The 53,028-nt window shown below is 68.5% G+C and carries 58 protein-coding genes (1 of these 58 only partly in view); 27 read left to right on the top strand and 31 right to left on the bottom strand.

What is annotated here, in order from left to right; all coding sequences use genetic code 11:
* The 3 genes from A9O63_RS15190 to hslO all read right to left on the bottom strand — a co-directional run.
* On the bottom strand, positions 1-645 hold a 645-nt coding region (locus tag A9O63_RS15190; RefSeq protein WP_141703101.1), incomplete at its 3' end, for a CCA tRNA nucleotidyltransferase.
* Positions 642-1,229, bottom strand: coding sequence for a CoA pyrophosphatase (locus A9O63_RS15195; RefSeq protein WP_069332698.1), 588 nt, complete (start codon positions 1,227-1,229; stop codon positions 642-644). The genes A9O63_RS15195 and A9O63_RS15190, both read right to left, overlap by 4 nt.
* A complete protein-coding gene (gene hslO / locus A9O63_RS15200) occupies positions 1,222-2,211 on the bottom strand; it encodes an Hsp33 family molecular chaperone HslO (RefSeq protein WP_069332699.1) in 990 nt (329 codons plus the stop codon). Before hslO ends, A9O63_RS15195 begins: the two co-directional genes overlap by 8 nt.
* Before the next feature lie 72 nt (positions 2,212-2,283).
* Here hslO and A9O63_RS15205 point away from each other — a divergent pair, with 72 nt between their 5' ends.
* The gene (locus tag A9O63_RS15205) at positions 2,284-2,721 is read left to right on the top strand and encodes an NUDIX hydrolase (RefSeq protein WP_069332700.1); all 438 of its coding nucleotides are present in this window, start codon (positions 2,284-2,286) and stop codon (positions 2,719-2,721) included.
* A gap of 28 nt (positions 2,722-2,749) precedes the next feature.
* Here the strand turns inward: A9O63_RS15205 and A9O63_RS15210 are convergent, their stop codons facing one another.
* The gene (locus A9O63_RS15210; protein ID WP_069332701.1) at positions 2,750-4,006 is read right to left on the bottom strand and encodes a PP2C family protein-serine/threonine phosphatase; all 1,257 of its coding nucleotides are present in this window, start codon (positions 4,004-4,006) and stop codon (positions 2,750-2,752) included.
* 186 nt (positions 4,007-4,192) lie between these two features.
* Here A9O63_RS15210 and A9O63_RS15215 point away from each other — a divergent pair, with 186 nt between their 5' ends.
* Entirely contained in the window at positions 4,193-4,522 is a 330-nt protein-coding gene (locus A9O63_RS15215) for an Hpt domain-containing protein (RefSeq protein ID WP_069332702.1), read from the top strand.
* On the opposite strand, the gene ilvA is transcribed toward A9O63_RS15215, so the two are convergent.
* Complete coding sequence (ilvA, locus tag A9O63_RS15220; protein WP_069332703.1) at positions 4,519-5,766, bottom strand: threonine ammonia-lyase IlvA; 1,248 nt, start codon at positions 5,764-5,766, stop codon at positions 4,519-4,521. The genes A9O63_RS15215 and ilvA overlap by 4 nt on opposite strands.
* Positions 5,767-5,887: 121 nt before the next feature.
* On the opposite strand from ilvA, the gene A9O63_RS15225 reads away from it, so the two are divergent.
* Both A9O63_RS15225 and A9O63_RS15230 read left to right on the top strand, forming a co-directional pair.
* A complete protein-coding gene (locus tag A9O63_RS15225; RefSeq protein WP_069332704.1) occupies positions 5,888-7,114 on the top strand; it encodes an argininosuccinate synthase in 1,227 nt (408 codons plus the stop codon).
* 63 nt (positions 7,115-7,177) lie between these two features.
* Complete coding sequence (locus tag A9O63_RS15230; protein ID WP_069332705.1) at positions 7,178-7,855, top strand: tellurite resistance TerB family protein; 678 nt, start codon at positions 7,178-7,180, stop codon at positions 7,853-7,855.
* On the opposite strand, the gene A9O63_RS15235 is transcribed toward A9O63_RS15230, so the two are convergent.
* The 4 genes from A9O63_RS15235 to A9O63_RS15250 form a co-directional block, all read right to left on the bottom strand.
* Positions 7,845-8,567 (bottom strand): sulfotransferase-like domain-containing protein, encoded by a 723-nt coding sequence (locus A9O63_RS15235; protein ID WP_069332706.1) that lies wholly within the window; start codon positions 8,565-8,567, stop codon positions 7,845-7,847. The two genes, A9O63_RS15230 and A9O63_RS15235, sit on opposite strands and share 11 nt — an antisense overlap.
* Positions 8,564-9,463: a D-amino acid aminotransferase gene (locus A9O63_RS15240; RefSeq protein ID WP_069332707.1), complete on the bottom strand. Its 900-nt coding sequence runs from the start codon at positions 9,461-9,463 to the stop codon at positions 8,564-8,566. The genes A9O63_RS15235 and A9O63_RS15240 overlap by 4 nt, the downstream gene beginning before the upstream one ends.
* Before the next feature lie 66 nt (positions 9,464-9,529).
* Positions 9,530-10,384 carry a PfkB family carbohydrate kinase gene (locus A9O63_RS15245; protein WP_084295963.1) on the bottom strand — a complete coding sequence of 285 codons (855 nt, stop codon included), beginning with the start codon at positions 10,382-10,384 and terminating at the stop codon, positions 9,530-9,532.
* The gene (locus A9O63_RS15250) at positions 10,384-12,639 is read right to left on the bottom strand and encodes an NADP-dependent malic enzyme (protein WP_069332709.1); all 2,256 of its coding nucleotides are present in this window, start codon (positions 12,637-12,639) and stop codon (positions 10,384-10,386) included. The genes A9O63_RS15245 and A9O63_RS15250 overlap by 1 nt, the downstream gene beginning before the upstream one ends.
* Before the next feature lie 131 nt (positions 12,640-12,770).
* On the opposite strand from A9O63_RS15250, the gene mutS reads away from it, so the two are divergent.
* Complete coding sequence (gene mutS, locus A9O63_RS15255; RefSeq protein WP_084295968.1) at positions 12,771-15,398, top strand: DNA mismatch repair protein MutS; 2,628 nt, start codon at positions 12,771-12,773, stop codon at positions 15,396-15,398.
* Positions 15,399-15,509: 111 nt separating this feature from the next.
* Here mutS and A9O63_RS15260 read toward each other — a convergent pair whose 3' ends face one another.
* Positions 15,510-16,070 carry a nucleotide exchange factor GrpE gene (locus tag A9O63_RS15260; protein ID WP_069332711.1) on the bottom strand — a complete coding sequence of 187 codons (561 nt, stop codon included), beginning with the start codon at positions 16,068-16,070 and terminating at the stop codon, positions 15,510-15,512.
* 5 nt (positions 16,071-16,075) lie between these two features.
* Entirely contained in the window at positions 16,076-17,146 is a 1,071-nt protein-coding gene (gene hrcA / locus A9O63_RS15265) for a heat-inducible transcriptional repressor HrcA (RefSeq protein WP_069332712.1), read from the bottom strand.
* A 132-nt stretch (positions 17,147-17,278) separates the two neighbouring features.
* Here hrcA and rph point away from each other — a divergent pair, with 132 nt between their 5' ends.
* Genes rph through A9O63_RS15290 form a run of 5 tightly spaced genes read left to right on the top strand, consistent with a single transcriptional unit; the run spans position 17,279 to position 20,486 of the window.
* Entirely contained in the window at positions 17,279-17,992 is a 714-nt protein-coding gene (rph, locus tag A9O63_RS15270) for a ribonuclease PH (RefSeq protein WP_069332713.1), read from the top strand.
* Entirely contained in the window at positions 17,989-18,600 is a 612-nt protein-coding gene (gene rdgB, locus A9O63_RS15275) for an RdgB/HAM1 family non-canonical purine NTP pyrophosphatase (RefSeq protein WP_069332714.1), read from the top strand. Before rph ends, rdgB begins: the two co-directional genes overlap by 4 nt.
* Complete coding sequence (locus A9O63_RS15280; protein ID WP_002721714.1) at positions 18,597-18,971, top strand: RidA family protein; 375 nt, start codon at positions 18,597-18,599, stop codon at positions 18,969-18,971. The genes rdgB and A9O63_RS15280 overlap by 4 nt, the downstream gene beginning before the upstream one ends.
* Before the next feature lie 2 nt (positions 18,972-18,973).
* The gene (hemW, locus tag A9O63_RS15285; RefSeq protein WP_069332715.1) at positions 18,974-20,131 is read left to right on the top strand and encodes a radical SAM family heme chaperone HemW; all 1,158 of its coding nucleotides are present in this window, start codon (positions 18,974-18,976) and stop codon (positions 20,129-20,131) included.
* A gap of 1 nt (position 20,132) precedes the next feature.
* A complete protein-coding gene (locus A9O63_RS15290; RefSeq protein ID WP_069332716.1) occupies positions 20,133-20,486 on the top strand; it encodes a YbaN family protein in 354 nt (117 codons plus the stop codon).
* On the opposite strand, the gene A9O63_RS15295 is transcribed toward A9O63_RS15290, so the two are convergent.
* The 7 genes from A9O63_RS15295 to hemJ form a co-directional block, all read right to left on the bottom strand.
* Positions 20,461-21,363 (bottom strand): ParB/RepB/Spo0J family partition protein, encoded by a 903-nt coding sequence (locus tag A9O63_RS15295; protein ID WP_069332717.1) that lies wholly within the window; start codon positions 21,361-21,363, stop codon positions 20,461-20,463. The two genes, A9O63_RS15290 and A9O63_RS15295, sit on opposite strands and share 26 nt — an antisense overlap.
* On the bottom strand, positions 21,363-22,187 hold the full coding sequence (locus A9O63_RS15300; protein ID WP_069332718.1) for a ParA family protein: 825 nt from the start codon (positions 22,185-22,187) through the stop codon (positions 21,363-21,365). The genes A9O63_RS15295 and A9O63_RS15300 overlap by 1 nt, the downstream gene beginning before the upstream one ends.
* On the bottom strand, positions 22,180-22,800 hold the full coding sequence (gene rsmG, locus A9O63_RS15305; RefSeq protein ID WP_069332719.1) for a 16S rRNA (guanine(527)-N(7))-methyltransferase RsmG: 621 nt from the start codon (positions 22,798-22,800) through the stop codon (positions 22,180-22,182). The genes A9O63_RS15300 and rsmG overlap by 8 nt, the downstream gene beginning before the upstream one ends.
* Positions 22,797-24,662 (bottom strand): tRNA uridine-5-carboxymethylaminomethyl(34) synthesis enzyme MnmG, encoded by a 1,866-nt coding sequence (gene mnmG / locus A9O63_RS15310; RefSeq protein WP_069332781.1) that lies wholly within the window; start codon positions 24,660-24,662, stop codon positions 22,797-22,799. Before mnmG ends, rsmG begins: the two co-directional genes overlap by 4 nt.
* 11 nt (positions 24,663-24,673) lie before the next feature.
* Positions 24,674-25,960 carry a tRNA uridine-5-carboxymethylaminomethyl(34) synthesis GTPase MnmE gene (gene mnmE / locus A9O63_RS15315; RefSeq protein WP_069332720.1) on the bottom strand — a complete coding sequence of 429 codons (1,287 nt, stop codon included), beginning with the start codon at positions 25,958-25,960 and terminating at the stop codon, positions 24,674-24,676.
* 25 nt (positions 25,961-25,985) lie between these two features.
* Positions 25,986-27,254 (bottom strand): transcription termination factor Rho, encoded by a 1,269-nt coding sequence (gene rho, locus A9O63_RS15320; protein WP_002721730.1) that lies wholly within the window; start codon positions 27,252-27,254, stop codon positions 25,986-25,988.
* A gap of 140 nt (positions 27,255-27,394) precedes the next feature.
* Complete coding sequence (gene hemJ / locus A9O63_RS15325) at positions 27,395-27,892, bottom strand: protoporphyrinogen oxidase HemJ (protein ID WP_191993821.1); 498 nt, start codon at positions 27,890-27,892, stop codon at positions 27,395-27,397.
* Between the two features lie 383 nt (positions 27,893-28,275).
* Between hemJ and A9O63_RS15330 the strand changes: the two genes are divergently transcribed.
* From A9O63_RS15330 to dnaQ, 4 genes are read left to right on the top strand one after another with little or no spacing between them, the layout of a single operon-like run.
* A complete protein-coding gene (locus A9O63_RS15330; protein ID WP_069332722.1) occupies positions 28,276-28,869 on the top strand; it encodes a Maf family protein in 594 nt (197 codons plus the stop codon).
* Positions 28,866-29,705, top strand: a complete 840-nt coding sequence (locus tag A9O63_RS15335) for a shikimate dehydrogenase (protein ID WP_069332723.1) — start codon at positions 28,866-28,868, stop codon at positions 29,703-29,705. The genes A9O63_RS15330 and A9O63_RS15335 overlap by 4 nt, the downstream gene beginning before the upstream one ends.
* Positions 29,702-30,295 carry a dephospho-CoA kinase gene (gene coaE, locus A9O63_RS15340; RefSeq protein WP_069332724.1) on the top strand — a complete coding sequence of 198 codons (594 nt, stop codon included), beginning with the start codon at positions 29,702-29,704 and terminating at the stop codon, positions 30,293-30,295. The genes A9O63_RS15335 and coaE overlap by 4 nt, the downstream gene beginning before the upstream one ends.
* Positions 30,288-30,977, top strand: coding sequence for a DNA polymerase III subunit epsilon (dnaQ, locus tag A9O63_RS15345; RefSeq protein WP_069332725.1), 690 nt, complete (start codon positions 30,288-30,290; stop codon positions 30,975-30,977). Before coaE ends, dnaQ begins: the two co-directional genes overlap by 8 nt.
* Before the next feature lie 3 nt (positions 30,978-30,980).
* Here dnaQ and secB read toward each other — a convergent pair whose 3' ends face one another.
* Complete coding sequence (gene secB, locus A9O63_RS15350) at positions 30,981-31,481, bottom strand: protein-export chaperone SecB (protein ID WP_069332726.1); 501 nt, start codon at positions 31,479-31,481, stop codon at positions 30,981-30,983.
* Positions 31,482-31,541: 60 nt separating this feature from the next.
* Positions 31,542-32,018, bottom strand: coding sequence for an FxsA family protein (locus tag A9O63_RS15355; protein WP_069332727.1), 477 nt, complete (start codon positions 32,016-32,018; stop codon positions 31,542-31,544).
* Between the two features lie 143 nt (positions 32,019-32,161).
* Between A9O63_RS15355 and A9O63_RS15360 the strand changes: the two genes are divergently transcribed.
* The 3 genes from A9O63_RS15360 to A9O63_RS15370 are packed head-to-tail and all read left to right on the top strand — an operon-like array spanning position 32,162 to position 34,442.
* On the top strand, positions 32,162-32,821 hold the full coding sequence (locus tag A9O63_RS15360) for a Tim44/TimA family putative adaptor protein (RefSeq protein ID WP_069332728.1): 660 nt from the start codon (positions 32,162-32,164) through the stop codon (positions 32,819-32,821).
* Positions 32,821-33,846: a murein transglycosylase A gene (gene mltA / locus A9O63_RS15365; RefSeq protein WP_069332729.1), complete on the top strand. Its 1,026-nt coding sequence runs from the start codon at positions 32,821-32,823 to the stop codon at positions 33,844-33,846. The genes A9O63_RS15360 and mltA overlap by 1 nt, the downstream gene beginning before the upstream one ends.
* The gene (locus tag A9O63_RS15370; protein ID WP_069332730.1) at positions 33,846-34,442 is read left to right on the top strand and encodes a Smr/MutS family protein; all 597 of its coding nucleotides are present in this window, start codon (positions 33,846-33,848) and stop codon (positions 34,440-34,442) included. Before mltA ends, A9O63_RS15370 begins: the two co-directional genes overlap by 1 nt.
* Positions 34,443-34,469: 27 nt before the next feature.
* Here A9O63_RS15370 and A9O63_RS15375 read toward each other — a convergent pair whose 3' ends face one another.
* Positions 34,470-34,883 (bottom strand): VOC family protein, encoded by a 414-nt coding sequence (locus A9O63_RS15375; RefSeq protein WP_069332731.1) that lies wholly within the window; start codon positions 34,881-34,883, stop codon positions 34,470-34,472.
* On the bottom strand, positions 34,880-35,899 hold the full coding sequence (locus tag A9O63_RS15380; RefSeq protein WP_069332732.1) for a LacI family DNA-binding transcriptional regulator: 1,020 nt from the start codon (positions 35,897-35,899) through the stop codon (positions 34,880-34,882). The genes A9O63_RS15375 and A9O63_RS15380 overlap by 4 nt, the downstream gene beginning before the upstream one ends.
* A 150-nt stretch (positions 35,900-36,049) precedes the next feature.
* On the opposite strand from A9O63_RS15380, the gene A9O63_RS15385 reads away from it, so the two are divergent.
* The 5 genes from A9O63_RS15385 to A9O63_RS15405 are packed head-to-tail and all read left to right on the top strand — an operon-like array spanning position 36,050 to position 41,716.
* A complete protein-coding gene (locus tag A9O63_RS15385) occupies positions 36,050-37,108 on the top strand; it encodes a sugar phosphate isomerase/epimerase family protein (RefSeq protein WP_069332733.1) in 1,059 nt (352 codons plus the stop codon).
* Entirely contained in the window at positions 37,105-38,250 is a 1,146-nt protein-coding gene (locus tag A9O63_RS15390; protein ID WP_069332734.1) for a Gfo/Idh/MocA family protein, read from the top strand. The genes A9O63_RS15385 and A9O63_RS15390 overlap by 4 nt, the downstream gene beginning before the upstream one ends.
* Positions 38,247-39,746, top strand: coding sequence for a sugar ABC transporter ATP-binding protein (locus A9O63_RS15395; RefSeq protein WP_069332735.1), 1,500 nt, complete (start codon positions 38,247-38,249; stop codon positions 39,744-39,746). The genes A9O63_RS15390 and A9O63_RS15395 overlap by 4 nt, the downstream gene beginning before the upstream one ends.
* Positions 39,743-40,735, top strand: a complete 993-nt coding sequence (locus A9O63_RS15400; RefSeq protein WP_069332736.1) for an ABC transporter permease — start codon at positions 39,743-39,745, stop codon at positions 40,733-40,735. The genes A9O63_RS15395 and A9O63_RS15400 overlap by 4 nt, the downstream gene beginning before the upstream one ends.
* Positions 40,736-40,753: 18 nt before the next feature.
* Positions 40,754-41,716 carry an ABC transporter substrate-binding protein gene (locus A9O63_RS15405; protein WP_069332737.1) on the top strand — a complete coding sequence of 321 codons (963 nt, stop codon included), beginning with the start codon at positions 40,754-40,756 and terminating at the stop codon, positions 41,714-41,716.
* A 50-nt stretch (positions 41,717-41,766) separates the two neighbouring features.
* Here A9O63_RS15405 and A9O63_RS15410 read toward each other — a convergent pair whose 3' ends face one another.
* Entirely contained in the window at positions 41,767-42,201 is a 435-nt protein-coding gene (locus A9O63_RS15410; protein ID WP_069332738.1) for a pseudoazurin, read from the bottom strand.
* A gap of 278 nt (positions 42,202-42,479) precedes the next feature.
* Here A9O63_RS15410 and A9O63_RS15415 point away from each other — a divergent pair, with 278 nt between their 5' ends.
* Complete coding sequence (locus A9O63_RS15415; RefSeq protein ID WP_069332739.1) at positions 42,480-42,881, top strand: hypothetical protein; 402 nt, start codon at positions 42,480-42,482, stop codon at positions 42,879-42,881.
* Between the two features lie 270 nt (positions 42,882-43,151).
* Entirely contained in the window at positions 43,152-43,430 is a 279-nt protein-coding gene (locus A9O63_RS15420; RefSeq protein ID WP_069332740.1) for an H-NS family nucleoid-associated regulatory protein, read from the top strand.
* A gap of 54 nt (positions 43,431-43,484) precedes the next feature.
* Here A9O63_RS15420 and A9O63_RS15425 read toward each other — a convergent pair whose 3' ends face one another.
* The 6 genes from A9O63_RS15425 to A9O63_RS15450 all read right to left on the bottom strand — a co-directional run bounded on the left by A9O63_RS15425 (position 43,485) and on the right by A9O63_RS15450 (position 50,150).
* Positions 43,485-44,426, bottom strand: coding sequence for an NAD(P)H-dependent flavin oxidoreductase (locus A9O63_RS15425; protein WP_069332741.1), 942 nt, complete (start codon positions 44,424-44,426; stop codon positions 43,485-43,487).
* A 317-nt stretch (positions 44,427-44,743) separates the two neighbouring features.
* Positions 44,744-44,929, bottom strand: a complete 186-nt coding sequence (locus tag A9O63_RS23120; RefSeq protein ID WP_015921571.1) for a hypothetical protein — start codon at positions 44,927-44,929, stop codon at positions 44,744-44,746.
* A 132-nt stretch (positions 44,930-45,061) separates the two neighbouring features.
* Positions 45,062-46,252 carry an acetate/propionate family kinase gene (locus A9O63_RS15435; RefSeq protein WP_069332742.1) on the bottom strand — a complete coding sequence of 397 codons (1,191 nt, stop codon included), beginning with the start codon at positions 46,250-46,252 and terminating at the stop codon, positions 45,062-45,064.
* Entirely contained in the window at positions 46,249-47,670 is a 1,422-nt protein-coding gene (locus A9O63_RS15440; RefSeq protein ID WP_069332743.1) for a bifunctional enoyl-CoA hydratase/phosphate acetyltransferase, read from the bottom strand. Before A9O63_RS15440 ends, A9O63_RS15435 begins: the two co-directional genes overlap by 4 nt.
* On the bottom strand, positions 47,657-48,415 hold the full coding sequence (gene fabI, locus A9O63_RS15445; protein WP_069332744.1) for an enoyl-ACP reductase FabI: 759 nt from the start codon (positions 48,413-48,415) through the stop codon (positions 47,657-47,659). Before fabI ends, A9O63_RS15440 begins: the two co-directional genes overlap by 14 nt.
* A gap of 13 nt (positions 48,416-48,428) precedes the next feature.
* Positions 48,429-50,150: a PHA/PHB synthase family protein gene (locus tag A9O63_RS15450; RefSeq protein ID WP_069332745.1), complete on the bottom strand. Its 1,722-nt coding sequence runs from the start codon at positions 50,148-50,150 to the stop codon at positions 48,429-48,431.
* 306 nt (positions 50,151-50,456) lie between these two features.
* On the opposite strand from A9O63_RS15450, the gene A9O63_RS15455 reads away from it, so the two are divergent.
* From A9O63_RS15455 to A9O63_RS15465, 3 genes are all read left to right on the top strand, one after another.
* The gene (locus A9O63_RS15455; protein WP_069332746.1) at positions 50,457-51,395 is read left to right on the top strand and encodes an alpha/beta fold hydrolase; all 939 of its coding nucleotides are present in this window, start codon (positions 50,457-50,459) and stop codon (positions 51,393-51,395) included.
* A gap of 81 nt (positions 51,396-51,476) precedes the next feature.
* Positions 51,477-51,680, top strand: a complete 204-nt coding sequence (locus A9O63_RS15460; RefSeq protein ID WP_002721784.1) for a PLD nuclease N-terminal domain-containing protein — start codon at positions 51,477-51,479, stop codon at positions 51,678-51,680.
* Positions 51,681-51,735: 55 nt separating this feature from the next.
* Positions 51,736-52,197 carry a ferritin-like domain-containing protein gene (locus A9O63_RS15465; RefSeq protein ID WP_069332747.1) on the top strand — a complete coding sequence of 154 codons (462 nt, stop codon included), beginning with the start codon at positions 51,736-51,738 and terminating at the stop codon, positions 52,195-52,197.
* A gap of 42 nt (positions 52,198-52,239) precedes the next feature.
* Here the strand turns inward: A9O63_RS15465 and A9O63_RS15470 are convergent, their stop codons facing one another.
* Both A9O63_RS15470 and A9O63_RS15475 read right to left on the bottom strand, forming a co-directional pair.
* Positions 52,240-52,662 (bottom strand): BLUF domain-containing protein, encoded by a 423-nt coding sequence (locus A9O63_RS15470; protein ID WP_069332748.1) that lies wholly within the window; start codon positions 52,660-52,662, stop codon positions 52,240-52,242.
* A gap of 69 nt (positions 52,663-52,731) precedes the next feature.
* A protein-coding gene (locus A9O63_RS15475) for a response regulator (RefSeq protein WP_069332749.1) crosses the window boundary here: on the bottom strand, positions 52,732-53,028 show its 3' portion. The gene runs 291 nt beyond the window's last position; 297 of the gene's 588 nt are visible here — the last part of the coding sequence; its start codon lies beyond the right edge, outside the window; the stop codon is at positions 52,732-52,734.

The following is a 53,028-nucleotide window of genomic DNA, read 5'->3' on the forward strand; positions in this document are numbered from 1 at the left end:
GGCCGCCAGCAGCTTGCGCATCTCGGCGCCCACCCGCTCGCGCGAGAGCTGCGCCACGCCCTCGGCCCGCGCGGCACAGGCGGCCAGCCCCTCCGCGTCGAGCCCCTCGTCCGGCGCGCCGTAGATCGCATGAAAGCGGAAGAAGCGCAGGATGCGCAGGTAGTCCTCCTCGATCCGCCGGATGGGGTCGCCCACGAAGCGCACCCGTCGCGCGATCAGGTCAGGCAGCCCGCCCAGCGGGTCGATGACCGCACCCGAGGCCTCGGCATAGAGCGCGTTCATGGTGAAGTCGCGCCGGGCCGCATCCTCGGCCACATCGGTCGAGAAGGCCACCACGGCGTGGCGCCCGAAGGTCTCGACATCGCGTCGGAAGGTCGTGACCTCGTGCGGCACGCCGCCCGCGATCACCGTGACGGTGCCATGGTCGATGCCGGTCGGCACCACCTTGAAGCCCGCCGCCGAGGCCAGAGCCGAGACCGCCGCGGGCACCGCATCGGTGGCCAGATCGATATCCGACACCGGCCGGCCCAGCAGCGCATTGCGCACGCAGCCGCCCACGAAGAGCGCGCGATGCCCCGCCTCGGCCAGCGCCGCGCAGAGCCGCTGCGTTGCGGGACGCGCCAGCCAGTCGCCCGAGATCCTCATCCCTGCATCCTCCGCGCAAGGCCGTGCAGGATGCGCGCCGTAGCCCCCCAGATGTAGTAGGGCCCGTAAGGCACGACATAGTAGCGCCGCCAGCCGCCGCGCCAGAGCCGCTGCTCCACCCGGTAGCGGGACAGATCGAGGAGGTGGGTGAGCGGCACGGTGAAGGCTTCCTCCACCTCGTCCTCCTGCGTCACCGGCACGAAGGGTCCGCGCACCTCGGCGAGGACGGGGACGACCGTGAAACCCGTCACCGTCTCATGCGCGGGCAGGCGGCCGACGACCTCGACCATCTCGGCCGGAAGCCCGATCTCCTCGCGCGCCTCGCGCAGCGCGGCATCCTCGGGGCTGGCATCCGTCGGGTCGATCTTGCCGCCCGGAAAGGCGATCTGGCCGGGATGATGCGCGAGATGCGAGGCCCGCTTGGTCAGGATGACCCGCGCCCCGCCCTCGCGCTGCCAGACCGGCACCAGCACCGCCGCCGCGCGCAGGCGGCGGTCGGGCGGCAGCACGATCTCGGGGTTCAGGTCATGGTCCGAAGAGGCGGCGCCGCCGCTCTCCAGCGCGCGGCGCAGCGCCTCAGGCATCGTCGCTCCGGGCGCCGGTGCCGAGAGTCGTCGGGTCGAACTCGTAATGCGCGCCGCAGAACTGGCAGTCGGCCGTGACGATGCCCTCGTCGGTCGTCATCTCGGCGATTTCCTCGGGCGCATAGATCGCGAGCGACTCGCGCACCCGGTCGGGCGAGCAGGAACAGCCGAAGCGCAGCGTCTGCGCCTCGAACACCCGCGGCGCCTCCTCGTGGAACAGCCGCACGAGCAGGTCCGGCGGCTGGACCGAGGGGCCCACCAGCTCCAGATCCTCGACCGTGTCGAGAAGCAGATTGGCCCGCGTCCAGTTCTCGCCCTCGTCGCCGTCGAGGAGGTCGCCATGCTGCAGGAGCCCGCCTTCGCCCGAGCCGCCCTCGCCCGCCACGCCCGGCGAGGCCTTGGGCATGTGCTGGAGCATCACGCCGCCGCCCCGCCAGTGGGTCGCGCCCTTGGCGGTGGACTGGCCGAAGGAGAGGGCAAAGCGGGTGGGCAACTGCTCGGACTGCGCGAAATAGGTCTCGGCGCAGGCGGTGAGCGAGCCTCCGGCAATCGGCGTGATGCCCTGATAGGGCACCATCCCCTGCCCCTGATCGATCAGGATGGCGAAATATCCCTCGCCGATCTGATCGAAGGCCCGGGCCCCCGGCTGCAGATCCTCCGCCACGAAGCTCGCATAGGCGCGGATCCGGGCGGGTTGCCCATCCTCGGAGGGGCCGTAATAGTCCGTGGCGATCATCCGCACCGCGCCGTTGCCGCGGATCTGCAGCGACAGCTTCCAGCGCAGCTTGATCGCCTGGCCGATCAGGGCGGTCAGAAGCGACGCCTCGGCCACCAGCGCCTCGATCTGCGGCGGGTAATCGTGCTTCGACAGCACCTCCTCGAGGACCCCGTCCAGCCGCACGACGCGGCCGCGGATGTCCGAGCGGTCAAGCTGGAAGGGCAGGACGGTATCGTCCCAGGCGATCTGTGAACCGATGGTCATGGGGTTTCCTTGAGGCATGAGCCTTGGCATACCGCCCCAATATAGGCGCGACAACCGGGGGACCAAGAGCAGATGATCAGGCGATACGGCGACCCCGTGCGGGCGGATCGGCACTATCGGCGCAGGCCGGGGGTCTATGCGGTGCTCCTGAGCGGCGGCGACATCCTCACCACCTTTCAGGAGACTCCGCTGCCCGAGTTCCAGCTTCCGGGTGGCGGGATCGATCCGGGCGAGCATCCGATGGCGGCCCTGCACCGCGAGGTGCGGGAAGAGACCGGCTGGCGCATCGGCGGCCTCCGCCGGATCGGCGCCTTCCGCCGCTTCACCTACATGCCGGAATACGATCTCTGGGCCGAGAAGCTCTGCGCGGTGTATCTCGCGCGTCCGATCCGGCGCCTCGGCGCGCCCACCGAGCCCGGGCATCACGCCGTCTGGCTGCCGGTCGAGGAGGCGCTGGTGCGGCTCGGCAATGCGGGCGACCGGGCGCTTCTGGCGGCGGCCCTGCGCTGACGGACCCCGGCTCTCGGGCCCGCGCCCCTCACGGCCGGTAGTCGAAGAGCACGCCCGAGACATCGTCCCGGAAGTCTCCGCCGCCCATCCGCTCGTGGAGCGCCCAGACGAGAGCCTCCATCAGCTCCTCGGAGCCGAGGGCCGCGTGCTCGGCAAGCAGGCGCACCAGCCCCGCCTCTCCCAGCTCGTGCCCCGAGGGATCCGGGCATTCCGTCACCCCGTCCGACAGCAGAAAGAGCCTGTCGCCCGGCAGAAGCCGCGTCTCCGACCGCTCGAAGGTGGCGTCGGGCAGAAGGCCCACGGGCAGCCCGCCCTGCCCCAGAAGCTCCCCCCGCCCATCGGCGCGCAGCACCACCGGATGCGGATGGCCCGCCTGCACCAGCGCGAGCGCCCCCGACCGCAGGTCGATCTCGGCATAGGCCATGGTGAAATACTGCTCTACCCCCAGATCCGCGATCATCATGCGGTTGAGGCGCGCGGCCAGAATCTCGGGCGGCCAGCTGTCATGCCCGGCGCAGTGCGGGCAGGCGCCGTCCGACCGGGCCACCCCGCCCTCGGGCGAGAGGCCCGACAGGAGCCCCGCCAGCCGCGCCGTCATCAGCGCCGAGGCGACGCCGTGACCCGAGACGTCGATCGAATAGAGGGCGATCCGCCCCGCCCCGAGCTCGAGAGAGCCCGCGAGGTCGCCGCCGACATGGCCCGAGGGCCGCAGGAGCAGCGTGACGGTCGAGCGGCCGAACCGCCGGGACCTGTCCCGGGCGAACGACTGCTGCAACCGCCGCGCCTCGTCGAGATCGCGGTCGAGCGACTCGTAGATGGTGCGCAGTTCCGAGAAGGCGCGCTCCAGAAGCTGGTTCTTGTCGACGAGTTCGGCCTGCATCGACAGCACCCGCTCGCCGGCCCGCAGCCGGGCCCGCAGTTCGTCGGGCGCCGCGGGCTTCACCAGATAGTCGTCGGCGCCGCAATCGAGGCCGTCGACCACCTCGCCGGTGCCGGACCGGGAGGTGAGAAGGATGAAGTAGCAATAGGCCGCGCCCGGCAGCGCCCGGATCCGGCGGCAGAGCTCCAGCCCCGACATGCCGGGCATCATCCAGTCGCTGAGCACGATGTCGACCTCGGCGCCCGTGCAGAGGGCCAGTGCCTCCGAGGCGGTTGCGGCCTCGCTCACCCGGTAGCCCCACCGCTCGAGCGAGAGCGCGACGAGCCGCCGCTGCGCCCGGCTGTCGTCCACGATCAGAACATGCCGGACGGGCGCGGAAGCGCCGTGCGCACCGGCTTCGGCCAACGGAAGGGATCGCGCATTCACTGGGGCATCTTCGGGATCGGCCTCGCGGCAGCATGGCGCCACGCTGACCCGGCACCGCTTAAGGGAGCGTGAAGGCTCAAATCATCCGGAACTGCCGGGACCATCCTCATCGACCGTTAAGGCGCGCGTGCCAGTCTGGACCGGCACAATCAGCGAGCGGGCAGCATGATCGACTGGGGACGGGTTGCGGCACTGCGCGAGGAGGTCGGCCGCGAGGCGTTCGAGGAGGTCGTTCTCATGTTCCTCGAGGAGACGGACGAGACGATCCGCCGGCTTTCCGCCGCTCCGGTCGCGCCGCTCGAGGAGATGCTGCATTTCCTGAAGGGATCGGCGCTGAACCTCGGCTTCAGATCGGTCTCGCGCCTCTGTCAGGAGGGCGAGCAGCTCGCCGCCTGCGGGCGCGGCGCCGAGGTCGAGCTGGGCGTGCTGGTGACGAGCTACCGGCTGGCCCGGATGGAGTTTCTCAAGGGACTCGAACGGATGGAGGCCGGCTAGACCAGGAACTCGGCCAGAGCATCGTCGCCGGTGATGTCGCGGTAGTTAAGCCCCGCCTCCTCCATCACCGCCGTCAGCCGCGCGAAATTCCCGGCCTCCCTGGTCTCGATCCCGATCAGGACCGAGCCGAAGTTGCGGGCCGACTTCTTGAGATATTCGAAGCGCGCGATATCATCGTCGGGGCCGAGCATCATCAGGAACTCGCGCAGCGCGCCGGGGCGCTGCGGCATCCGCAGGATGAAGTATTTCTTGAGGCCCGAGTAGCGCTGCGCCCTCTCCTTCACCTCAGGCAGGCGCTCGAAGTCGAAATTGCCGCCCGAGGTCACGCAGACGACCGTGCGGCCGCGGATCTCTTCGGCCAGCTCCGGCAGGACGTCCACCGACAGCGCCCCCGCAGGCTCGAGCACGATGCCCTCGACGTTCAGCATCTCGAGCATGGTGATGCAGATCCGGTCCTCGGGCGCCAGATGCACCTGATCGGGGCGCACCCAGTCGAGCATCGAGAAGGGCAGCTGTCCCAGACGAGCCACGGCGGCCCCGTCGACGAAGCTGTTCACGCGCGGCAACGGCGTGGGGCCTCCCGCTTCCAGCGCGGCCAGAAGGCTGGCGCCGCCCGCAGGCTCGACGAACCGGAAGTCCGTCTCCGGCGCCTCGCCCCGCAGGAAGGCCGTCACGCCCGAGGCAAGCCCGCCGCCGCCCACCGGCAGCACCACCAGATCCGGCGCCCGGCCCAGCTGTTCGAGCAGCTCGACCCCCACGCTTGCCTGCCCCTCGATCACGTCGGGATCGTCGAACGGCGCGAGGAAATGGGCCTTCTGCTCGGCACACCAGGCCTGGGCCGCGGCGAGTGTCTGGTCGAAGTAGTCGCCCGTCAGCACGATCTCGACGGCCTCGCCGCCGAAGGTCCGCGTCTTGGCGATCTTCTGCTGCGGCGTCGTCACCGGCATGAAGATCGTGCCCTTCACGCCGAAATGCCGGCAGGCGTAAGCCACGCCCTGCGCATGATTTCCCGCCGAGGCGCAGACGAAGGAGCGCTGGTCGGGGCGCGCATCGCGCACCTTCCGCATCGCCGTGAAGGCGCCGCGCAGCTTGTAGCTGCGCACCGGCGTCAGATCCTCGCGCTTGAGCCAGATCTCGGCGCCATAGCGGGCCGAGAGATGATCGTTGCGCTGGAGCGGCGTCTCGGGGAAGAGATCGCGCAGGGCGCGGGTGGCGGCACGGGCGTTGCGGGCGAACTGGGTCATGCGCGCACCCTACCCGCTTCGTCGCGGCTCCGCCACGGTCCAGGTGCGGCCCGCGCCCCTTGTTCACAACGGCAAACTTCACTAGACCGGCGTGCAAACTTTCCCGCGATGGAGCCCTCCCATGTCCGCCCCGAAGAAAGTCGTCCTTGCCTATTCCGGCGGGCTCGACACCTCGATCATCCTGAAGTGGCTGCAGACCGAATATGGCTGCGAGGTCGTGACCTTCACCGCCGACCTCGGCCAGGGCGAGGAACTGGAGCCCGCCCGCGAGAAGGCCGTGATGCTGGGCATCAAGCCGGAAAACATTTTCATTGAAGATGTGCGCGAAGAGTTCGTGCGCGACTTCGTCTTCCCGATGTTCCGGGCAAACGCGCTTTACGAAGGGCTCTACCTGCTCGGCACCTCGATCGCGCGGCCTCTGATCGCCAAGCGGCTGGTCGAGATCGCGGCCCAGACCGGCGCCGACGCGGTGGCCCACGGCGCCACCGGCAAGGGCAACGATCAGGTGCGGTTCGAGCTGACGGCCTATGCGCTCGATCCGGCGATCAAGGTGATCGCGCCCTGGCGCGAGTGGGACCTGACCTCACGCACGAAGCTCCTCGAATTCGCCGAGCAGAACCAGATCCCGATCGCCAAGAACAAGCGCGGCGAAGCGCCCTTCTCGGTCGATGCGAACCTGCTGCACACCTCGTCCGAGGGCCGCGTGCTGGAGAACCCGGGCGAGGAAGCCCCGGACTACGTCTACCAGCGCACCGTCGACCCCGAGAAGGCGCCCGACGCGCCCGAGTTCGTGGAGATCACTTTCGAGAAGGGCGATGCGGTCGCCATCAACGGCGAGGCCATGTCGCCCGCGACCATCCTCACGAAGCTCAACGAGCTTGGCGGCAAGCACGGCGTGGGCCGTCTCGATCTGGTGGAAAACCGTTTCGTGGGCATGAAGTCGCGCGGGATCTACGAAACGCCCGGCGGCACCATCCTGCTGGAGGCCCACCGCGGGATCGAGCAGATCACGCTCGACTCGGGCGCAGGCCACCTCAAGGATTCGATCATGCCGCGCTATGCCGAGCTGATCTACAACGGCTTCTGGTACAGCCCCGAGCGCGAGATGCTTCAGGCGCTGATCGACAAGTCGCAGGAACATGTCACCGGCACCGTCCGCGTGAAGCTTTACAAGGGCTTCGCCCGCACCGTCGCCCGCTGGTCCGAACATTCGCTCTATTCCGAGAAGCACGTCACCTTCGAGGAGGATGCGGGCGCCTACGACCAGAAGGACGCGGCCGGCTTCATCCGGCTGAACGCCCTGCGGCTGAAGCTGATCGCGACGCGCAACGCGCGTGTGAAGGGCTGAGGCTGGAACCGGCGCCCTGCGGCGCCGGTTGACCTCCTTTCCCAAGGGAGAGGAGACCCTTCGATGAGCCTCAAGAAAGTCCTCGGGCTGATGCTGGCCTCGCGCATGGCCGGCCGCGGCGGCCGAACGGGAGGGCTCGGCTCTGCCGCCGTCCTCGGCTCGAGCGTGAGCAAGAAGGCCGGGATGGCCGCGCTGGCCTACATGGCCTACCGCGCCTATCAGGATCATCAGGCGCGTAGTCCGGGCGGCACGGCCCGGACTGCGGGCGGTGCGGGCGGCATCGGGGGCATGATCGGCGGCATCGTCGACAGCCTGACCGGCCCGCAGGACGATGCCGGCCGGTCCTCGGCCGCTCCTGCCGGCGCAGCGATGGGTCAGTCGCCCGAGGAGGCGATTTCGGACGCCAAGGCGCTCCTGCTGCTGCAGGCGATGGTGGCCGCGGCCTGGGCCGATGGCGCGATCTCGACGGACGAGCGGCAGCGGATCCTCGACCAGCTCGACGCCGCGGGTGCGGACGAGAGCGACCGGCGGCTCGTCGAGCGCGAGATCGCCCATCCGCAGCCGCTCGACCGGCTGCTGGAGCAGGTCCGCGATCAGGAGACCGCCGAGCAGTTCTATCTCGCTTCACGCGCCGCGGTGGATCCGGCCACCAACGCCAACAAATCCTACCTCTGCACCCTGCGGGGGCGGCTGAACCTCTCGGAGGCGGAAGTGCGCGAGGTGGAAGCCTTCACGTCCTGATGCGGAAGGCGGCAAGGCGCTCGTAATGCGGCAGCGCCTGCCGGGCCAGCTCGGCATAGTGCGGGGCGAGATCCGGCAGCGGGCCCTCGGGATCCTCGAAACCCGAAGACAGATGCACGGCGCCGTACCAGTGCGGCGCCCAGACACCGTCGGCCTTGTGTCCGCCTGCAGGCCAGCGCAGCATCGCATCGGTGAAAGGGAGGCCGAGGGCCGCACAGAGGGCCGTCAGCGTCCCTTTCGGGTCCTGCCGGACGTCCGCGCTGTCCACCACGAGGGGCGGGCGCCCCAGCCATTGCGCCACCTCGTCGAAAAGCTCGGCCTGCTGCACGAAGCCGATGTCGGCGAGGCCGGGCCCCTCGCGCTTCTTGGCGTAGCTCGCCACGACCCGCGCCGGATGGCGGATCAGAAAAACATTTTCGCAGTCGCGCATGAAGCTCCGGTCGAAGGAGGGGATCATGTGCAGCGTCATGTGCTTCTGGTAGAAGATCGGCTCGCCGAGCGGCGCCTCTCCGCGGCACCTGTCGGCGATGACGGAGGCGTCGGTTTCGTGTGCGGCGAGGATCTCGGCGCGCATCGGATGGTCGAGCCCCGTGGCCTTGAGATAGGCGGCGTAGAAGGGTTCGTCCCAGATGCCGCAGTCACCCCGCGCCGCGAAGGAATACATCAGGGCCGTCGAGAGGTTCCGCGGCCCGGACCACATGGCGATCCTCATGCCGCCACCAGAGCCTTGTAGAGGCCACGGATGCGCTCCGTCATGGGGCCCATCTCGCCCGTGCCGATCCGCCGGCCGTCGATCGATCCCACAGGCGTCTGCGCGCCGAAGGTGCCGGTCAGGAAGGCCTCGTCGGCGGAGTAGGTCTCGACCAGCGAGAAATTCTTCTCGAAGACAGGAATGCCGGCCTCGCGGCAGATCCGGATGACCTTGCCGCGGGTGATGCCGTTCATGCAGTAGTCGCCCGTCGAGGTCCAGACCTCGCCCTTTCTCACGATGAAGAAGTTGCAGGCGTTGGTCGTGTTCACGAACCCATGCACGTCCAGCATCAGCGCCTCGTCCGCGCCCGCCTTCTCGGCCGCGATGCAGGCCAGGATGCAGTTCAGCTTGGAATGCGAGTTCAGCTTCGGATCCTGACTCATCGGCAGGCCGCGGATATGGGGCACGGTGGCAAGCCGGATCGGCCGCGGGATCTTCGGCTTCGAATGTTCCATGATGATCGCGACGGTGGGCCCCTGCCGCGAAAGCGACGGATGCTGGAAGGGCCGCGTCTTGATCCCGCGCGTCACCATCAGCCGGGCGTGTGCGTCCGTCGTCATGCCGTTCGCCGCGGCCGTGTCGAGGATCGCCTGCCGGAGCGCGGCTCGATCCATCCCGATGTCGAGGTCGATGGCCAGCGCCGCCTCGAACAGCCGGTCGAGGTGCTCGTCGAGAAAGGCCCAGCGCCCGTCATAGAGGCGGATGCCCTCCCAGACGCCGTCGCCGAGCATGAAGCCTGCGTCATAGACCGACACCAGTGCCTCGGCCTTGGGCAGGATCCGCCCGTTCAGCCAGAGGCGGATGGTCTCGTTCCGGGCATCTTCCTCGGCCTGGTGGGTGGTGACGTGATCGGTCATCGGCGGCTCCCTGTTCCCGCCGACGCTAGACCGGAGAGGGGCCGCCCGCCAAGGGGGGCAGAGGCGTCAGCCGAGGAAGGCGTCCACCTCGTCGGCCGTGGGCATGGCTTGGGCTGCGCCCGGACGTGTCACCTGAAGAGCGGCGGCCGCGGATGCGCGGCGCATCGCCGCCGCCGGAGCGAGCCCGGCATCGAGCGCCGCGGCAAGGTTTCCCGTGAAACAGTCTCCCGCACCCACCGTGTCGACGGCCGTCACGGGAAAGGCCGGAACGGACAGCCGGTCCTCGCCCGGAACGAGCCATTCGGCACCCCGCGCGCCGAGGGTCACGACCATCGCCACCTCGGGCAGCGCCCCGAGCGCGGCTCTCAGGGCCGCCGCTTCGCCCTCGTTCATCACGAGGAGGCTGACATAGGGCAGGACGGCCTGCACGGCGCCGATCTCGAACGGGGCGGCGCAATAGATCACCCTCAGGCCGCGCTCCGAGGCCAGACGCGCCGCCTCGACCTGCGCCGAGGTCTCATTCTGCAGAAGGAGCGTGTCCCCCGGGCCCGCCCCGGCGAGGGCCGCCGTCACCGCCGCTGCATCGAGCGTCCGGTTCGCGCCCGAAAAGATCACGATGGTATTCTCGGCCTCGGCATCCACATTGATGATGGCATGGCCGGTGGCGACCTCGCCCACCGCCACATGGGTCACATCGACGCCGGCCTCCGCCATCCGCTCGCGCGCCCAGCGCCCCTCGGGCCCGACCGCCCCGACATGACGGATCCGCGCCCCGGCCCGTGCCGCGGCGACGGACTGGTTTGCGCCCTTGCCGCCGAGGCCCAGACTGTAGCTCGCGGCCTCGAGCGTCTCGCCGGGCGCCGGCAGGTGCGGCATCCGGTAGACATGGTCGATGTTGATCGAGCCCAGATTGAGCAGCATCACCCCACCTTGCACGCGGCCATCACGGCCATGTTGAGAATGTCATTGACCGTCGAGTTCACGCCGCAGATCTGGATCGGCTTCGACACGCCGGTGAGAATGGGACCGATCACGGTCGCCCCCGCCATCTCCTGCATGAGCTTGATCGAGATCGACGACGAGTGCCGCGCCGGAACCACGAGGATATTGGCAGGCCCCGTGAGCCGGCAGAAGGGATATTGCGCCATGGCCGTCTTGTTCAGCGCCACGTCGACGGTCATCTCGCCCTCATATTCGAAATCGACCTTCATTCCGTCGAGCACGCGCGAGGCCTCGCCCATCTTGGCCGCCCGCTCCGAGACCGGATAGCCGAAGGTCGAGAAGGAGACGAAGGCCACCCGCGGCTCGAGCCCGAGGTTGCGCGCCACTCGCGCCGACTTGATCGCGATATCGGCCAGATCCTCGGCCTCGGGCCATTCATGGACCAGCGTGTCGGCAATGAGCACGATGCGGCCCTTGTGCAGCAGCGCCGTCACACCCACCGCGCCGTCCGAGGCCTTGGCATCGAACACATGATTGATGAGCTGCATCACATAGGCCGATTTGCGCGTGGCCCCCGTCACCAGCCCGTCGCCGTGCCCATGCGCCAGCATCAGCGCCGAGAAGACATGCCGGTCGCGCGTGGCGAGGCGCTGGATGTCGTAGCTGTCGAAACCGCCGCGCTGGAGACGGTTGTAGAGGAAGCTCTTGTAGGCCTCCATGTGGCGCGAGTTGGCGGCGTTCACCACCTCGAGCTCGCGCACCGCATCGCCGAGGCCCGTCGCCTCGAGCTTCTCGCGCACGTCCTGCTCGCGGCCCACGACCAGCGCCTTGCCCATGCCGGCCCGCTGATAGGCCACGGCCGCGCGCAGCACGCGTGGATCGTCGCCCTCGGCGAAGATCATCCGGGCCTGCGCCGCCTTGGCGCGGGCATGGATGCCCTGCAGGATCGAGGCGGTCGGGTCCATCCGCGACTTCAGCGCCAGCTCGTAGCCCTGCAGGTCGATGATGGGCCGCCGCGCAACGCCCGTATCCATGCCGGCCTTCGCCACCGCGGGCGGGATCGTGTAGATCAGCCGCGGATCGAAGGGCGTGGGAATGATGTAGTCGCGCCCGAACGAGAGCTTGCGCCCGTAGGCCATCGCCACCTCGTCCGGCACGTCCTCGCGCGCGAGCTGCGCCAGCGCCCGGGCGCAGGCGATCTTCATCTCGTCGTTGATCGCGCGGGCGTGGATGTCGAGCGCGCCCCGGAAGAGATAGGGGAAGCCCAGCACGTTGTTGACCTGGTTCGGATAGTCCGACCGGCCCGTGGCCACGATGGCATCGGCGCGGACAGCCTGCGCCTCCTCGGGCGTGATCTCGGGATCGGGGTTGGCCATGGCGAAGATGACCGGATTGTCGGCCATGCTCCTCACCATCTCGGGCGTGACCGCGCCCTTGGCCGAGACGCCGAGAAACACGTCCGCCCCCGCCATCGCCTCTTCCAGCGTGCGCAGCTCGGTGCGCGCGGCATGGGCCGATTTCCACTGGTTCATGCCCTCGGTGCGGCCCTGATAGATCACGCCCTTGGTGTCGCACATGATGCAGTTGTCGTGGCGCGCACCCATGGTCTTGAGGAGCTCCAGACAGGCGATCCCCGCCGCCCCCGCGCCGTTCAGCACGATGCGGACATCCTCGATCTTCTTGCCCGACAGCTCCAGCGCGTTGATGAGGCCCGCGGCACAGATCACCGCCGTGCCGTGCTGGTCGTCATGGAACACCGGAATGTCCATGAGCTCCTTCAGCCGCTGCTCGATGATGAAGCACTCGGGCGCCTTGATGTCCTCGAGGTTGATGCCGCCGAAGGTCGGCCCCATCAGCTTCACCGCCTGGATGATCTCGTCGGGGTCCTCGGTGTCCAGCTCGATGTCGATGGCGTTCACGTCGGCGAAGCGCTTGAAGAGCACCGCCTTGCCCTCCATCACCGGCTTCGAGGCCATGGCCCCGAGATTGCCCATGCCGAGGATCGCGGTCCCGTTCGAGATCACCGCCACCATGTTGCCCTTGACCGTATAGTCGTAGACCGTCTCGGGCGCGTCGGCGATCGCCTGCACCGGGACGGCCACCCCCGGCGAATAGGCGAGGCTCAGGTCGCGCTGCGTGGCCATCGGCGTCGAGGCGGTGATCTCGTATTTGCCGGGCCGCGGTTCCAGATGGTAGAGAAGCGCCTCTTCGGGCGTGATCTTGGTCTTGGTCATGAGGGGGCCATCCTGTGCAAGCACGGCCCTTCTAGCGCCGCCCCGCCCCCGCAACAATGACCAAGGATTTGCGGCTTTTCCCCGCAGAGGCGCTTTTGTAGGGTCGCCCGACCGAAGTGGAAGGGGGCAGCGTGAGCGACGACACCGTCACGCCGATGATGGCGCAATATCTCGAGATCAAGGCGCAGAACCCCGGCGCCATCCTGTTCTACCGGATGGGCGACTTCTACGAGATGTTCTTCGACGACGCGGCTCTGGCCGCCGAGGCGCTCGACATCGCGCTCACCAAGCGCGGCAAGCACCGCGGCGAGGACATCGCCATGTGCGGCGTGCCGATCCATGCAGCCGAGGGCTATCTTCTCACCCTGATCCGCAAGGGCTTCCGCGTGGCCATCGCCGAGCAGATGGAGGATCCGGCCGAGGCGAAGAAGCGCGGCTCCAAGTCCGTGGTCCGGCGCGAGGTCGTGCGCCTCGTCACGCCCGGCACGCTGACCGAGGACACGCTGCTCGAGGCGCGGCGGCACAACTACCTCTGCGCCTTCGCCGAGATCCGCGACGAGGCGGCGCTCGCCTGGGCCGACATCTCGACGGGCGAGCTCAGCGTCACCGCCTGCCCGCTGCCGCGCCTCATGCCCGAACTGGCCCGCCTCGCCCCGCGCGAGCTGCTGGTGGCCGACGAGTGGGAGCTCGACTGGATCGAGGAGGTGGGCTGCGCGCTGACGCCGCTCTCGCGGGCGAGCTTCGACAGCGCCTCGGCCGAGAAGCGGCTCTGCGCGCTCTTCGGCGTGGGCACGCTCGAAAGCTTCGGCAATTTCACCCGGGCCGAGCTTTCGGCCATGGGGGCGCTGGTCGACTATCTCGACCTCACCCAGCGCGGCAAGCTGCCGCTCCTGCGCCCGCCCGTGCGCGAGATGGCGGGCGGCACGGTCCAGATCGACGCCGCCACCCGCCGCAATCTCGAGATCACGCAGGCCCTTGCCGGAGGCCGCGAGGGCTCGCTCCTCTCCGCCGTGGATCGCACCGTCACCGCCCCGGGCGCCCGCCTGCTCGAACGGCGGCTCTCGAGCCCCACCCGCGACGTCGGCCTGATCCACGAGAGGCTCGGCGCGGTGCGCTGGCTCACCGAGGAGCCGCGCCTGCGCGAAGAGATGCGCGCGAGCCTCCGCCGCGTGCCCGACATGGACCGAGCCCTCTCGCGGCTGGCGCTCGACCGCGCCGGTCCCCGCGACATGGCGGCGATCCGGGCGGGCCTCACCCAGGCCCACGAGATCGCGCACCGGATGCCCGCCGAGGCGCCCGCCCTCGTCACCCGCGCGCTCGAGGCGCTCGGCGGCCACGAGGCGCTGGGGGATCTCCTCGATCAGGCTCTGGTGGCCGAGCCGCCGCTTCTCGCCCGCGACGGCGGCTTCATCGCACAGGGGTTCGATGCGGATCTCGACGAGACGCGGCGCCTGCGCGACGAGGGCCGCGGCGTCATCGCCTCGATGCAGGCGGGCTTCATCGAGCTGACCGGCATCCAGAGCCTGAAGATCAAGCACAACAATGTGCTCGGCTATTTCATCGAGGTCACCTCGACCCATGCCGAGAAGATGCTCTCGGCCCCGCTCTCCGAGCGCTTCATCCATCGCCAGACCACCGCCGGGCAGGTGCGCTTCACGACGGTGGAGCTGTCGGAACTCGAGACGCGGATCCTGAACGCGGGCAACCGCGCGCTCGATCTCGAGAAGATGCATTTCGCAGCGCTGCGGACGGCAATCCTCGATCTCTCGGGCCAGATCGGACGCGCCGCCCGGGCGCTGGCCGAGCTGGACCTGATCGCGGCCTTCGCCGACCTCGCGGTGGCCGAGGACTGGACCGAGCCCGAGATCGACGACAGCCGCGCCTTCGCCATCGAGGCCGGGCGCCATCCGGTCGTCGAGCGCGCCCTGCGCCGCACCGGCACCCCCTTCGTGGCCAACCATTGTGACCTCTCCACCGGCGAGACGCCGGCGGTCTGGCTCATCACCGGGCCGAACATGGCCGGCAAATCCACCTTCCTGCGCCAGAACGCCCTGATCGCGCTCCTCGCACAGGCGGGCAGCTTCGTCCCCGCCCGCCGCGCCCATATCGGCCTCGTGAGCCAGATCTTCAGCCGCGTCGGCGCCTCCGACGATCTGGCGCGCGGCCGCTCGACCTTCATGGTCGAGATGGTCGAGACCGCGGCCATCCTGAATCAGGCCGACGACCGCGCCCTCGTGATCCTCGACGAGATCGGCCGCGGCACCGCCACCTGGGACGGGCTCTCCATCGCCTGGGCCACACTCGAACATCTGCACGACCGGAACCGCTGCCGCGCCCTCTTCGCCACCCACTACCATGAGATGACGGCGCTCGCGGGCAAGCTCGGGGGCGTGGAAAACGCCACCGTCGCGGTCAAGGAATGGGAAGGCGACGTGATCTTCCTGCACGAGGTGCGGCGCGGTGCGGCCGATCGCTCCTACGGCGTGCAGGTGGCACGGCTCGCGGGCCTGCCCGCCTCGGTGATCGAGCGCGCGCGCACCGTGCTCGACGCGCTCGAGTCGGGCGAACGCGAGAGCGGCGGCCGACGGCAGGCCCTGATCGACGACCTGCCGCTCTTCCGCGCGGCCCCGCCGCCGCCCGCGCCCGCGGCTCCGAGGACCTCACCCGTGGAAGAGCGGCTGCGCGAGATCCAGCCCGACGACCTCAGCCCGCGCGAGGCGCTGAAGCTCCTCTACGACCTCCGCGCCCTCCTGACCTGAGGCCGCTTTCATTCTGGCAGAAATATCCCGCGGGGGAGCCCGACCCCCCGGGGTCGGGCGGGGGGCGCGCAGCCCCCCCTCCCGGGCGGCCACAGCCACCCCGGGAAGCGCTCAGGCGCCGGTATTCGAGGACACGCCCACCTGTGCCGGGCGCAGCAGCCGGTCGTGGATCATGAAGCCCTCGGTCATCACCTGGATGATCTGGCCGGCCTTGGTGCCGGGCACCGGAGCCTCGAACATCGCCTGATGCTGCTGCGGGTCGAACGTGTCGCCCACCTGCGGCGTGATCGGGCGCACGCCATGCTTGTTCATCACGTTGCGCAATTCGCGAAGCGTGAGTTCCACGCCCTCGATCAGGGCCGCCGCCGCCGCCCTCTGCTCGTCCGTCGCCACCTCGAGCGCGCGGCTCAGGTTGTCGTAGACGGGCAGCAGATCGCGCGCGAGCCGCGTGCCGCCATATTGCTCGGCCTCGCGCCGGTCGCGCTCGGCCCGCTTGCGGCTGTTCTCGGCATCCGCCAGCGCCCGCATGAATCGGTCGCGCAGCTCGTCGCGTTCGGCGCGCAGGGTCTCGAGTTCGTCGATCTCCGGCGCCTCCGTCAGTTCGGGCGCTTCGACAGTCTCTTCCCGGGGTGCCTGGTCCTCGGCCATCTCGTCTTTCCTTGCGTTCGTCATGCTCGTCATCCCTTGCCGCGGTCGGACACCAGCCGACCCACCAGCTGCGCCGTGTAGTCGACGATCGGAACGATACGGCCGTAGTTCAGCCGCGTCGGACCGATCACGCCAATGGCGCCGATGATCTTTCGATCCGCGTTCATATAGGGAGAGACCACCAGAGAGGAACCCGAAAGTGAGAAAAGCTTGTTTTCCGAGCCGATGAAAATGCGCACGCCCTCGCCCGCCTCGGTCAGTTCCAGATATTCCGCGATGTCCCTTTTGCGCTCCAGATCGTCGAAGAGCGTGCGGATCCGCTCGAAATCGGCGGCCTCCGCCCCGCCCTCCAGCAGGTGCGACTGCCCCCGCACGATCAGCCGCTCGGACTGCTCGCCCGGGTTCTCCCAGACGGCCAGCCCGCTTTGCACCAGATCATGCGCCAGCGCGTCGATCTCCTGGCGACGGCGGGTGATTTCCTGCCCGATGGTCTGGCGCAGGTCGCCCAGCGTCCGCCCCTCGACCAGCGCGTTCAGGAAGTTCGCGGCCTCGCGCATCGACGAGGCGGTCTGCCCCGACGGCGGGCGGAAGACCCGGTTCTCGACATGCCCATCCGCAAAGACCAGCACCACCAGAGCCCGATCCGTGCCGAGGCTCACGAATTCGATGTGGCGGATCGCCGCCTCGTGCTTGGGCGCGAGCACGAGGCTCGCCCCCTGGGTGACCGCCGACAGCGTGGCCCCCACCCGGTCGAGGAGCGAGACCACATCGTGCTCGTTGCCCCCGAAGGTCGCGTCGATCCGCTCGCGGTCCTTCTCCGAGACCTGCCCCACCTCGAGCAGCCCGTCCACGAACATCCGCAGGCCGAGCTGGGTCGGGATCCGGCCCGCGGACACATGCGGGCTGTCGAGCAGGCCCAGATATTCCAGATCCTGCATCACATTGCGGATCGTGGCGGCGCTCACCTTCTCGGACATGTGCCGGGTGAGGGTGCGCGAGCCCACCGGATCGCCCGAGGCGAGATAGCCTTCCACCACGCGGCGGAAGACCTCGCGCGAGCGGTCGTTCATCTCCGAGAGCATCCTGCGGCCTTCGTTCATCCTGCTGCCTTCCAAGCGACTGCCGACTTTAGCGAGGCCCCGCGCCGCCCGTCAATCGGCTCGCCGTCAATCAGGGTTGCATCCCGGCCCGCCCGGGGCCTATCTGACGGCGGTCCAGAGATGAGGTTTTCCATGCGTCCTTCCGGCAGAAAACTCGACCAGATGCGGTCGGTTTCCATCGAGCCCAATGTGATGAAACATGCCGAGGGCTCGTGCCTCATCCGCATGGGCGAGACGCATGTGCTCTGCTCGGCCTCGATCGAGGACAAGCCTCCGCCGTTCCTGAAGAATACCGGCCTCGGCTGGGTGACGGCCGAATATGGCATGCTGCCGCGGGCCACCACCTCGCGCAACCGGCGCGAGGCGGCCGCGGGCAAGCAGAGCGGCCGCACGCAGGAGATCCAGCGCCTGATCGGCCGGGCGCTCCGCGCGGGCGTCGACCGCTCGGCGCTCGGCGAGCGCCAGATCGTGATCGATTGTGACGTGCTGCAGGCCGACGGCGGCACCCGCTGCGCCTCGATCACCGGCGGCTGGGTCGCGCTGCGGCTCGCGGTGAACAAGCTCCTGAAGGCCGGGATCATCGTCTCGGATCCGATCGTCGATCATGTGGCAGCAGTCTCCTGCGGGATCTACGCGGGCCAGCCGGTGCTGGATCTCGACTATGCCGAGGATTCGACCGCCGGCACCGATGGCAATTTCGTCCTCACCGGCCGCAACCGGCTGATCGAGGTGCAGATGTCGGCCGAAGGCGCGAGCTTCTCGCGCGACGAGATGGGGCAGCTGCTCGATCTGGCCGAGGCGGGCATCGCGGGCCTCGTGACCGCCCAGAAGGCCGCCCTCGAATGACGCGGAAGTTCTCGGGCGAGCGCCTGCTCGTCGCCACCCACAACAAGGGCAAGCTCGAAGAGATCCAGCATCTCTTCGAGCCCCTCGGCATCGAGGTCGTCTCGGCGGGAGAGCTGGGCCTGCCCGAGCCGGAAGAGACCGAGACCAGCTTCGTGGGCAATGCGCGCATCAAGGCCCATGCGGCAGCGAAGGCCGCCGACATGGTGGCGCTGGCCGACGATTCCGGGATCACCATCGACGCGCTCGACGGCGCGCCGGGGGTCTATACCGCCGACTGGGCCATGACCCCCACGGGCCGGGACTTCGTGAAGGCCATGACCGACACCTGGGCCAAGCTCGAAGCGGCGAACGCCCCCTTCCCGCGTCGCGCGCAGTTCCGCTGCACGCTGGTCCTCGCCTGGCCCGACGGCCATGATGAGGTCTTCGAGGGCGTGATGCCCGGCCAGGTCGTCTGGCCGATGCGGGGCCAGCAGGGCCACGGCTACGACCCGATCTTCCAGCCCGACGGCAGCGAGCTCACCTTCGGCGAGATGGACCGCTGGGAGAAAAACGAGATCAGCCACCGCGCCCGCGCCTTCCGCAACCTCATGCAGGGCTGCTTCAAATGAGGCGCATCTCCAGCGGCTCGCCCTTCGAGGCCACGATGGGCTATTCGCGCGCCGTGGTGAAGGGCGGCTGGTGCTTCGTCTCGGGCGTCACCGGCTATGACTATGCCACCATGACCATGCCCGAGGACATCGCGGCCCAGGGGCGCAACTGCTTCGCCACCATCGCACGCGTTCTTGAGGAGGCCGGTTTCACGATGGCCGACATCGTGCGGGTGCAGTATACGGTCACCGATGCGGCGCTGGTCGAGGCGCTGGTCCCCGTTCTGGGGGACGTGCTGGGCGAGATCCGCCCGGCCGCGACCATGGTCATCGCCGGGCTGATCCGCCCCGAGATGCTGGTCGAGATCGAGGTGACAGCCTTCAAGGGGTAGCAATGGACGACTGGCGGAACGGCGGCTTCGGGCTTTACCTGCACTGGCCGTTCTGTCAGTCGAAATGCCCCTACTGCGACTTCAATTCCCACGTCGCGGCCACCATCGACCAAGAGCGCTGGCAGCGCGCCTATCTCTCCGAAATCCGCCGTCTGGGCGCCGAGACCGAAGGCCGGGTGCTGAACTCGGTCTTCTTCGGCGGCGGCACGCCCTCTCTGATGGAGCCCGAGCTCGTGGCGGCCATCCTCGAGACGGTGCGCGCCACCTGGCCGCTCGCCAACGATCTCGAGGTGACGCTCGAGGCCAATCCGGGCTCGGTCGAGGCCGGGCGCTTCCGGGGCTATCGCGCGGCGGGCGTGAACCGCATCTCGATGGGCATTCAGGCGCTGAACGACACCGACCTCAGAAAGCTCGGGCGGCTCCACACGGTGGCCGAGGCGCGGGCCGCGTTCGACGTGGCACGCGCGACCTTCGACCGTGTGAGCTTCGACCTGATCTATGCCCGGCAGGACCAGCCGCTGGACCATTGGCGCGGCGAACTGACCGAGGCACTGGCGATGGCCGCCGATCACCTCTCGATGTATCAACTTACAGTTGAAGACGGCACGGCTTTCGGCGAGCGTTTCAAGCGGGGCAAGCTGCGGGGGCTGCCGGAAGAGGAGCTGTCGGCGGACATGTATGCGCTGACACAGGATCTGTGCGAGCGAGCGGGCCTGCCCGCCTACGAGGTCTCCAATCACGCGCGGCCGGGTGCCGAATCGCGCCACAACCTGATCTACTGGCGCGGCGGCGACTATGCGGGCGTGGGGCCCGGCGCCCATGGGCGTCTCACCTTTCCGACCGGACGGTGGGCGACCGAGGCGCCCAAGGCACCCGGCGCTTGGCTCGAGCGCGTGGAACGCGACGGAAACGGCGAAAGCCCGCGGGTCCGACTGGACCCTGAGGATCATGCGCTCGAATATCTGATGATGTCCCTCCGCCTCCGCGAGGGACTGGACCGCGGGCGCCACGCGGCGCTGGCCGGGCGGCCACTGGACGAGCGGCGGGTCGCGGACCTGCGGGAGATGGGCATGATCGACATCGACGACGAGCGGATCTGCGCGACGACCGAGGGCCGGATGGTCCTGAATTCGGTCATCACCGCTCTGGCGGGGGCGTAAGATGCGGCTCCTGTGGGTCTCGGCCGGCCTCGCCGCGCTGGGACTGGGCGTGCTGGGCATCTTCCTGCCCCTCCTGCCCACCGTCCCTTTCCTCTTGCTGGCGGCCTTCTGCTTCGCCCGCTCGTCCGAGAGGCTGCACAACTGGCTGATCCACCACCCTGTCCTCGGCCCGCCCATCCGCGACTGGGAGCGTTCAGGCGCCATATCGCTCAAGGGCAAGCAGATGGCGACCCTGTCGATGCTGGCTGTCTTCGGGATCTCGGTCGGCCTTGGTCTCCGACCGACGATCCTTGCCGTTCAGGCGGCGGCGCTCTGCGCCTCCGGCCTCTTCATATGGACCCGTCCCTCGGCATGACCGAGAGCGTTCGGCACAGCGTGTCGAGATCGTCGAGCGTGGTGTAGCGGATCGTGAGCCGCCCACTCTCGCCGCCCGGCTCGTGATCGATCGTCACCGCCATCTTCAGATTGGCCGAGAGATCCGCCTCGAGCGCCCGCGTATCGGCATCCTTCTCGCGGCCTCCGCGCGGCGCGCTCGGCTTGCGCTTCTCGCCCGCCCCGCGCGCCAGACGCTCCGTGTCCCGCACCGAGAGGTTGCGCGAGATCACCTGCCGCGCCAGATCCGAGGCGTTGGGCGTGGTAATGAGCGCCCGCGCATGGCCCGCGGTCAGCTTCCCCTCCCGCAGCCAGACCTGAACGTCGTCAGGAAGCTGTAGCAATCTCAACAGGTTAGCAATGTGAGAGCGGCTCCGTGACAGCGCCTCCGCCAGCTTTTCCTGAGTATGGCCGAATCGGTCCATCAGCTGACGGTAGCCCATCGCCTCTTCGATCGCGTTCAGGTCCGCGCGCTGAATGTTCTCGATGATCGCGACCTCGAGCACCTCGGTATCGTCGAACTCGCGCACGATCACCGGCACTTCGTGCAGCTGCGCGAGCTGCGATGCCCGCCACCGCCGCTCGCCCGCCACGATCTCGTAGCGGTCGCCCTCCGGCATCGGCCGGACGATCAGCGGCTGGATCACGCCCTTCTGCCGGATCGACGCCGCCAGATCCTCCAGCGCCTCCGGTCCGAAATCGCGACGAGGCTGATTCGGGTTCGGCACCAGCTTCTCGACCGGCACCAGAAGATCCGGCCGGCGCGCAGCGCCCTGCCCCGCATCGACCTCGACCTGAATGTCCGCCATCAGCGCGGACAGGCCGCGGCCAAGCCCACGACGCTCCATCTTCTTCTCCATCACAAGGCGGGTTCCTGTCGGGCCGCGAAGCCGTGGCGCACCGCGATCTCTCGAGCCAGCGCCCGATAGGCTTCGCTGCCCTTCGACGTCGGATCGTAGGACAGCACTGGCAGCGCGTAGGACGGCGCTTCGCTGACACGCACATTTCGCGGGATCATCGTGCGGAAGACCAGATCGCCGAGGTTCTGGCGCGCGTCGCCCTCAACCAGTTGCGACAGGTTGTTCCGCTTGTCATACATCGTGAGCAGCACGCCCTCGATCTTCAGCGCCGGATTGGCTGTCCCCCGCACTTCGCGGATCGTCAGCATGAGTTGCGACAGCCCTTCGAGGGCGAAGAATTCGCTCTGCAGCGGGACGAGAACCGAATCGCAGGCGATGAGGGCGTTCACCGTCAGCAGGCTCAGCGACGGCGGGCAGTCGATCAGGATGTAGTCGAAGCCGAACCGCTCCATACCCTGCTGACGCAGCGCCTCGCGGAGCAGCTGGCTCCGCTTCTCGTTCACCGCAAGCTCGATGTCGGCAGAGGCGAGATCCGCATTCGCCGGACAGAGGAACAGGTTGTCGGTGCGGGTCGGCAGGATGACCTCGTCCAGATCCGGCTTGTCGAGCAGAAGATCGTAGCTGGTCTTCAGCCGGTCGGGGGCCTCGATCCCGAGGCCGGTCGAGGCATTTCCCTGCGGATCGAGATCGACAACCAGGATCCGGGCCCCGAGTTCCGCGAGGCCAGCGGCCAGGTTGATGGCGGTCGTGGTCTTGCCCACGCCCCCCTTCTGGTTAGCGATCGCCAGGATGAGCGGCTTGCCGGGTCGGATCGAATCAGACATGAGCCAGGGCTTTCAGCTTCAGGATGACGGCGTCGGGGTCGGTGAGGCTCGGCAGAGTCTCCAGCTCCATGTTCCACGACTGGCGCGCCGCTGCAATCTCGCTGATGTGCCCTGCGCCCTTCGGGAAGAGGCAGATCCCATTCGGTGCCAGATGCGGCGCAGCCAGCGCGCAAAGCTCGGGCAAGGCGGCCAGAGCGCGGGCACTGATGACATCAGCACCCTGCGGCGGAAGCGATTCGATGCGCGCGGCCAGCACCGACGCGGAGAGTTCCAGCTCGCGACAGGCCGTGCGCAGGAAGGTGGCCTTCCGCTGATCCGATTCGACCAGAACGAATCGAGACTCGGGCGACTCGTCGGCCGCAATGATCGCAATGACAATCCCCGGGAAGCCGGAACCGCTTCCGAGGTCCAGCCACAGGCGCGGGCGAAGGGCAAGATGTGCCCGCAGCTGCGCCGAATCAAGGACGTGCCTCGTCCAGATGCTGTCGACGGTGGAGCGCCCGATCAGATTGACCGCCTTGTTCCACTTCTCCACCAGCGCGACGAAGTGTGAGAGCTTTTCGGATGTTTCACGTGAAACATCCAGCTGCGCGAGCACGCTCTCCTGCATCATACGGCCGCCGCATCCCGGCCCGCGCGCCGCAGGCGGGCAAGGATCAACGTCAGGGCAGACGGCGTCATCCCCTCCAGCTGAGCCGCCTGGGCAATGGTCGACGGGCGAGCGCGCATCAGCTTGGCTTTCAGCTCGCTCGACAGGCCCGACAAGGGCGCATAATCGAAATCCGCCGGAATGCGAATCGCCTCGTCGCGCTTCAGTGCCGCTGCCTCTTCTTCCTGCCGCAGGATGAATTGCGCATACAGCCCGTCCTTCGCAAGCTGCTGGCGGATCTCTTCCGGCAGGTCGCCGTATCCTTCGATCCCCTGCTCCACGGCCGACGCAGCCTCCTCGCCGAAGGCCATCACAGCGAAAGCCGTGCGTCGGACGCCATCCTGGCTGACCTTGATCCCCAGCTCGTTCAACTGCGACGGCGTGAAGGTGCTGCCCTCGAGAAGGGCCCTCCCCTTCTCCAGCATCTCGCGCTTCCTGCTGAAGCTCTCCCGTCGCGCGTCGCTGACGCAGCCGAGATCCAGCCCGATCGGCGTCAGGCGCTGGTCGGCGTTGTCGGCGCGGAGAGACAGACGGAACTCGGCGCGCGAGGTGAACATGCGATAAGGCTCGGTGACACCGCGGGTCGTGAGATCGTCGATCATCACACCCAGGTAGCTCCCCGAGCGGCTGAAGTGGAGCGGCTCGCAACCACGGATCGACAAGGCCGCGTTGAGCCCCGCCGCGAGTCCCTGAGCTGCGGCTTCCTCGTAACCGGTCGTACCGTTGATCTGGCCGGCGAAGTAAAGCCCGCCGAGCGCCTTCACTTCAAGAGTCGGGCGCAGTTCGCGTGGATCGAAGTAATCATACTCGATCGCGTAGCCGGGCTGCAGGATGCGCACCTCCTCGAGCCCGACGATCGTGCGGACATAGGCCTCCTGAACGTCCGCAGGAAGCGAGGTCGAGATCCCGTTGGGATAGACGGTGTCATCGTCGAGGCCCTCGGGCTCAAGAAAGACCTGATGCTCCTGCTTATCCGCAAAGCGCACGATCTTGTCCTCGATGGACGGACAGTAGCGCGGCCCGACCCCCTCGATATGGCCACCATACATGGCGGAGCGACCCAGGTTGTCCCGCACGATCTGGTGGGTGCGCTCGTTCGTATGGGTAATCCCGCAGGCAATCTGCCGCGCTTTGGGCGCACGGTTCAGGAAAGAGAAAACCACCGGATCCTCGTCGCCCGGCTGCATTTCGAGCTCGGCCCATCGAATCGTGCGGCTGTCGAGGCGCGGCGGGGTACCGGTCTTCAACCGCCCGCGTGCCAGAGACAACTCCCCCAAGACCGCTGCGAGGCGCCGAGATGGATCATCACCCATCCGCCCCCCGGGGCGCTGCTGGTCCCCGATATGGATGATGCCGTTCAGGAACGTCCCCGAGGTGAGGATCACCCGCCCTGCCACGATACGGGTCCCGTCCGCCAGCGAGACGCCCTGAACCCGATCGCCCGAAACCTGCAGGTCGACGACCTCGCCTTCGATAATGGTCAGACCCGGCTGCTCCGCCAGAAGCCGTTGCACGGCTTCGCGATAGAGCCGGCGATCCGCCTGAGCGCGGGGACCCTGGACGGCCGGACCCTTCTTCCGGTTCAGCAGACGGAACTGGATTCCGGCCTCATCGGCCGCGCGGCCCATGATCCCGTCGAGCGCATCGATCTCGCGGACGAGGTGGCCCTTCCCCAGACCGCCGATGGCGGGATTGCAGGACATGACGCCGAGCCCGGACTTCCGGAGCGTAATCAGCGCAACCTGAACGCCCATGCGCGCAGCAGCGGCAGCCGCTTCACAACCGGCATGTCCGCCCCCGATGACCACAACGTCGAAATGTTTCACGTGAAACACCCTCACTTCCCGATGCAGAAGCTGGCAAAGATCTCACCCAGCAGCGACTCCACGTCCACCCTTCCCACCAGTGAGTCGAGGGAGCGGATCGCGCGCCGAAGGTCATCCGCCGCCAGTTCCGTGTGCTGTTGGCCATTCAATAGCTCAGCCCGCACCGATTCCATAGCCCCGATCGCACGTTCGATAGCGAGACGGTGCCGCTCGCGGGTCAAACTTCCGGCACCGGCGCTGCGCCACCGCAATCTCTCGCCGATGGCGGCCACGAGCTCCGGCACACCCTCGCCCGTGCGACCCGAGAGGCGCAGTCCCTGCCCCGGACGAAGATCCGCCTTGCCTTGCACGACCAGATCGTCGGCCTGAACGGCAACCCCGGGCAAGGGTCCGCTGTCGTCCAGCAGGAAAACGCGCAGGTCCGCCGCCTGTGCCCGGGCCACGGCACGTTCGATGCCGAGGCTCTCGACAAGGTCCGATGTTTCCCGCAATCCCGCCGTGTCCAGAAAGGTCACGGGAAGCCCGTCGAGGTCCATCCGAACCTCGATCACGTCACGGGTGGTGCCGGCGATCTCGGAGGTGATCGCAGCCTCTCTCCGGGCAAGCGCATTAAGGAGCGTGGATTTCCCGGCATTGGGTGCGCCGACGATCGCGACCTCGAACCCGTCGCGGATCCGTTCGGCGATCCGCGATCCGTCGACTTCCCGCCGAAGATCCGCCAACAGGCCGTCGATCAGGGTCAGCACCTCGGGCGTGACATCGACCGGCACGTCCTCATCGGCGAAATCGATGGTCGCTTCGAGCAAAGCCGCAGCCCGGATGAGGTCGGCCCGCCACTGCTCTGCCCGCTCGCCGATGGCGCCGGAAAACACCCGCATCGCCTGACGGCGCTGAGCTTCCGTCTCGGCATCGATCAGGTCAGCCAGCCCCTCGACCTGCGCGAGGTCGAGCCGACCGTTCTCCAGGGCCCGGCGAGTGAACTCGCCGGCCTCGGCTGCCCTCAGACCGGGCAGGCCGGACAGGACCCGAAGCACCGAGGAGACGGCAGCAGGGCTTCCATGAAGATGCAGCTCAGCCGATGTCTCGCCGGTGAAACTCGCACCGGCGCCGAAGAGCAGCACCAGAGCTTCGTCGAGAACCTCGCCGTTCCACGTCAGCCGCCGTAGCGCCGCGTGCCGGAGAGGAGGCAAGGGGACGCCGAACGCCTGCACCGCCTCATGCGACCGCGGTCCGGAAAGGCGCAAAACCGCCACTCCGGCCTTGCCGCGTGCGCTGGCCAAGGCGTAGATCGTGTCCATCCCGGAGTCCTGTCGAGCGGGTCGCTCAGGTGTTCATGGAATCGAAGAATTCCGCGTTGCTCTTGGTCTGCCGCAGCTTCGAGATCAGGAACTCGATCGCATCGGTGGTGCCCATCGGGTTCAGGATGCGGCGCAGGACATAGGTTTTCTGCAGGTCGGACTTGTCGACCAGCAGATCCTCTTTCCGGGTGCCGGATTTGAGGATGTCCATGGCAGGGAACACGCGCTTGTCGGCGACCTTCCGGTCGAGAACGATCTCGGAGTTGCCGGTGCCCTTGAACTCCTCGAAGATCACTTCGTCCATCCGGCTGCCGGTATCGATCAGGGCGGTCGCGATGATCGTCAGCGACCCGCCCTCCTCGATGTTCCGCGCTGCACCGAAAAACCTTTTCGGACGCTGAAGCGCGTTGGCATCCACACCGCCCGTGAGCACCTTGCCGGACGAGGGCACCACGGTGTTGAAGGCGCGCCCAAGGCGGGTGATCGAGTCGAGCAGGATCACCACGTCGCGCTTGTGCTCGACGAGGCGCTTGGCCTTCTCGATGACCATCTCGGCCACGGCGACGTGCCGCGTGGCGGGCTCGTCGAAGGTCGAGGAGACCACCTCCCCCTTCACCGACCGCTGCATGTCGGTGACCTCCTCGGGCCGCTCGTCGATGAGCAGCACGATCAGGTAGCATTCGGGGTGATTGGTCGCGATGGAATGGGCGATGTTCTGCAGGAGCACCGTCTTGCCGGTCCGCGGCGGCGCCACGATCAGCCCGCGCTGCCCCTTCCCGATCGGCGCCACCAGGTCGATGATGCGCGCGGACCGGTCCTTCACCGTCGGATCGTCGACTTCCATCTTCAGCCGCTCGTCGGGATAGAGCGGCGTCAGGTTGTCGAAATGCACCTTGTGGCGCGCCCGTTCGGGATCGTCGAAGTTGATCTTCGTCACCCGCGTCAGGCTGAAATAGCGCTCGTTTTCGCGCGGCGCGACGATCACGCCCTCGATCGTGTCACCGGTGCGCAGCGAGAACTGGCGCAGGATCTCGGGCGAGACGTAGATGTCGTCGGGGCCCGGCAGATAGTTGGCCTCGGGCGAGCGCAGGAAGCCGAAACCGTCCTGCAGCACCTCGAGCACGCCGTCTCCGCCGACTTCGTAGCCTTCCTCCGCATGTTCCTTGAGGATCGAGAACATCATCTCGCCCTTCCGCATGGAAGGTGCGTTCTCGATCTCCCACTCCTCGGCCATGGCCAGGAGATCGGCCGGAGTCTTGGCCTTCAGGTCAGCGAGGTTGAGACGTTCGTTCATGGCACTCTGCGCTCGTCAGGAGCGCCTCCAGAAGGGGGAGTCGCTGCAGCATAAGTCGGGAAGATGCATTGGGCCGGACGGCCCTGCAAGGCCGCACATAGGCGCTGCGACGCCGTGAGTCAATGATGTTGGCCGGGGGCTCAGAAGCCCCAGTAGTTCCATTTCGCCACAGCGGAGAAGACGATCACCAGCATGAGGAGCGTCGGAAGTTCGTTCATCATGCGGTAGGTGCGCCCCGCGTGGCGGTTGGCGCCAGCCGCGAAGTCGCGCCGACGGGCCGAGAGCCACATGTGAAACCCGGTCATCGCCAGAACGCAGGCGGCCTTCGTCCAGGGCCAGAGCATCGACCAGTCAACGATGCCCGGCGTGAAGACGAGGAGCAGGCCGAAGATCCAGGTCGAGATCATGGCCGGGTTCATGATCGCCCGCAGAAGCCGCCGCTCCATGGTCTGGAACAGCGCGTCGGTGTCGGTCCCGGCTTTTACGACCTCGGCGTGATAGACGAAGAGCCGGGGCAGGTAGAAGAGCCCCGCCATCCAGGCCAGCACCGAAATCACATGCAGCGACTTGGTCCACAGGTAGTAGTCGGCCAGGAACGTGCCCATCGTCGTCTCCTCGAAGCGGTCGGCCATCCTCATAAGAAAAGAAAGATTAGAAGGGAATGATGCAGTAGGGCGCAGGGATAACTGGATTTCCGATCTTACCCCTGCGCTTGTCCACAAGGTTCCCTCTGGGGGCAGCGGTGTGTATAAGTGTGGAGAATTTTTGGCCCCTCCGTGAAACACGCGTAATTACAGTCGGTTACGGAAATTATTCTGTGTGGATAAGTTTCAGGCGACCTCTCCCCAGCCATGGGAGAGGCGGTTCGTCCACGGCAGGCGGGAAGCTTCGTCCACGAGTGGACAACTGTGGCTCTTTGCCCGATAACATGGCATCTTGACGGACCATCGGTCACCGACAGCCCGGCTTGTGCCGGATTCGCCGTCAGGAACAGAAGCAGACTATCCACAGCCTCCTCCCCATGCGCCTTCTTCTCGCCTCTGCCTCGGAAACGCGGCTCGCGCTCCTTCGGGCCGCGGGGCTGGAGCTCGAGGCCCTGCCCGCCCGCATCGACGAGGAGGGCGTGCGCGGGGCGCTGGAGGCCGAGGGTGCCTCTCCGCTCGACGTGGCCGACACGCTGGCCGAGATGAAGGCGCAGAAGCTGGCCGAGCGGCACCGCGAGGCGCTGGTTCTGGGCTGCGATCAGGTGCTGGCCTTCCGCCGCGAGGTCTGGGGCAAGGCCCCCTCGCCCAAGGCGCTGCGCGCCCAGCTCCTCCGGCTGCGGGGCGAGACGCACAAGCTGATCTCGGCCGTCGTCCTCTACGAGGAGGGCCGCCCGGTCTGGCGCCATGCGGGCGAGGTGCGGCTCACGATGCGCGACTTTTCCGACAGCTGGATCGACGGCTACATCGCCCGCAACTGGGAGGCCGTGCGCCATTCGGTCGGAGGCTACCATCTCGAAGGCGAAGGGGTGCGGCTCTTCTCGGCCGTCGAGGGGGATTATTTCACCGTCCTCGGCCTGCCGCTCCTGCCGCTCTTGAATTATCTGGGTCAAAGAGGCTTCATCCCGACATGACGGAACTCACGCGGATCCCGCTGGCGGGGGTGCTCGGATCGCCCATCGCCCACAGCCGGTCGCCGGCGCTGCACGGCTACTGGCTGAAGCGCTACGGGCTGAAGGGCCACTATATCCCGATGGACGTGGCGCAGGCCGACCTGCGCGACGTGCTGGCCACGATGCCGAAGATGGGGTTCGTCGGTTGCAACGTGACGATCCCGCACAAGGAATCGGTGATCGGTCTGGCCGACATCGTGACCGACCGGGCGGCGCTGATCGGCGCGGCCAACACGCTGATCTTCAGCAAGGACGGCAAGATCCACGCCGACAACACCGACGGGACCGGCTTCACCGCCAACCTGCGCCAGAATGCACCCGCCTGGCAGCCCCAGTCGGGGCCGGCGGTGGTCTGGGGCGCGGGCGGGGCCGCGCGCGCCGTCATCGCCGCGCTGATCGAGGTGGGCGTCCCCGAGATCCGGCTCGCGAACCGCAGCCGGGCGCGGGCCGACGCGCTCCGCTCGGACTTCGGCGCCAAGGTGCATGTGCATGACTGGGTGCAGGCCGGCAACATCCTCGAAGATGCGATGACGGTCGTGAACACCACCTCGCTCGGCATGGTGGGCAAGCCCGAGTTTCGTGTGCCGCTCGATGCGCTGAACCCGAAGGCCGTGGTGACGGATCTCGTCTATGCGCCGCTGCGGACGCGGCTTCTGGTCGAGGCCGAGGCGGCGGGCTGCCGGACCGTGGACGGGCTCGGGATGCTCCTGCACCAGGCCGCGCCCGGCTTCGAGCGCTGGTTCGGCGTCCGGCCCGAGGTGGACGAGGAGACCCGGGCCGCCGTGCTGGCCGCATGAGACCCTTCCGCCTCGGCCTGACCGGCTCGATCGGCATGGGCAAGTCCACCACGGCCGCTCTCTTCGCGGAAGAGGGCGTGCCGGTGTGGGATGCGGATGCCGCCGTCCATCGGCTCTACGCGCCCGGAGGCGCGCTGGTGGGCCCCGTGGCGGACCTCTGCCCGGCCGCGCTTCAGGAGGACGCGGTAGACCGCGGCGCGCTCCGCGACTGGATCGCGGCCGATCCCACGGCCCTGCCCCGGCTCGAGGCGCTGGTCCATCCGGCGGTCGCGGCCGACCGGGCCGCCTTCCTCGCCCAGACCCGCGCCGACATCGTGCTTCTCGATATCCCGCTCCTCTACGAGAAGGGCTCCGAGGCCGAGATGGATGCGGTCCTCCTGGTGACCGCGCCGCCCGCGCTGCAGCGGGCTCGCGTGCTCGGGCGCGGCACCATGACCGAGGCACAGTTCGAAGCGATCCTCGCCCGCCAGATGCCCGACCGCGAGAAGCGCGCCCGGGCGACCCACATCCTCGAGACGCTGGGCCTCGACGCCGCACGCGCCTATGTCCGGGCGCTCATCGCCCATATCCGGGAGACCGCCGATGCGTGAGATCGTCCTCGACACAGAAACCACCGGCTTCGAGCCCTCCGAAGGACATCGGATCGTCGAGATCGGCGCGGTCGAGCTCTTCAACCACATGCCGACGGGGCGCACCTACCACCAATATATCAACCCCGAGCGGCCGATGCCGAACGAGGCCTTCGAGGTTCACGGCCTCGGAGACGAGTTCCTGCGCGACAAGCCGGTCTTTGCGACCATCGGACGCGCCTTCCTCGACTTCGTGGGCGAGGCTCGCCTCGTGATCCACAACGCCGCCTTCGACATGAAATTCCTGAATTTCGAGCTGGGGCGCGCCGGCCTGCCCCGCCTCGCGCCCGATCAGGCGCTCGACACGCTGGCGCTGGCGCGGCAGCGGTTTCCGGGCGCGCCCGCCACGCTCGACGCGCTCTGCCGCCGCTTCGGCGTCGACAATTCGGCGCGCGAGAAGCACGGGGCACTGCTCGACAGCGAGATCCTGGCAGAGGTCTATCTGGAACTGATCGGCGGGCGGCAGCCGGATTTCGGACTGGCCAGCTCGGCCGGGGCGCGTCCGGGCAGCCCCGAGGGCGAATGGCGCCCTCGGCCCCGGCCCGTGGCGCTGGCGCCGCGCATCACCGAGGAGGAGGCCGCCGCCCATGCCGCCTTCGTGGCGAAGCTGGGCGACGGCGCGATCTGGCTCAAGCGGGCCTGAGCCTCACTGAACGGGCTGGGCCGCCTTCTGCGCTTCGGCGCGGCGGGCCAGCTCCATCCGGTAGAGCGCGAGGAAATCGACCGTATCGACGTTCAGCGGCGGGAAGCCGCCGTCGCGCGTCACGTCCGAGATGATGCGGCGCACGAAGGGGAACAGCAGGCGCGGGCATTCGATCAGCAGGAACGGATGCAGCTGATCTTCCGGCACGTTCTCGACATGGAAGATCCCGCCGTAGTCGAGCTCGAGCAGGAACAGCGTCTCGGTAGAGCCCGACTTGTTCTTCGAGGTCACCTTGAACTTGGTGATGACCTCATACTGATGTTCCACCGACCGCTTGCGGGCGTCGAGGCTCACCTGCACCTGAATGTCGGGCTGGACGTCGCCGCCCTGAAGGCCCTTCTGGGCCACCATGTTCTCGAAGGACATGTCGCGCACATATTGCGCGAGCACCTGCATCCGGATCTGCGGTGCGGCCTCTGCGGGCGCTCCATTGGCATCGGTCATCTTGTCTCTCCCTGGGTCACGGGCCATTTGCGGCCGGTGTATCAGGTCGGCGGCTGCGCCTCAATGCCGCGTCCAGCCGGAGTTGCCCGGCGGCTGCGACGGCGGAGCCAGCGGATCGCGCACGGGCTCGATCTCGTGATAGTCCGCGTCGATGGGCGCATCGTCCCGCACCGGCCCGCGCCATGCGGTGCTGCGCACCTGCACATTGCGCCCGAGCCGGCGGATCAGCGCCCGCCGGACCGGCGGGATCAGAAGCAGCAGGCCCAGCGTGTCGGTGAAGAAGCCGGGCAGGATCAGCAGCGCCGCCGCCAGCGATACGGCCGCGCCATCGGCCATCAGCACCAGCGGATCCATCCGCCGCGGCATCTGCAGCGCGGCCTGCATCTCGACCCCCTGCCGGCGCAGCAGGAAGACACCGAGCGCGGCCGTTCCGAAGATGATGAGCAGCGTGGCCAGAAGGCCGATCGCACCGCCGATGGTGACGAACAGCGCGATCTCGAGGATCGGCAGCGCGAGGATGGCCGCAAGTGGCCTCATGGGATGTCTCCTCTATCGAACGTCTTGCAGGCGCGGCGGTGGACTTGCCGCGGGGCCTCCCCTACATAGGGAGGGATCGCTATCCATACCAACCCCGATATGCCGCGGGACTTCAGGCCCGACGCCCCCGACCGAGGTTAAAAATGAGTTCGTCCCTGATCCAACTGCTGGTGCTGGCCGGGATCGCCGTCTTTCTGATCATCAAGCTCAAGAGTGTTCTGGGCACCCGCGAAGGCTTCGAGAAGCCTGCGGTGCCGCTGGAAGATCCCAAACCGCGCACCCGGCGCGACTTCGAGGTGATCGAGGGCGGACCCGACCGCGACATCATCGACCATGTGACCGATGGCAGCCCCTCGGCCAAGGCGCTGGCGGGCATGAAGATGGCCGAACCCGGCTTCTCGGTGTCGGAATTCCTCACCGGCGCCCGCGGCGCTTATGAAATGATCGTGATGGCCTTCGAGAAGGGCGAGCTGGAGCAGATCCGGCCCTTCCTCTCGCCGGATGTGTTCGAAAGCTTCGAGGAGGCCGTGAAGGCCCGCGAGGCCGAGGGCCTGAGCGTCGAGGCCACCTTCCTCGGCCTGCGCGAGATCGACATCCACGAGGCCTCGTTCGACCGCGACACCCGCATCGGCCAGGTGGCGGTGCGCTTCGTGGGCGAGCTGACCTCGGTGGTGCGCGACCGGACGGGACAGGTGATCGAGGGCAGCCCGACCGAGGTCAAGCGTCAGCGCGACGTCTGGACCTTCGAGCGCCGCATGGGCGCGAACGACCCGAACTGGCAACTCGTCGCCACCGGGGAGTGATGCGTGCCCTCGTCCGTGCGCTGGCGGTCTGTGCCGTGACGGCCGCCTCCGGCGGCGCGTCGGCGCAGGTTCTGGAGTTCGAGGCGCTCGACGGCTGGACGAAGGACGATCATGCCGCGGCGCTGGCCACTTTCCGGCAGACCTGCGACCTCCTGAAGGAGCCGGAGTGGCAGCCGCTCTGCCGGGTGGCGGCTGAGGCCGCCGAACGCCCCGAAGCCGCGCGCGAGTTCTTCGAGCTCTTCTTCCGGCCCGTGCAGGTGGGCGATCCGCCTGCCCTCTTCACCGGCTACTACGAGCCGGAGCTGGACGGTTCGCCGGTCCGCACCCCTCGCTTCGCCTGGCCGATCTATGCCCGCCCGCCCGAGTTGCAGGACGGCGCCGTCTGGCGCACCCGGGCCGAGATCGAGAGCGGGCTCCTCGCCGGGCGCGGGCTCGAGATCGCCTGGCTCGACGATCCGGTCGAGGCCTTCTTCCTGCAGGTGCAGGGCTCGGGCCGGATCCGGATGCCCGACGGGCGGGTGGTGCGCGTGGGCTATGCGGGCAAGAACGGCCATCCCTACGTCTCCGTCGGCAAGGAGATGGTCCGCCGCGGTCTCCTCCGGCTCGAGGAAGCCTCGGCGCAGACGATCCGGGCCTGGGTCCGGCGCAACCCGGCCGAGGGCGCGGCGCTTCTCGCGCTCAACCCCTCCTTCGTCTTCTTCCGCAAGCTGCCGCAGCTGGGCGCAGACCGGGGCCCCATCGGCGCGATGGGACGGTCGATCACCACCCTGCGCAGCATCGCGGTCGATCCCCTGTTCACGCCCCTCGGCGCGCCGGTCTGGGTCGAGAAGTACGGGCACCGCCCGCTCCGGCGGCTCTTCGTGGCGCAGGATACCGGCGGGGCGATCAAGGGCATGCAGCGCGCGGACATCTTCTACGGCACCGGCGCCGCAGCGGGAGAGGTCGCGGGCGAGGTCAAGGACGGCGGGCGGATGATGGTGCTGCTGCCCATCGATCGCGCCTACGCCATGCTGCCCGAAAACTGATGGCCCGCCGGCGCACCCTCCGTCCCGACGAGGAAGAGCTGTGGCAGGCCGTGGCGCGGTCGGCCCAGCCGCTCCATCCGGCCCGCATCCGCACGCATCTGCCCAAGGACGAGCCCGCCCCCCGCGCGCCCGAGCCACAGGTGCAGGTTCCGGCCTTTCCGCATTTCCGGGTGGGCGAGAAGGTGCGCCACGGCACCTCCCACAACCTCGTGCCGCCGCTGCGCGACCATCTCGCGGCCCAGCCGCTGCGGATGGATGCCAAGAACTTCGCCCGCATGTCGCGGGGCAAGCTCTCGCCCGAGGCGCGGATCGACCTGCATGGCATGACCCTCACCGAGGCCCATCCCGAGCTCATCCGCTTCGTGCTGAACGCCCATGCCGACGGGCTGCGGCTGGTGCTCGTCATCACCGGCAAGGGCAGCCGCCGGCCGGACGATCACGGGCCGATCCCGCAGCGGCAGGGGGTGCTGCGCCATCAGGTGCCGCAATGGCTCAGGATGCCGCCGCTCGGGGCCGCGGTGCTGCAGGTGGCGGTGGCGCATCTGAAGCACGGCGGCGAGGGCGCCTATTACGTCTATCTCCGCCGCGGCCGCTGAGGCCCGCCATTCGCGCTTCGCGAACGGTCAGGCCCAGATCGAGGGGTCGGCGAACTCGATGGAATTGCCTCCCGGATCGCGGACATAGACCGAGCGCGCGCCGTTCGGCCAGTGGAAGTCCGCCTCGATCTCGACGCCCGCGGCCTCCATCCGCTGCCGCCAGAGGTCGAGCGCCTCGGGCGGGACGGCGAAGCAATAATGCCCCTGCCCGCGCATCCCGTGCGGCGGCACCGGCAGGTCCGGGTTGCCGCCCGGCACCTCCGTCTCGGCGGGGTTGAACACCAGCAGCACGCCCTCGCCCACGCGGAAGAAGATGTGCCGGCCCGTCGCGCGGGTCACCACGGGCAGGCCGATCAGATCGCCGTAGAAGGCTTCGGCCGCCGCGAGGTCCGTCACATAGAGCGCGGATTCGAGCGTGCCGAGGATCGGAGGATGGGTCATGGCAGATCTCCTTGGCATGGGGGTGGCGGGGCGACGCTCTGGCGGCGGATCAACTCCACCGGCAGCAGTTCCGACGGTCCGCCGAGAGCGCGCGCCTCGATCATGGCTGACAGCAGTTCGCCCGCCCTTCGGCCGATCTGGCGCCGCGGCTGGCGGATGGTGGTGAGGGGCGGCACCAGATGGGCGGCCACCTCGATATCGTCGAAGCCCACCACCGACACGTCCGAGGGCACCGAGATGCCCGCATGCTGCAGCGCGCCCATGAAACCGCAGGCCGTCTCGTCCGAGGCGCAGAAGACCGCCGTCGGCCGCTCCTTGAGGCCGAGCCAGGTCATCGCGGCGGCCGAGCCCGAGGCAAGCCCGAAGTCGCCGCGGAAGATCCAGTCCTCGCGCAGGGGCAGCCCCAGCGCCTCGAGCGCCCGGCGAGCGCCCGCCAGACGGCTCTCGGTCAGCACATTGCCCGCGGGCCCCATCGCATGTCCGATGCGCCGGTGGCCCATCTCGTGCAGATGCCGGATCGCGATCTCGGCGCCCGCGGCATTGTCCACCCGCACCGAGGGCAGCGTCTCGCCCATCCATTCGCAGGCGAGGATCACCGGCGGGCGCCGCCGCGTGGCCAGCGCCTCCTCGGGCAGGGTGCCGTCGAAGACCACCACGCCGTCCGCCAGCCCGCTCTCGAGATAATAGGTCAGGCGCCCCGCCGGATCGGTGTGGGTGTCCGCGATCAGAAGCCCGTAGCCCGCAGGCGTCAGCACCGAGGCGAGGCCGGACAGGATCTCGGAGAAGAACGGGTTGGCGAGGTTCGGCACCAGCGCCAGAATGCTGCCCGTGCGCCGCCGCCGGAGGTTCCGCGCCATCGGATTGGCGACATAACCCGTCTCGCGCACGGCCCGCAGCACCGCCTCGCGCGTGGGCTCGGCCACCCGATCAGGGTGGGACAAGGCCCGGCTGACGGTCGCGGTCGACACGCCGGAAAGACGTGCAACATCTTGAATCGTGGCAACTTTCTGCCGCATGACGCCTCGCTGTTCTGCGACATCCTGCGCCGCAGGAAAATCGTTGTAAACGTTTGTCGTGCGTCTATAGTGACTCTGCAAACGATTACATCAACGACAGCGGTCGCGATGGAGGAGTTGCGCCGGTGGCGACCGGAGGGAGGAAATCGCTTGAAGACGATCAAGGGGCCTGCGCTGTTTCTGGCGCAGTTCGCGGGCGATGCTGCGCCCTTCAATTCATGGACATCGATCACCCGCTGGGCGGCCGATTGCGGCTATGCGGGCGTGCAGGTGCCGACATGGGACGCGCGGCTGTTCGATCTCGACCGGGCGGCGGAGTCGAAGGACTGGTGCGACCAGTTCAAGGGCGAGGCGGCCGAGGCGGGCCTCGAGGTGACAGAGCTTGCGAGCCACCTGCACGGCCAGCTCGTCGCGGCCCATCCGGCCTATGACACGATGCTCGACGGCTTTGCCGATCCGTCCGTCCGCGGCAATCCGAAGGCGCGGCAGGAATGGGCGGTCGACCGGGTCATGAAGGGCCTGACCGCCTCGCGCAACCTCGGGCTGAAGGCGATGGCGACCTTCTCGGGGGCGCTCGCCTGGCCCTATCTCTATCCCTGGCCGCAGCGGCCCGCAGGTCTTGTCGAGACCGCCTTCGACGAACTGGCCGCCCGCTGGCGCCCGATCCTCGATCATGCCGAGGACTGCGGGATCGACCTCTGCTACGAGATCCACCCCGGCGAGGACCTGCATGACGGCGTGACCTTCGAGATGTTCCTCGAGCGCGTGGGCGGCCACGCCCGCTGCAACATGCTCTACGATCCGTCGCACTATGTGCTTCAGGCGCTGGATTACCTCGACAATATCGACATCTACGGCAGCCGCATCCGCATGTTCCACGTCAAGGACGCCGAGCTGAACCCCACGGGGCGGCAGGGCGTCTATGGCGGCTTCCAGTCCTGGGTGAACCGGGCGGGGCGCTTCCGCAGCCTCGGCGACGGGCAGGTGGATTTCGGCGCGATCTTCTCGAAGCTCACCGCGCTCGACTTCGACGGCTGGGCGGTCGTGGAATGGGAATGCGCGCTGAAACATCCCGAGGACGGGGCGCGCGAGGGGGCAGAGTTCGTGCGGAACCACATCATCCGCGTCACCCCCAATGCCTTCGACGATTTCGCGGGCGCAGGCACCGACGAGGCCGCCAACCGGGCCATGCTGGGGCTCGACCGATGAGCCGGTTCGCAGGGCGCGAGGGGCCCATCCGGCTCGGCATGGTGGGCGGCGGCAGCGGGGCCTTCATCGGCGCGGTCCACCGGATCGCCGCACGGCTCGACGGGAAATATCAGCTGGTGGCGGGCGCGCTTTCCTCGACGCCCGAAAAGGCGCGCGAGAGTGCGTCGGCACTGGGCATCCCCCGCAGCTACGACGATTTCACCGCCATGGCGAAAGCCGAGGCCCGGCGACGCGACGGGATCGAGGCGGTGGCGGTCGTCACTCCGAACCACATGCACGGGCCGGTGGCGCGCGAGTTCCTCAAGCGCGGCATCCATGTGATCTGCGACAAGCCGCTGACGGCGACGCTGGCCGAGGCCAGGCGCCTTCAGCAGGCGGCCGAGAAGGCGGATGCGCTCTTCGTGCTCACGCACAATTACACCGGCTATCCGATGGTGCGCGAGGCGCGCGCGCTGGTGGCCTCGGGCGCGCTCGGGCGGCTGCGGGTGGTGCAGGTCGAATATCCGCAGGGCTGGATGGCCGCCCCCGTCGCCAACAAGCAGGCCGAATGGCGCAACGATCCGGCGCGCAGCGGCGCGGGCGGCTCGACGGGCGATATCGGGACGCACGCCTACAACCTCGCCCGCTTCGTGACCGGCCTGAAGGTCGAGGCGCTGGCGGCCGACCTCTCGGAGTTCGTCGAGGGCCGGCAGAACGACGACAATGCCCATGTGATGCTGCGCTTCGAGGGCGGGGCACGCGGGATGCTCTGGTGCAGTCAGGTCGCGGTGGGGCATGAGAACTCGCTCCGCCTGCGGGTCTATGGCGAGAAGGGCGGGCTCGAATGGGCACAGGAGACCCCGACCGAGCTCTGGCACACGCCCCTGGGCGAGCCGAAGCGCCTCATCACCCGCATGGGCGCGGGCGCGGGCCCCGAGGCCGCGCGGGTGAGCCGCACGCCGGCAGGCCATCCCGAGGGTTTCCTCGAGGCCTTCGCCACGATCTATTCGGAGGCGGCCGAAGCGATCCTCGCCCATCGCGAGGGGAAAGCCCCGCCCGAGGGCGTGACCTATCCCGGCATCGCCGACGGCATGGAGGGCATGGCCTTCATCGACGCCTGCCTCCGCTCGTCGCGCCGGAATGCCGCCTGGGTGGTGCCATGACCGAGCCCGTGCTCGCGATCCGCCAGGTCTCGCGGCTGTTCGGGCCGGTTCAGGTCCTGTTCGACGTGGATTTCGACCTCCGCCCCGGCGAGGTCCATGCGCTGATCGGCGAGAACGGCGCGGGAAAATCCACGACGATGAAGATCCTCGCGGGCTATCTCGCGCCCTCGGCGGGTGAGGTGCTGCTGGACGGCCGGCCCGTCCACTTCCCCTCCTCGCGCGAGGCCGAGGCCGCGGGCGTCGTGATGATCCATCAGGAATTCAACCTCGCGACCCCGCTCACGGTCGAGGAGAACATCTTCCTCGGGCGCGAGCTGAAGCGCGGCCCGTTTCTCGACCACCGGGCCATGCAGGCCGAAAGCCGCCGCCTGCTCGAGCGGCTGCATTGCGCGGTCGATCCGCGCGCGCGTGTCTCGACCCTGTCGGTGCCGAACCGGCAGATGGTCGAGATCGCCAAGGCGCTGGGGCTGAAGGCGCGTGTCCTCATCATGGACGAGCCGACGGCCGTGCTCACCCACCGCGAGACGGATACGCTGCTCGAGCAGGTGGACCGGCTGCGGGCGGCGGGCACGGCCATCCTCTACACCTCGCACAAGCTCGACGAGGTGGCGCGGATCGCCGACCGGGTGACGGTCCTGCGCGACGGTCGCAGGGTGATGACGGCGCCGGCGAAGGGCCTGTCCGAGGACCGGATGGCCGAGACCATGGTCGGCCGCGAATTGTCGGGCCTCTTTCCGCCGAAGTCCTCCCCCGCGCCCGAGCCTGTGCTCGAGGTCGCGGGCCTCACCGTGCCGGGGTTCGTCCGTGACGCCTCCTTCACCCTTCGCCGCGGCGAGGTGCTGGGCTTTGCGGGTCTCGTCGGCTCGGGCCGGACCGAGCTCATGGAGGGCATCGTGGGCCTCCGCCCGGCCACGGGCGAGGTGCGGATGGAAGGATCCCCCCTGCCCCATGCCTCCGTGTCGGCGGCGCGCGCGGCGGGCCTCGTCTACCTGACCGAGGACCGCAAGGAGAAGGGTCTCCTCCTCGGCAAGCCGCTGGGAGAGAACCTCACCCTCCTCGCGCTGGACCGCTTCGGGCGCGTGCTGATCGACAAGGCCGCCGAAGAGCGCGCCCTGACGCAGGCAATCTCGGATTTTGACATCCGGGTGGGCGACCGCGGGATCAGCGCGGGCAGCCTGTCGGGCGGGAACCAGCAGAAGCTGCTTCTCGCCAAGACCATGCTGGCCGAGCCGCGTGTCGTCATCATCGACGAGCCGACCCGCGGGATCGATGTCGGCACCAAGCAGCAGATCTACGGCTTCATCGCCCGCCTCGCCGCCGAGGGCCGCAGCGTCATCGTCGTCTCGTCGGAATTGCCCGAGGTGATCGGGCTTGCGAACCGCGTGGTCGTGATGAGCGCGGGTCGCATCGCCGGCGAGGTCGAGGGTGAGGCCATCACCGAAGAGAACATCGTCCGCCTCGCGATGGGGCTGAACCACCGGAAGGCCAGCGCATGAGTGCCGTCACTGCCCCCCGTCCCCGCTTCCATCTGCATGTGCTGGGGCCCCTGCTCGCGCTTTTCGTGCTGATCGCGCTCGGGGCCTGGCTGAACCCGAACTTCCTCAGCTACGGCAACGTGACGAACGTGCTGGCGCGCTCGGCCTTCATCGGCATCATCGCCGTGGGCATGACCTTCGTCATCACCTCGGGCGGCATCGACCTCTCGGTGGGATCCATGGCGGCCTTCATCGCGGGGCTCATGATCCTGTCGATGAACGCGCTGCTGCCCCACATGGGCGAAGGCGTGTCGGTCATCCTCGTGGGGGTGCTGGTCGCCGCCGGCGCGGGCCTCCTTGCCGGCTGGCTCAACGGCTTTCTCATCGCCAAGGTGGGGATCGAGCCCTTCATCGTGACGCTGGGCACCATGGGCATCTACCGCTCGCTGGTCACCTGGCTCGCCGACGGCGGCACGCTCTCGCTCGATTTCGGCCTCCGCGGCCTCTACCGGCCGGTCTATTACGGCGGGATCCTCGGCATCGCCTGGCCGATCATCGTCTTTGCCATCGTGGCCATCCTGGGCGAGATCGTGATGCGCCAGACCGCCTTCGGCCGCCATGTCGCGGCCATCGGCGCGAACGAGCAGGTGGCGCGCTACTCGGCGGTCAAGGTGCCGCGCGTGCGGATCGCGACCTATGCGCTTCTGGGGCTGCTCGTGGGGCTCGCCACCATCATGTATGTGCCGCGGCTGGGCTCGGCCTCCGGCTCGACCGGCGTCCTGTGGGAGCTCGAGGCCATCGCCGCCGTCATCATCGGCGGCACGGTGCTCAAGGGCGGCTACGGCCGCGTCTGGGGCACGGTGGTGGGCGTCCTGATCCTCAGCCTGATCGACAATATCCTGAACCTCGCCTCGATCGTCAGCCCCTATCTCAACGGCACGATCCAGGGCGTCATCGTCATCCTCGCTGTCGTCTTGCAGCGGGAGAAGAAGGCCGCGGACGCGCGGTAGATCCTTGGGAGGAACGTGATGAAACGCAGAGAATTCCTGACCACCGCGGCCGTGGCCGGCGTGGCCGCCGGGGCCGGCGCGGCCCCTGCCCTCGCACAGGAGAAGGTGGGCACCATCGGGGTGGCGATCCCCTCGGCCACCCACGGCTTCATGGGCGGGCTGAACTTCCACGCGCAGGACACGATCAAGCGCCTGCAAGAGGTCTATCCGCAGCTCGACTTCGTGCTGGCGACCGCCGGAAACGCGGGCAAGATGGTCAATGACATCGAGGACATGGTCGCCACGCGCAACATCAGCGCCCTCGTCGTCCTGCCCTTCGAGAGCGAGCCGCTCACCTCGCCCGTGCAGGCGGTCAAGGAGGCGGGCATTTGGGTGACGGTCGTGGACCGGGGCCTCTCCGTCGAGGGGATCGAGGATCTCTATGTGGCGGGCGACAACCCGGGCTTCGGCCGCGTGGCGGGCGAGTATTTCGCGCAGAACCTCGAGTCCGGCAAGAAGATCGTCGTCCTCCGCGGGATCCCCACCACGCTCGACAACGAGCGGGTCGAGGCCTTCACCGCGGCCATCGACGGCTCGGGCATCGAGGTGCTCGACATGCAGCACGGCAACTGGAACCGCGACGACGCCTTCAACGTGATGCAGGACTTCCTGTCGAAATATCCCCAGATCGATGCCGTCTGGGCCGCCGACGACGACATGGCCATCGGCGCGATGGAGGCCATCGCCCAGGCCGGCCGCACCGAGGAGATGTGGGTGATGGGCGGCGCGGGCATGAAGGAGATCATCCGGCGCATCGCCGACGGCGATCCGCAGCTTCCGGCGAACGTGACCTCCCCGCCGGCCCAGATCTCGACCGCGATCGAGCTCACGGCGCTGAAGCTCGTGTCCTCGACGCCGGTCTCGGGGCGCTTCATCATCGGCTCGCAGCTCGTCACGCCCGAGAATGCCGAGCAGTTCTACTTCCCCGACAGCCCGTTCTGAGCCGGGGCGGAGCGCGGCCCCTGCCCCAGGGGGCCGCGCTCTCCTCCATCCTACTCGGCGACCTGCGCGAGCAGGGGACCGAACCGCTTCTTGGCCGCGCCCTTCATCGGCACCTCGGCAATGGCCGCCTTGTTCACGGGCTGGCCCACCTGAATCAGCGCCACCATCCCCATCGCGAAGTGCGGCGCGCATTTCACGCCATAGAGCCCCTCCTCGGTCAGCGTCACCTCGAGGTCCTTGCCCATCTTGCCCTTGAAGGCCTCGGCCCCCTCGGGAAGCATCCCCTTGATGGTCTCGGCATTGTGGCCCTTGTCGGTGGCCTTGAAGCGGATCGTGTCGCCCGGCTCCGCGGTGACGAAGGCGGGTTCGAAGACCATTGCACCATCCGCTCCGCTGTTGAGCATGGTGACCTCGTGCATGGCGGCCCCGGCCGCCGTCCCGAGGACGAGGATGAGCGTGGCCGCTGCCGTGATCGTTCTGAGCATCTCGCATTCCTTCCGTCTGCTGCCCCGGTTCTAGCCGCCCCTGCGGAGCCGCTTGTTGCGCTGCCGCAAGCTCCAGGCGATTCGGCCGTCGCAGCCTCCGTGCGGCCTGCAAAGGCAGGGCGGCCGGCCCGTTCTGCACGCGCAAACGATTGCGCTTGCAGGCGCAGCATTCTCCGCCGCGACTCCGGCGGATTTTCGTTGACGGGTGGGGCGCGAGCCCGCACCGTTCCATACCTGCGGCCCGAGCCGCAGCAGTAACGACCGATCTGGAGGTAATCATGACCAAACCGGCCGAGACGTCCCGCACCCTCTTCGACACGATGACCGAGCTGCTCTCCACCCTGTCGGTGGCCCCCGTGGGCACGATCATGGCCAAGCGTATGCTCGACATGCAGCAGGGGATCGCGGGCGAGATGAACCAGGCGGCGCATGACTGGCTCGACCGCCGTCAGGCCGCCGTCACCAGTCTCGTCGGCACCGCGCACAAGGTGATGGACAAGGGCTTTTCCGACACGGCGACCTACAGCTCGATGCAGGAATGGTACGGCAGCATGGTCGAGCGCCTCGCCGCCGACATGAAGAGCCCCTATGACCTGATGCTGGCCTGCAGCGCCCATGTGACGCCGCCGGCCGCCAAGCCCGCCGAGAAGACCGCCTCGACCTTCCGCCGCGCCGCCTGAGGCGCCCGCCCACCGCAGGGCCGGAGGCTGCGCGACCGCCCCCGGCCCTTGCCTGTCGCGACTCTCGTCCGGTCGGTCAGCCCCCAAAAATCCGCAGATCCCTCGGCCTTGCTGCGAAATGCCGCGGTCCAGAGGCGCTAACCCATTCCAAAGGATGGGCATTCATGGCCCAAAGACATTTTCTCTCTGCGGGAACCTTCTGTAAGATGAGGAAAAGAAGGCTAAGACGCCGGTCTCTCCTCCGGCTGCATGGGCCGAAGGACGGTCGCGATGAAAAAGACTATCGAGCGGTTGAACTGGGACGAACTGCTGGACCTCTATGGACGGATCTCCAAGGCCCTCGACGCCTGCGAGACCCGGCAAGCCGCCGCGAAGGCGCGATCCAGGACAGCAGCGATCTCTGGAGAGGCAGGAAACGGGGCGAAGCGTGTGAGCTACTTCAACCCGGCAAATCGCGCCGTGTCGTGGAATGGCCGCGGGCGGTGTCCGAACTGGTTCAAGGTGGCCATGGCCCAGGGGCGCACGCCCGAAGAACTGGCCTCGCTCTGAAACGCCTGTGAACGGCCGGGTGGAGAGGCTCCGCCCGGCCATTGATTTTGCAGGTCACAGCCAGCCTTCGCCGCGAGCCTCCTCGGCGGCCCCCGCGACAGCTGCACGGTAATCCGCAATCAGGCGGCGGCAGAGCTCTCCTGCCTTCGGAATGTCCGAGATGCCGCCCACGCCCTGCCCCGCCGACCAGACGTCGCGCCACACCTTCGCCTCCGAGGCCATGTCGAGATGCGGGGCCGCCCCGCCCTCGGGATCGATCCCCGCAGCGGCGAGGCTCTGGCGCAGGAAGCTTGCCGGAACGCCGCTCACCTTCGGCGTATAGACGATGTCCGCTGCCGCGCTCTCGGCCACCATCCGCTTCTGTTCCTCGGATACCTGCGCCTCCTCGGTCGCGAGGAAGCGGGTGCCGAGATAGGCGAGGTCGGAGCCCATCATCCGGGCCGCTGCCACGTCCCGCCCGGTGTTCATCGCGCCCGACAGGACGATCGTGCCCGCGAAGAACGACCGGATCTCCGAGACCAGCGCGAAGGGGTTCAGCGTGCCCGCGTGCCCGCCCGCCCCGGCTGCCACGGCAATGATGCCGTCGACGCCCGCCTCGGCGGCCTTGCGGGCATGGCGCGCGTTCACGACATCGTGGAAGACGAGCCCGCCGTAGCCATGGACCGCCGCCACCAGCTCCGGCACCGCGCCGAGCGAGGTGATGACGAGCGGCACCTTCTCGGCCACGCAGACCGCCAGATCCGCCTGAAGCCGCGGGTTCGAGCGATGGACGATCAGGTTGACGCCGAACGGCGCCGCCTCAGGCGCGAGCCTGTTGCGGATGTCGTGCAGCCAGTCGCGGAACCCTTCGGTGGTGCGCTGGTTCAGCGCCGGGAAGGTGCCGAGGAGGCCTGCGTTGCAGGTCTCCACCACCAGATCCGGGCCCGATGTGAGGAACATGGGCGCAGCGATCACGGGCGCCTTCAGGCGGCCCTTCAGGGCTTCGGGAATGGGCATCGGATCCTCCTCTCGCGTGGCGAGAGGTGACACCGCCTGCCGAACTCCGGTCAACCGTTCCGCTGCGTCGGGGAGGATGGGCGGGCGGGATGCTCGCCGATGGGGATTCTTGAGGAAAGCCGGCGGTCGCATCGAAGGACATACGCGAGCTATAACCGAACAACGGTTCTATAACTACCGCCAAAGCAGCTCGGCGACGGGACTCGCTGCGGATCGCAGGATGACGTGCGGACCGATCTCTCGCCAGTCCGGCACCCTTGGGCCTGACGGAGAGGAGCGGGCAAGGGCGGATCGCCCGCCGTCGCCCGCTGCACGGATCACGGAATGACCGCGCCGCCCACACCGCCGACCACGGCGCCCGTGATGGGATCGTCCGCGATCACCTGGCCCGCGACGGCCCCGCCGAGGGCGCCGGTCGCGGCCCGCTGGGTGCGGGTGTCACCGCAGGCGGCGACGGCCACGCTCAGCACGAGGGCGGGAAGCAGGAACTTGGGAATGTTCATCGGGATCCTCCATGTCGGGTCCGGGCGGTGTGCCCGCCCGAACATTACGCTGAGGAATGCGCGCGGCGGCCGGAACGTTCCGTCGCAGGTCCGCCGCCGGCGAAGATTTGCCGGCAGACGCTTCCCCACCGCTCAGGCAAGCGCCACCCCGGCCGAATAATGCGCGACCTCGCCGCGGTGGAGCGCACGGAGGATCACCTCCTCCTCGTCCGTCGCGATCACGGCGGCCTTCACCCGGCTGCCCGGAGCCGAGATGACGGCCTGTCCCGCGCCATTCGCGGCCGCATCCATCTCGAGGCCGAGCCAGCCGAGCCCCTCCATCACCCGCGCCCGGATCTCGGGCGAATGCTGGCCGATGCCCGCGGTGAACACCAGCGCGTCGAGGCCGCCCATTCCCGCGCTCAGGGCTCCGATCTGGCGCAGGATGAAGCGGACGAAGAGATCGACCGCCTCGGCCGCCTCGGGCCGGTCGCTGGCCAGAAGGTCGCGCATGTCGGGGCTGATCCCCGAGACGCCGGCGAGGCCGCTCTGCTTGCCGAGGATCGTCTCGATCTCCGGTCCGGTCAGGCCCTGCCGCAGGAAATGCAGGATCACGCCCGGATCGAGCTGGCCGCAGCGCGTGCCCATCATCAGCCCGTCGAGGGCGCTGAAGCCCATGGTCGTGTCGAGGCTGCGCAGGTTCTCCATCGCGCAGAGGCTCGCGCCGCTGCCGAGATGGGCCACGATCACCTTGCCGCGCCCGGTCTCGCCCAGCACCTCGGGCAGGCGGCTCGCGATGTAATCGTAGGAGAGCCCGTGAAAGCCGTAGCGCAGGATGCCTTCCTCGGCCATGGCGCGGGGCAGGGCATAGAGCCGGGCGAGGCGCGGCCGGTCGTGGTGGAAGGCCGTGTCGAAGCAGGCGATCTGTGGCACCCCCGGCCAGCGCGCCTCGACCGCCCGCACCCCCGCGAGGTTGAAGGGCTGGTGGCTGGGGGCCAGCGGCGAGAAGCTCTCCAGCCGCTCGAACACCTCGGGCGTGAGCAGCACCGGCGCGTTGTAGTCGGGCCCGCCATGCACGACGCGGTGCCCGGCCGCATGCAGGTCGAGCGGCCCGAGGCGGCCTTCGAGCAGGCCCAGAAGCCACAGCGTCAGCTCCTTGGCGTCCCGCGCATCCGCGGGGGCACGCAGTTCCAGCGTGCCGTCGGGCAGGCTGGCCTTCAGCCGCGGCTGAAGGCCGATCCCCTCGATCAGGCCGCGGACGAGAGGGCGCGCATCCTCCACGTCGAACAGGCCGAACTTGACCGTGGAAGAGCCGATGTTCAGGACGAGCCAGACGGGTTTCATTCGGCCACCGGCTTCGTGGGCCGCGCCTCGGCATGGAGCCGGGCAAGGGCCGCCGAGGTGAGGCGCGCGGAGGGACCGTCGGCGCGGCTCGTCAGCATGATCGGCACCTTCGCCCCGAGCACGAGGCCCGCGGCCTCGGCGCCGCCCAGATGGATCAGCTGCTTGGCGATCATGTTGCCGCTCTCGAGGTTCGGCGCCACGAGGATGTCGGCGCGCCCTGCCACGTCCGAGACGATGCCCTTGGCCTTCACCGCCTCGAGCGAGATCGCATTGTCGTAGGCCAGCGGCCCGTCGATCAGCCCGCCCACGATCTGGCCGCGGTCATGCATCTTGCAGATCGAGGCCGCGAGGAGGGTCGAGGGGATCTTGCCCGTCACCGTCTCGACCGCCGACAGCAGCGCCGTGCGCGGGCAGTCGATCCCCAGCGCCATGACGAGGTCGATGGCATTCTGGACGATGTCCTTCATCGTCTCGAGATCGGGCGCGATGTTGATCGCCGCATCGGTGATGAAGAGGATCCGGTCCACGTCCGGCACGTCGAGGGCGAAGACATGGGACAGGCGCCGCTCGGTCCGCAGCCCCGTGTCGCGGCGGAGCACCGCCGACAGCAGCTCGTCGGTGTGCAGCTTGCCCTTCATCAGCGCGCCCGCGCGTCCCTCGCGCACCAGATCCACCGCCACTTCGGCCGAGGCATGGCTGTGGGGGGTATCGACGATGCGGCTCTCGTCCAGCGTGACATTGGCCGCGGCCGCCGTGGCGAGGATCCTGGCCTTCGGCCCGACCCACCAGGGCGCGATGAGGCCCGCGCCCTCGGCCTGGATCGCGCCGAGAAGGCTCAGGTCGTCGCAGGGATGGACGATGGCCGTGGGCAGCGGAGGCAGGCTCCGCGCGGCGAGGATGAGGTTGGCAAAGCGCGCGCCCGGCGTGTGCAGCCGCACCTCGGGCAGGTGCGAGACCGGCCGGCGCACCTTCTCGCGCGGGGCCATCACCAGCGCCTCGCCGGTGATGACCAGCTCTCCCGCCTGATTGAGGCAGAGGCAGTCGAGCGTGACCTTGGCCGAGGCCATGTCCTTCTCGCGCACCGTCACCCGCACCGTGATCCTGTCGCCCGGCGAGACGGGGCGGCGGAAGCGCAGGGACTGGCCGAGATAGATCGTGCCGGGGCCGGGCAGGCGGGTGCCCAGCACCGCCGAGATCAGCGCGCCGCCCCACATGCCGTGGGCGATCACATGGTGAAAGCCCGTCTCGGCCGCATAGGTCGCATCGAGGTGAGCGGGGTTCACGTCTCCCGACATGACGGCGAACAGCTCGATGTCCTCGGGGGTGAGCACGCGGTCCACCTCGGCGCTCTCGCCGATCTGGAGTTCGTCCAGCGTCCGGTTCTCGACCGTGGTGATGGAAGGATCACATCCGAACATGTCGGCCTCCGTCGATATGGGTCACGGTTCCTGTGACGCCCGAGGCGGCATCGGAGGCGAGGAAGGCGGCCACGGCGCCCACCTCGTCGATGGTCACCAGACGCCGCTCGGGCGAGCGGGTCTTGGCATCCTCGATCAGCGCGTCGAAATGGTCGATGCCGCTGGCCGCGCGGGTGGCGATCGGGCCGGGCGAGAGCACGTTGGCCCGGATCCCCTGCGGCCCGAGCTCGGCCGCCACATGGCGGGTGCAGGCCTCGAGCGCGGCCTTCACCGGCCCCATGATGTTGTAATGGTCCACGACCTTCTCGGCGCCGTAGTAGCTGACCGTCATCAGGCTGCCGCCCGCGCTCATCAAGGGTTCGGCCAGCTTCGCCATCCGCAGGAACGAGTGGCAGGAGATGTCCATGGCCTGCGCGAAGCCCGCGGCCGAGCAGTCGGTGACGCGGCCGTGCAGGTCTTCCTTCGGGCAGAAGGCCACCGAATGGAGCAGGAAGTCGAGCCGCCCCCAGCGCTCCTTCACGCTCTCGAACACCGCGTCCAGCGCGCCCTCCTGCGACAGGTCGAGCGGCAGCAGCGCCGCGGCGCCCACCTCCTCGGCCACCGGCCGGACATGGGGCAGGGCGCGCTCGTTCAGATAGGTCAGCGCAAGCTCGGCCCCGGCTCCGGCGAAGGCGCGGGCGCAGCCGGCGGCGATCGACTGGCCGTTGGCGACACCCACCACCAGCCCGTATTTTCCCTTCAGCATCGTCCCCAGCCCTTCAGCGTTGCAGGATGTAGGTGCCCGGCGCCTCGCAGAGCGCGGGATAGCCGCCCCGGGCGCTGCCCATCGGTGGCAGCTTGCCCTTGGGCGCGGAGCGTTCGGCGAGCCAGGCGCCCCAGGCGGGCCACCACGAGCCCTCGACCGGCGCCGTCTCGGCGAACCATTCGTCGGCGTCGCGGTAGGGATCGTCGCGCCGGGTGGTGGCGATGCGGAAATGCCGCCGCGGATGGCCCGGCTCGGACACGATGCCCGCATTGTGCCCGCCCGAGGTGAGCACGAAGGTCGTTTCGGTCTCGGTCAGCCGCTGGATCTTGAAGACCGACCGCCAGGGCGCGACATGGTCGGTCTCGGTGCCCACCGCGAGGATCGGCAGCCGCAGCTCGGTCAGCGACAGCGCATGACCCTCGAGCTCGAACTTGCCCTCGGCGAAGCGGTTCTCGAGAAAGAGCTGGCGCAGATATTCCGAATGCATCCGGTAGGGCATCCGGGTGGTGTCCGCGTTCCAGGTCATCAGGTCGTTCGGATGCGGCTGCTCGCCCATCATGTATTCATGGATCATCCGCGACCAGATCAGATCGTTCGACCGCAGAAGCGTGAAGGCCCCGCTCATCTGGTCGCTGTCGAGATAGCCCTGATGCCACATCATGTCCTCGAGCAGCGCCACCTGCGCCTCGGAGATGAAGAGCGCCAGCTCGCCCGCTTCCGAGAAATCGACCTGCGCGGCGAACAGCGTCATCGAGGCCAGCCGCTCGTCGTGATCGTGGGCCATGCGCGCGGCCATGATCGAGAGCAGCGTGCCGCCGAGGCAGTAGCCCGCCGCATGGACCCTGGGTGCGCCGGTGATCGCCTGGATCGCCTTCAGCGCCGCGCGCGGCCCCTGATCGAGATAGTCGATCAGACCCAGATCGCGGTCCTCCGACAAGGGGTTGCGCCACGAGATCATGAAGACGGTGAAGCCCTGCGCCACCAGCCAGCGGACCAGCGAATTCTGCTCGCTCAGGTCGAGGATGTAATATTTCATGATCCAGGCCGGCACGATCAGCACCGGCTCGGGATGCACCTCCTTCGTGGTGGGGCTGTACTGGATCAGCTCCATCAGATGCGTGCGCAGGACGACCTTGCCGGGTGTCGCGGCCAGCGTCTCGCCGATGCGGAACCCGCCCACGTCCATCGGCACGCCGGTTGCGAGGCGGGCCATGTCGCCCGCGAAATTCATCGCGCCCTGCACGAGGTTCGCGCCCCGCGTCTCCGTCGTCCGGCTCAGCACTTCGGGATTGAGGAACGGGTTGTTCGAGGGCGACCAGACATCGAGCATCTGGCGCACCGAAAAGCTCAGCGCCGCCTCGTGCGCCCGGTCCATCCCGCGCAGGCCGGTGGTGGCCGTCTGCCACCAGTCCTCGGTCAGAAGGAAGCTGTCGCGCAGCGCGGCGAAGGGCTGGCGGTTCCACGCCTCCGAGGCGTAGCGGCGGTCCTTGACCGGAGCCTCGTGCGGCTGCAGCCCCGCCTGCATCAGGGCTGCGGAGGCAGTCGCGGCCTTCTCCCACAGCTCCGCCTGCTTTCCGGGGGCCGCGGCCAGATGCATCATCCAGTCGAGCGCGGCCGTGGCCAGCACCGAGGGCGCCAGACCCCGTGTCATGCCCGCGATGGCGGCGCGCGCCGCCCGATCCAGCGCTTGCCCATAGGCCGGCGCACCTTCCGCATTCCACTTCATGTCAGACATGGATCGTTCCGTGTTCCGAAGGCTCTGGAGCCCGCTTACGCTTCTTTCATGAAATCGGTGTAATGCACCTGCAGCATTTTTGATTTGAGCAAGGTCAAGTTGTTCAACTGCCGTGATTTACGGCACCGAGGCCGATGCCGCATTGCAGCACAAAGGCTTGGACCGAACCTGCGGCGGATGGTCGCGCGGCACTGTGCGGCATTGACCCGGCAGCCTTGCGCCCTAGCTCACCGATTCGTGGGTGAGGTGAGTCTCCGCGGCCTCCGGGCAACGGCGAGGATCCTGTCGAGTTCCGAGCGGTGTATCATGCGCAGGGTCCGTCTTGTCCGTCTGCTGTTCGTGTTCAACCTCATGATTGCGGTCATGATGGGGGCGGGGATCGCGCTCTGGACGCCGGACCTGCCGCGGGCAGAGCTCGAGGGGCGCTATCTCGCCCGGCCCGGCGATCTGGCGACGGTGGCCGGCACCACGATCCACATGCGCGACCGCGGCCCGAAGGGCGCGCCCGCCGTCATCCTGATCCACGGCTTCGGCTCGAGCCTGCATACCTGGAGCGCCTGGCAGGACCGGATGGCCGCCACCCGGCGCGTCATCAGCTTCGATCTGCCCGGCCTGGGCCTCTCGCCGCCCGACGCGACCGGAGACTATTCCGACCGGCGGGTGGCCGAGATCCTGATCGCCATCATGGACCGCGCGGGCTTGCAGCAGGCCGACCTGATCGGCAACTCGATCGGCGGGCGCATCGCCTTCACCTTCGCCGCCGCCCACCCCGAACGGGTGCGCAAGCTCGTCCTCGTGTCGCCCGATGGCTACGAAAGCCCGGGCTTCACCTATGGCGAGGCGCCCGAGGTGCCGCTTCTTGCCGAGGCTCTCCGCTACTGGCTGCCGCGGCCGCTGCTGCGCCTGTCGCTCGGCATGGCCTATGCCGATCCCAACGTCATGTCCGATCAGATCGTCAGCCGCTATTACGACCTGATCCGCGCACCGGGTGTCCGCGAGGCGCTGATCGACAGGATGCGGCAGACCGTTCTCGTTCCGCCCGAAACGCTTCTGGCGCGGGTGCGCGCGCCGACGCTGCTGCTCTGGGGCGAGGAGGATGCGGTGATCCCGGTCTCGAACGCCCCGTCCTATGCGCGTGCGCTGCCCGATGTGCGGACCGTCCTCCTGCCCCGCATGGGCCATGTGCCGCAGGAAGAGGGGCCTGACCGCTCGCTTGCCCCGGTCGAGGCCTTTCTCGCCGGTTGACGCCGTCCTTCCGGCTTCACAGGAACCGGCGCAGGGTCAATGCGTTGGCCGGTACATGAGTTCGCACAGGGGATCCTGCACATGGAAATGAATATGTTTCAGCTTCGCGGCTTCGGCGGCCTGATCATCCTTGCGCTGGATCTCTGGGCCTTGGTATCCATTCTCGGCTCCTCCGCCTCGACCGGGCGGAAGGTGCTCTGGGCGCTGATCGTGATCCTGCTCCCGGTGATCGGCTTCATCCTGTGGCTGATCTTCGGGCCGCGCGGAGCCTCCCGCGGGATCTGACCGTCCCAGGTTCCGGCCCGCATGTGGGCGGGCCGACCAGAGGGAGAACGAGTGGATGGTCGGGATCAGATCCTACGGTGCGCCGGAACCCGCGGCGCTGGATGCCCTCGAGACGCTGCATCTGCGCTCCCTCGATGTCCTGGCCGGGTTCGAGACCATGGTCGACCGGGCAGAGCCCGCATTCCGGCCCACCGCCGAACGGTTTCGCGATCTGCACCGCGTTCAGTCCGACGAGCTGGCGGAGATGATCGCCCGCTTCGGACGCGAGCCCGAGAGCAAGGGCAGCCTCATGTCCACCGTCAATCGCGCGGTCGTCTCGCTGCGGTCGCTGGTGAACGGGGTCGATGGCAACATCATCGACCAGATCCAGGACGGGGAGCAGCATGTGGTCACCGCCTTCGACGATGCGCTGGGCGAGGGGCAGCCGATCGACGTGACCGCGCGCCTCCGGTCGATGCGACGCGAACTGTGCCTCCTCCTGTTCGAGACCCAGGCCGCCGCCGCGACGGGCCGGTAGGACACCCGCCTTCGCCTCCTGCACCGGATGCAGCAGCGCGCGTCAGCCGTTTGCGGCTGCGTCTCCCCTCGACAGACGCGCGGCGATGGTCCGGTGGAGTTCCGTCACGTCCTCGGGGCCACTCAGATCCAGCCGCTCGAGGCCCGGCGCGAGAGCGCGAAGTTCCTCGCGGGACACGATCCTCATGGACCAGTCCGGGAAGCGGCGCGCCGCGATCCGCTCGAAGCCGAAGGCGAGGATCTCCTGGTGCCGGGGGTCTGCGGAGATCAGGCGGAAGAGCTCGTCGCAGGCGGCGCGCGGCCCTTCGATGGTCTGGACGAAATGGACGCCGTTGTAGAGCAGGATGCCGGTGATGCCGAGGCGCAGGTTCCTGACCCGGGCGGCCCGCATGATCTGCACGATCTGCGCGGTCGGATCGGCGAGCCGCGCCCGGCTTCGATAGGTCAGGGATACCAGCTCATCCATGGCGCGAGTGTGGAGAAGCCTGTGGCCGCTGCAAGGGCAAAATGCGGGACGAGCGGCGTGGCTGCCGCCTCAGTTCAGGTGCCGGCCGCGGCTCGAGCGGCTGGCCTCCTGCAGGAGGTCGATCAGCCGCTGCCGCAACTCCTCGTCGCGCTCGGGCATCCGGCCGGGTGTCTCGATCAGGGCGCGCAGCGCGCTCTCGACCAGCCGGTCGGCCGAGGGCCCGTCCGGCATCAGCTGGCGGGCGTGCAGACGCAGGTCGCGCACGAGGCGGTCGAGATCGGCCGAGGCCGTATGGTCGGCCCGTTCGATCTGGCGGGCCAGCTGGCGCAACATCTCGCGCGCGCCGCAGGGCTTGTTGAAGAGCGT

This window comes from Cereibacter johrii, from assembly GCF_001720585.1.
Lineage (GTDB): Bacteria > Pseudomonadota > Alphaproteobacteria > Rhodobacterales > Rhodobacteraceae > Cereibacter_A > Cereibacter_A johrii.

What these genes read in the sequence shown, in the direction of transcription:
- A9O63_RS15195 (WP_069332698.1), bottom strand. Translation starts at nt 1,229, where the DNA reads ATGCCTGAGGCGCTGCGCCGCGCGCTGGAGAGCGGCGGCGCCGCCTCT.
- hslO (WP_069332699.1), bottom strand. Translation starts at nt 2,211, where the DNA reads ATGACCATCGGTTCACAGATCGCCTGGGACGATACCGTCCTGCCCTTC.
- A9O63_RS15205 (WP_069332700.1), top strand. Translation starts at nt 2,284, where the DNA reads ATGATCAGGCGATACGGCGACCCCGTGCGGGCGGATCGGCACTATCGG.
- A9O63_RS15215 (WP_069332702.1), top strand. Translation starts at nt 4,193, where the DNA reads ATGATCGACTGGGGACGGGTTGCGGCACTGCGCGAGGAGGTCGGCCGC.
- ilvA (WP_069332703.1), bottom strand. Translation starts at nt 5,766, where the DNA reads ATGACCCAGTTCGCCCGCAACGCCCGTGCCGCCACCCGCGCCCTGCGC.
- A9O63_RS15225 (WP_069332704.1), top strand. Translation starts at nt 5,888, where the DNA reads ATGTCCGCCCCGAAGAAAGTCGTCCTTGCCTATTCCGGCGGGCTCGAC.
- A9O63_RS15230 (WP_069332705.1), top strand. Translation starts at nt 7,178, where the DNA reads ATGAGCCTCAAGAAAGTCCTCGGGCTGATGCTGGCCTCGCGCATGGCC.
- A9O63_RS15235 (WP_069332706.1), bottom strand. Translation starts at nt 8,567, where the DNA reads ATGAGGATCGCCATGTGGTCCGGGCCGCGGAACCTCTCGACGGCCCTG.
- A9O63_RS15240 (WP_069332707.1), bottom strand. Translation starts at nt 9,463, where the DNA reads ATGACCGATCACGTCACCACCCACCAGGCCGAGGAAGATGCCCGGAAC.
- A9O63_RS15245 (WP_084295963.1), bottom strand. Translation starts at nt 10,384, where the DNA reads ATGCTGCTCAATCTGGGCTCGATCAACATCGACCATGTCTACCGGATG.
- A9O63_RS15250 (WP_069332709.1), bottom strand. Translation starts at nt 12,639, where the DNA reads ATGACCAAGACCAAGATCACGCCCGAAGAGGCGCTTCTCTACCATCTG.
- A9O63_RS15260 (WP_069332711.1), bottom strand. Translation starts at nt 16,070, where the DNA reads ATGACGAACGCAAGGAAAGACGAGATGGCCGAGGACCAGGCACCCCGG.
- hrcA (WP_069332712.1), bottom strand. Translation starts at nt 17,146, where the DNA reads ATGAACGAAGGCCGCAGGATGCTCTCGGAGATGAACGACCGCTCGCGC.
- rph (WP_069332713.1), top strand. Translation starts at nt 17,279, where the DNA reads ATGCGTCCTTCCGGCAGAAAACTCGACCAGATGCGGTCGGTTTCCATC.
- rdgB (WP_069332714.1), top strand. Translation starts at nt 17,989, where the DNA reads ATGACGCGGAAGTTCTCGGGCGAGCGCCTGCTCGTCGCCACCCACAAC.
- A9O63_RS15280 (WP_002721714.1), top strand. Translation starts at nt 18,597, where the DNA reads ATGAGGCGCATCTCCAGCGGCTCGCCCTTCGAGGCCACGATGGGCTAT.
- hemW (WP_069332715.1), top strand. Translation starts at nt 18,974, where the DNA reads ATGGACGACTGGCGGAACGGCGGCTTCGGGCTTTACCTGCACTGGCCG.
- A9O63_RS15290 (WP_069332716.1), top strand. Translation starts at nt 20,133, where the DNA reads ATGCGGCTCCTGTGGGTCTCGGCCGGCCTCGCCGCGCTGGGACTGGGC.
- A9O63_RS15295 (WP_069332717.1), bottom strand. Translation starts at nt 21,363, where the DNA reads ATGGAGAAGAAGATGGAGCGTCGTGGGCTTGGCCGCGGCCTGTCCGCG.
- A9O63_RS15300 (WP_069332718.1), bottom strand. Translation starts at nt 22,187, where the DNA reads ATGTCTGATTCGATCCGACCCGGCAAGCCGCTCATCCTGGCGATCGCT.
- rsmG (WP_069332719.1), bottom strand. Translation starts at nt 22,800, where the DNA reads ATGATGCAGGAGAGCGTGCTCGCGCAGCTGGATGTTTCACGTGAAACA.
- mnmE (WP_069332720.1), bottom strand. Translation starts at nt 25,960, where the DNA reads ATGGACACGATCTACGCCTTGGCCAGCGCACGCGGCAAGGCCGGAGTG.
- rho (WP_002721730.1), bottom strand. Translation starts at nt 27,254, where the DNA reads ATGAACGAACGTCTCAACCTCGCTGACCTGAAGGCCAAGACTCCGGCC.
- hemJ (WP_191993821.1), bottom strand. Translation starts at nt 27,892, where the DNA reads ATGAGGATGGCCGACCGCTTCGAGGAGACGACGATGGGCACGTTCCTG.
- A9O63_RS15330 (WP_069332722.1), top strand. Translation starts at nt 28,276, where the DNA reads ATGCGCCTTCTTCTCGCCTCTGCCTCGGAAACGCGGCTCGCGCTCCTT.
- A9O63_RS15335 (WP_069332723.1), top strand. Translation starts at nt 28,866, where the DNA reads ATGACGGAACTCACGCGGATCCCGCTGGCGGGGGTGCTCGGATCGCCC.
- coaE (WP_069332724.1), top strand. Translation starts at nt 29,702, where the DNA reads ATGAGACCCTTCCGCCTCGGCCTGACCGGCTCGATCGGCATGGGCAAG.
- dnaQ (WP_069332725.1), top strand. Translation starts at nt 30,288, where the DNA reads ATGCGTGAGATCGTCCTCGACACAGAAACCACCGGCTTCGAGCCCTCC.
- secB (WP_069332726.1), bottom strand. Translation starts at nt 31,481, where the DNA reads ATGACCGATGCCAATGGAGCGCCCGCAGAGGCCGCACCGCAGATCCGG.
- A9O63_RS15355 (WP_069332727.1), bottom strand. Translation starts at nt 32,018, where the DNA reads ATGAGGCCACTTGCGGCCATCCTCGCGCTGCCGATCCTCGAGATCGCG.
- A9O63_RS15360 (WP_069332728.1), top strand. Translation starts at nt 32,162, where the DNA reads ATGAGTTCGTCCCTGATCCAACTGCTGGTGCTGGCCGGGATCGCCGTC.
- mltA (WP_069332729.1), top strand. Translation starts at nt 32,821, where the DNA reads ATGCGTGCCCTCGTCCGTGCGCTGGCGGTCTGTGCCGTGACGGCCGCC.
- A9O63_RS15370 (WP_069332730.1), top strand. Translation starts at nt 33,846, where the DNA reads ATGGCCCGCCGGCGCACCCTCCGTCCCGACGAGGAAGAGCTGTGGCAG.
- A9O63_RS15375 (WP_069332731.1), bottom strand. Translation starts at nt 34,883, where the DNA reads ATGACCCATCCTCCGATCCTCGGCACGCTCGAATCCGCGCTCTATGTG.
- A9O63_RS15380 (WP_069332732.1), bottom strand. Translation starts at nt 35,899, where the DNA reads ATGCGGCAGAAAGTTGCCACGATTCAAGATGTTGCACGTCTTTCCGGC.
- A9O63_RS15390 (WP_069332734.1), top strand. Translation starts at nt 37,105, where the DNA reads ATGAGCCGGTTCGCAGGGCGCGAGGGGCCCATCCGGCTCGGCATGGTG.
- A9O63_RS15395 (WP_069332735.1), top strand. Translation starts at nt 38,247, where the DNA reads ATGACCGAGCCCGTGCTCGCGATCCGCCAGGTCTCGCGGCTGTTCGGG.
- A9O63_RS15400 (WP_069332736.1), top strand. Translation starts at nt 39,743, where the DNA reads ATGAGTGCCGTCACTGCCCCCCGTCCCCGCTTCCATCTGCATGTGCTG.
- A9O63_RS15405 (WP_069332737.1), top strand. Translation starts at nt 40,754, where the DNA reads ATGAAACGCAGAGAATTCCTGACCACCGCGGCCGTGGCCGGCGTGGCC.
- A9O63_RS15410 (WP_069332738.1), bottom strand. Translation starts at nt 42,201, where the DNA reads ATGCTCAGAACGATCACGGCAGCGGCCACGCTCATCCTCGTCCTCGGG.
- A9O63_RS15415 (WP_069332739.1), top strand. Translation starts at nt 42,480, where the DNA reads ATGACCAAACCGGCCGAGACGTCCCGCACCCTCTTCGACACGATGACC.
- A9O63_RS15420 (WP_069332740.1), top strand. Translation starts at nt 43,152, where the DNA reads ATGAAAAAGACTATCGAGCGGTTGAACTGGGACGAACTGCTGGACCTC.
- A9O63_RS15425 (WP_069332741.1), bottom strand. Translation starts at nt 44,426, where the DNA reads ATGCCCATTCCCGAAGCCCTGAAGGGCCGCCTGAAGGCGCCCGTGATC.
- A9O63_RS23120 (WP_015921571.1), bottom strand. Translation starts at nt 44,929, where the DNA reads ATGAACATTCCCAAGTTCCTGCTTCCCGCCCTCGTGCTGAGCGTGGCC.
- A9O63_RS15435 (WP_069332742.1), bottom strand. Translation starts at nt 46,252, where the DNA reads ATGAAACCCGTCTGGCTCGTCCTGAACATCGGCTCTTCCACGGTCAAG.
- A9O63_RS15440 (WP_069332743.1), bottom strand. Translation starts at nt 47,670, where the DNA reads ATGTTCGGATGTGATCCTTCCATCACCACGGTCGAGAACCGGACGCTG.
- fabI (WP_069332744.1), bottom strand. Translation starts at nt 48,415, where the DNA reads ATGCTGAAGGGAAAATACGGGCTGGTGGTGGGTGTCGCCAACGGCCAG.
- A9O63_RS15450 (WP_069332745.1), bottom strand. Translation starts at nt 50,150, where the DNA reads ATGTCTGACATGAAGTGGAATGCGGAAGGTGCGCCGGCCTATGGGCAA.
- A9O63_RS15455 (WP_069332746.1), top strand. Translation starts at nt 50,457, where the DNA reads ATGCGCAGGGTCCGTCTTGTCCGTCTGCTGTTCGTGTTCAACCTCATG.
- A9O63_RS15460 (WP_002721784.1), top strand. Translation starts at nt 51,477, where the DNA reads ATGGAAATGAATATGTTTCAGCTTCGCGGCTTCGGCGGCCTGATCATC.
- A9O63_RS15465 (WP_069332747.1), top strand. Translation starts at nt 51,736, where the DNA reads ATGGTCGGGATCAGATCCTACGGTGCGCCGGAACCCGCGGCGCTGGAT.
- A9O63_RS15470 (WP_069332748.1), bottom strand. Translation starts at nt 52,662, where the DNA reads ATGGATGAGCTGGTATCCCTGACCTATCGAAGCCGGGCGCGGCTCGCC.